This is a genomic window from Sphingomonas sp. Leaf412 (assembly GCF_001425405.1).
Classification (GTDB): domain Bacteria; phylum Pseudomonadota; class Alphaproteobacteria; order Sphingomonadales; family Sphingomonadaceae; genus Sphingomonas.
Genome location: NZ_LMQP01000001.1, coordinates 1 through 57,671, shown reverse-complemented (window position 1 = coordinate 57,671; position 57,671 = coordinate 1). Strand labels below are relative to the sequence as shown.

The 57,671-nt window shown below is 70.6% G+C and carries 40 protein-coding genes and 1 pseudogene (1 of these 41 running past the window's edge); 24 read left to right on the top strand and 17 right to left on the bottom strand.

Annotated features, from left to right (window positions below; translation table 11 throughout):
* The 6 genes from nagE to ASG29_RS00180 all read right to left on the bottom strand — a co-directional run.
* Positions 1-1,070: the 5' portion of an N-acetylglucosamine-specific PTS transporter subunit IIBC gene (gene nagE / locus ASG29_RS00205; RefSeq protein WP_055978557.1), read on the bottom strand. 652 nt of this gene lie to the left of the window's left edge; only the first 1,070 of its 1,722 coding nucleotides appear in the window; it begins with the start codon at positions 1,068-1,070; its stop codon lies beyond the left edge, outside the window.
* Positions 1,067-3,577, bottom strand: a complete 2,511-nt coding sequence (gene ptsP / locus ASG29_RS00200) for a phosphoenolpyruvate--protein phosphotransferase (RefSeq protein WP_055978555.1) — start codon at positions 3,575-3,577, stop codon at positions 1,067-1,069. The genes nagE and ptsP overlap by 4 nt, the downstream gene beginning before the upstream one ends.
* Positions 3,574-4,722 carry an N-acetylglucosamine-6-phosphate deacetylase gene (gene nagA / locus ASG29_RS00195; protein WP_055978553.1) on the bottom strand — a complete coding sequence of 383 codons (1,149 nt, stop codon included), beginning with the start codon at positions 4,720-4,722 and terminating at the stop codon, positions 3,574-3,576. The genes ptsP and nagA overlap by 4 nt, the downstream gene beginning before the upstream one ends.
* On the bottom strand, positions 4,719-5,741 hold the full coding sequence (locus ASG29_RS00190; protein ID WP_055978551.1) for an SIS domain-containing protein: 1,023 nt from the start codon (positions 5,739-5,741) through the stop codon (positions 4,719-4,721). Before ASG29_RS00190 ends, nagA begins: the two co-directional genes overlap by 4 nt.
* Positions 5,734-6,471 carry a GntR family transcriptional regulator gene (locus ASG29_RS00185; protein WP_055978549.1) on the bottom strand — a complete coding sequence of 246 codons (738 nt, stop codon included), beginning with the start codon at positions 6,469-6,471 and terminating at the stop codon, positions 5,734-5,736. Before ASG29_RS00185 ends, ASG29_RS00190 begins: the two co-directional genes overlap by 8 nt.
* A gap of 97 nt (positions 6,472-6,568) precedes the next feature.
* Positions 6,569-7,378, bottom strand: coding sequence for a copper homeostasis protein CutC (locus tag ASG29_RS00180; protein WP_235532708.1), 810 nt, complete (start codon positions 7,376-7,378; stop codon positions 6,569-6,571).
* 222 nt (positions 7,379-7,600) lie between these two features.
* Between ASG29_RS00180 and ASG29_RS00175 the strand changes: the two genes are divergently transcribed.
* From ASG29_RS00175 to ASG29_RS00145, 7 genes are all read left to right on the top strand, one after another.
* A complete protein-coding gene (locus tag ASG29_RS00175; protein WP_235532707.1) occupies positions 7,601-9,943 on the top strand; it encodes a beta-N-acetylhexosaminidase in 2,343 nt (780 codons plus the stop codon).
* The gene (locus ASG29_RS00170; RefSeq protein WP_055978545.1) at positions 9,940-12,513 is read left to right on the top strand and encodes a beta-mannosidase; all 2,574 of its coding nucleotides are present in this window, start codon (positions 9,940-9,942) and stop codon (positions 12,511-12,513) included. Before ASG29_RS00175 ends, ASG29_RS00170 begins: the two co-directional genes overlap by 4 nt.
* Positions 12,510-15,035, top strand: coding sequence for a glycoside hydrolase family 3 C-terminal domain-containing protein (locus ASG29_RS00165; protein ID WP_055978543.1), 2,526 nt, complete (start codon positions 12,510-12,512; stop codon positions 15,033-15,035). The genes ASG29_RS00170 and ASG29_RS00165 overlap by 4 nt, the downstream gene beginning before the upstream one ends.
* The gene (locus tag ASG29_RS00160) at positions 15,032-16,447 is read left to right on the top strand and encodes a glycoside hydrolase family 125 protein (RefSeq protein ID WP_055978541.1); all 1,416 of its coding nucleotides are present in this window, start codon (positions 15,032-15,034) and stop codon (positions 16,445-16,447) included. Before ASG29_RS00165 ends, ASG29_RS00160 begins: the two co-directional genes overlap by 4 nt.
* The gene (locus ASG29_RS00155) at positions 16,441-18,762 is read left to right on the top strand and encodes a GH92 family glycosyl hydrolase (protein ID WP_055980575.1); all 2,322 of its coding nucleotides are present in this window, start codon (positions 16,441-16,443) and stop codon (positions 18,760-18,762) included. Before ASG29_RS00160 ends, ASG29_RS00155 begins: the two co-directional genes overlap by 7 nt.
* Entirely contained in the window at positions 18,759-20,693 is a 1,935-nt protein-coding gene (locus ASG29_RS00150; RefSeq protein ID WP_055978539.1) for an alpha-L-fucosidase, read from the top strand. Before ASG29_RS00155 ends, ASG29_RS00150 begins: the two co-directional genes overlap by 4 nt.
* A 104-nt stretch (positions 20,694-20,797) precedes the next feature.
* The gene (locus tag ASG29_RS00145; RefSeq protein ID WP_200932332.1) at positions 20,798-21,616 is read left to right on the top strand and encodes an IclR family transcriptional regulator; all 819 of its coding nucleotides are present in this window, start codon (positions 20,798-20,800) and stop codon (positions 21,614-21,616) included.
* A gap of 13 nt (positions 21,617-21,629) precedes the next feature.
* Here the strand turns inward: ASG29_RS00145 and ASG29_RS17755 are convergent, their stop codons facing one another.
* Positions 21,630-22,190 (bottom strand): SDR family NAD(P)-dependent oxidoreductase, encoded by a 561-nt coding sequence (locus ASG29_RS17755; protein WP_055978538.1) that lies wholly within the window; start codon positions 22,188-22,190, stop codon positions 21,630-21,632.
* A 115-nt stretch (positions 22,191-22,305) separates the two neighbouring features.
* Here ASG29_RS17755 and fucP point away from each other — a divergent pair, with 115 nt between their 5' ends.
* Positions 22,306-23,595 (top strand): L-fucose:H+ symporter permease, encoded by a 1,290-nt coding sequence (gene fucP, locus ASG29_RS00135; RefSeq protein ID WP_055978536.1) that lies wholly within the window; start codon positions 22,306-22,308, stop codon positions 23,593-23,595.
* Between the two features lie 31 nt (positions 23,596-23,626).
* On the opposite strand, the gene ASG29_RS00130 is transcribed toward fucP, so the two are convergent.
* From ASG29_RS00130 to ASG29_RS00120, 3 genes are read right to left on the bottom strand one after another with little or no spacing between them, the layout of a single operon-like run.
* Complete coding sequence (locus ASG29_RS00130; protein ID WP_055978535.1) at positions 23,627-24,361, bottom strand: gamma-glutamyl-gamma-aminobutyrate hydrolase family protein; 735 nt, start codon at positions 24,359-24,361, stop codon at positions 23,627-23,629.
* Entirely contained in the window at positions 24,348-25,283 is a 936-nt protein-coding gene (gene epsC, locus ASG29_RS00125) for a serine O-acetyltransferase EpsC (protein ID WP_055978533.1), read from the bottom strand. The genes ASG29_RS00130 and epsC overlap by 14 nt, the downstream gene beginning before the upstream one ends.
* A 52-nt stretch (positions 25,284-25,335) precedes the next feature.
* Positions 25,336-26,961: an O-antigen ligase family protein gene (locus ASG29_RS00120; protein ID WP_082515523.1), complete on the bottom strand. Its 1,626-nt coding sequence runs from the start codon at positions 26,959-26,961 to the stop codon at positions 25,336-25,338.
* Between the two features lie 161 nt (positions 26,962-27,122).
* Between ASG29_RS00120 and ASG29_RS00115 the strand changes: the two genes are divergently transcribed.
* Both ASG29_RS00115 and ASG29_RS00110 read left to right on the top strand, forming a co-directional pair.
* On the top strand, positions 27,123-29,084 hold the full coding sequence (locus ASG29_RS00115) for an acyltransferase family protein (protein ID WP_055978529.1): 1,962 nt from the start codon (positions 27,123-27,125) through the stop codon (positions 29,082-29,084).
* Between the two features lie 36 nt (positions 29,085-29,120).
* A complete protein-coding gene (locus ASG29_RS00110) occupies positions 29,121-29,966 on the top strand; it encodes a 2OG-Fe(II) oxygenase (RefSeq protein WP_055978527.1) in 846 nt (281 codons plus the stop codon).
* A gap of 174 nt (positions 29,967-30,140) precedes the next feature.
* Here ASG29_RS00110 and ASG29_RS00105 read toward each other — a convergent pair whose 3' ends face one another.
* Entirely contained in the window at positions 30,141-31,211 is a 1,071-nt protein-coding gene (locus ASG29_RS00105; RefSeq protein WP_055978525.1) for an acyltransferase family protein, read from the bottom strand.
* A gap of 186 nt (positions 31,212-31,397) precedes the next feature.
* On the opposite strand from ASG29_RS00105, the gene ASG29_RS00100 reads away from it, so the two are divergent.
* From ASG29_RS00100 to ASG29_RS00090, 3 genes and pseudogenes are all read left to right on the top strand, one after another.
* Positions 31,398-31,637 (top strand): XrtV sorting system accessory protein, encoded by a 240-nt coding sequence (locus ASG29_RS00100; protein ID WP_055978523.1) that lies wholly within the window; start codon positions 31,398-31,400, stop codon positions 31,635-31,637.
* 59 nt (positions 31,638-31,696) lie between these two features.
* Entirely contained in the window at positions 31,697-33,019 is a 1,323-nt protein-coding gene (locus tag ASG29_RS00095) for an ATP-binding protein (protein ID WP_055978520.1), read from the top strand.
* 206 nt (positions 33,020-33,225) lie between these two features.
* Positions 33,226-33,711: pseudogene (locus ASG29_RS00090) on the top strand (FxDxF family PEP-CTERM protein); the annotation flags it as partial.
* Positions 33,712-33,825: 114 nt separating this feature from the next.
* Here the strand turns inward: ASG29_RS00090 and ASG29_RS00085 are convergent.
* Positions 33,826-36,876, bottom strand: coding sequence for a TonB-dependent receptor plug domain-containing protein (locus tag ASG29_RS00085; RefSeq protein WP_055978517.1), 3,051 nt, complete (start codon positions 36,874-36,876; stop codon positions 33,826-33,828).
* Between the two features lie 297 nt (positions 36,877-37,173).
* Between ASG29_RS00085 and ASG29_RS00080 the strand changes: the two genes are divergently transcribed.
* From ASG29_RS00080 to ASG29_RS00045, 8 genes are all read left to right on the top strand, one after another.
* Entirely contained in the window at positions 37,174-39,513 is a 2,340-nt protein-coding gene (locus ASG29_RS00080; protein ID WP_055978516.1) for a penicillin acylase family protein, read from the top strand.
* A 103-nt stretch (positions 39,514-39,616) separates the two neighbouring features.
* Positions 39,617-41,185: an N-acyl-D-amino-acid deacylase family protein gene (locus ASG29_RS00075; RefSeq protein WP_055978514.1), complete on the top strand. Its 1,569-nt coding sequence runs from the start codon at positions 39,617-39,619 to the stop codon at positions 41,183-41,185.
* Between the two features lie 70 nt (positions 41,186-41,255).
* Positions 41,256-42,296 (top strand): N-acetyltransferase DgcN, encoded by a 1,041-nt coding sequence (dgcN, locus tag ASG29_RS00070; RefSeq protein ID WP_055978512.1) that lies wholly within the window; start codon positions 41,256-41,258, stop codon positions 42,294-42,296.
* Complete coding sequence (gene dgcA / locus ASG29_RS00065; RefSeq protein ID WP_055978510.1) at positions 42,254-43,225, top strand: N-acetyl-D-Glu racemase DgcA; 972 nt, start codon at positions 42,254-42,256, stop codon at positions 43,223-43,225. Before dgcN ends, dgcA begins: the two co-directional genes overlap by 43 nt.
* A 142-nt stretch (positions 43,226-43,367) precedes the next feature.
* The gene (locus tag ASG29_RS00060) at positions 43,368-44,609 is read left to right on the top strand and encodes a dicarboxylate/amino acid:cation symporter (protein WP_055978507.1); all 1,242 of its coding nucleotides are present in this window, start codon (positions 43,368-43,370) and stop codon (positions 44,607-44,609) included.
* The gene (locus tag ASG29_RS00055; RefSeq protein ID WP_055978505.1) at positions 44,606-45,490 is read left to right on the top strand and encodes a LysR family transcriptional regulator; all 885 of its coding nucleotides are present in this window, start codon (positions 44,606-44,608) and stop codon (positions 45,488-45,490) included. Before ASG29_RS00060 ends, ASG29_RS00055 begins: the two co-directional genes overlap by 4 nt.
* A complete protein-coding gene (gene dacB / locus ASG29_RS00050) occupies positions 45,490-46,887 on the top strand; it encodes a D-alanyl-D-alanine carboxypeptidase/D-alanyl-D-alanine-endopeptidase (protein WP_055978503.1) in 1,398 nt (465 codons plus the stop codon). Before ASG29_RS00055 ends, dacB begins: the two co-directional genes overlap by 1 nt.
* 61 nt (positions 46,888-46,948) lie before the next feature.
* A complete protein-coding gene (locus tag ASG29_RS00045) occupies positions 46,949-47,332 on the top strand; it encodes a VOC family protein (protein WP_055978501.1) in 384 nt (127 codons plus the stop codon).
* 7 nt (positions 47,333-47,339) lie between these two features.
* Here the strand turns inward: ASG29_RS00045 and ASG29_RS00040 are convergent, their stop codons facing one another.
* On the bottom strand, positions 47,340-48,359 hold the full coding sequence (locus ASG29_RS00040; protein WP_055978499.1) for a serine hydrolase domain-containing protein: 1,020 nt from the start codon (positions 48,357-48,359) through the stop codon (positions 47,340-47,342).
* A complete protein-coding gene (locus ASG29_RS00035) occupies positions 48,359-49,831 on the bottom strand; it encodes a permease (RefSeq protein ID WP_235532706.1) in 1,473 nt (490 codons plus the stop codon). The genes ASG29_RS00040 and ASG29_RS00035 overlap by 1 nt, the downstream gene beginning before the upstream one ends.
* A gap of 242 nt (positions 49,832-50,073) precedes the next feature.
* Here ASG29_RS00035 and ASG29_RS00030 point away from each other — a divergent pair, with 242 nt between their 5' ends.
* From ASG29_RS00030 to gyrB, 3 genes are all read left to right on the top strand, one after another.
* Positions 50,074-50,943 (top strand): BadF/BadG/BcrA/BcrD ATPase family protein, encoded by an 870-nt coding sequence (locus ASG29_RS00030; protein ID WP_321163171.1) that lies wholly within the window; start codon positions 50,074-50,076, stop codon positions 50,941-50,943.
* Complete coding sequence (locus ASG29_RS00025; protein ID WP_055978497.1) at positions 50,940-51,806, top strand: N-acetylmuramic acid 6-phosphate etherase; 867 nt, start codon at positions 50,940-50,942, stop codon at positions 51,804-51,806. The genes ASG29_RS00030 and ASG29_RS00025 overlap by 4 nt, the downstream gene beginning before the upstream one ends.
* Before the next feature lie 133 nt (positions 51,807-51,939).
* Entirely contained in the window at positions 51,940-54,441 is a 2,502-nt protein-coding gene (gene gyrB, locus ASG29_RS00020; RefSeq protein WP_055978495.1) for a DNA topoisomerase (ATP-hydrolyzing) subunit B, read from the top strand.
* 516 nt (positions 54,442-54,957) lie between these two features.
* Here the strand turns inward: gyrB and ASG29_RS00015 are convergent.
* The 3 genes from ASG29_RS00015 to ASG29_RS00005 form a co-directional block, all read right to left on the bottom strand.
* On the bottom strand, positions 54,958-56,184 hold the full coding sequence (locus ASG29_RS00015) for an acyl-CoA dehydrogenase (RefSeq protein WP_055978493.1): 1,227 nt from the start codon (positions 56,182-56,184) through the stop codon (positions 54,958-54,960).
* A 95-nt stretch (positions 56,185-56,279) separates the two neighbouring features.
* Entirely contained in the window at positions 56,280-56,885 is a 606-nt protein-coding gene (locus ASG29_RS00010) for a hypothetical protein (protein ID WP_055978492.1), read from the bottom strand.
* Positions 56,886-57,011: 126 nt separating this feature from the next.
* Positions 57,012-57,671 (bottom strand): SDR family NAD(P)-dependent oxidoreductase (locus tag ASG29_RS00005; RefSeq protein WP_156457812.1); only part of this gene is annotated, 660 nt, incomplete at its 5' end.

Here is a 57,671-nt window from a genome sequence, read left to right as displayed (position 1 = left end):
GCCTTCCCGTAATTCAGCGCATAGTCGAACAGTCCGGCGGAGAAGCCGTAGCCCAGTTTCACGCCCAGCGCGTTCATAACCACGTGCGACACGCCGGTCAGGACCGCGTGCACCGCGTACAGCGCGGGTGCGAGGAACATGAAACTGAACTCGATCGGCTCGGTCACGCCCGTCAGGAAGGACGTCAGCGCCAGGCTGAGCAGCAGGCCGCCGACCGCCTTGCGCCGCGCGGGCTGCGCCTCGTGATACATCGCCAGGCAGGCGGCGGGCAGGCCGAACATCATCACCGGGAAGAATCCCGACATGAACGCCCCTGCCGTCGGATCCCCGGCGAAGAAGCGGCGCAGGTCGCCGGTCGTGCCGTGATAATCGCCGACGACGAAATAGGCGACGTTGTTCAGGATGTGGTGCAACCCGGTGACGATCAGCACGCGGTTGAGCAGCCCGAACGCGAACAGGCCCCATCCGCCCGCCGCGACCACCCCGGTGCCCAGCGCGTCCACGCCCGCGCTGACCGGGGCGTAGGCGATCCCCAGCAGCGCGGCGATCAGCAGGCCCGCGAACCCGCTGACGATCGGTGCGAAGCGCCGCCCGCCGAAGAAGGCGAGATAGTCGGGCAGGCGGAAATCGGCGAAGCGGTTGTAGAATCCGCCCCCCACCAGCCCCGCGACGATACCCAGCGGCACGTCGAAGCGATGGATCGCGGCCGTGCGCCAGGCGGCGACGACGCTTTTCGCCGCGCCCTCCGGCAATCCCGCGCCGATCGCGGGCGGGACCGCGATCAGCCCTTCCGCTCCCTTGGTGGACACCAGATAGCAGACGATCCCCGCCATCGCGGCGGCGCCGTTGCCGTCGCGCGCGAACCCGGTCGCCACGCCGACCGCGAACAACAGGCCCAGATTGTCGAAGATCGCCGCCCCCGCCGCGCCGAGGAAGGACAGGTTCAGCCCCAGCAAGGCGGAAATATCGTCCTGCCCCAGCCGCAGCAGCAGGCCCGCGATCGGCAATACCGCGATCGGCAGCATCAGCGCGCGGCCCAGCGGCTGGAAGAAGGCCATCGGCGATCTCATGCGCCATCCCCTTCGGCATAGGCGCGGGCGCGGTCGCGGACCGCCCGCGGGGAGGGGTCGGACAGCGCCGCCCGGGCGTGCGCCGCCGCGTCGCCCGCGTCGATCCGCGCCACCACGGCACGGATCGCGGCGACGCGGCCCGGCGGCACCGACAGGCTGGTCACGCCCAGGCCGATCAGGATCGGCACCGCCGCCGCGTCCGCCGCCAGCCCGCCGCACACCCCGACCGGGACGTCCCGCCGCGCCGCGCCGTCGCACGTCGCCGCGATCAGACGCAGCACCGCGGGGTGCAGCCCGTCGACGCCCGCCGCCACCGCGGGATTGCCGCGGTCCATCGCCAGCGCATATTGCGTCAGGTCGTTGCTGCCGATCGACAGGAAATCGCATTCCGCCGCGATCAGGTCCGCCGCGATCGCCGCCGCGGGCGTCTCGATCATCGCGCCCAGCGCGACCGTCCGCGCGCCGCGCACGCGGTCCAGCGCGGCGCGCACCGCCGCCATCTCGTCCGCCCCCGTCACCATCGGGACCATGATCCGGCAGGGCCCCGTGTCGGTCGCGTCGACGATCGCCGCCAGTTGCGTTTCCAGCAGCGACGGATCGTTCAGCAGAATGCGGATACCCCGCCGGCCGAGCGCGGGATTGTCCTCGTGCGGCAGCGACAGATAGGGCGCGGGCTTGTCCCCCCCGACGTCCAGCAGCCGTATCGTCAGCGGCCGTCCCGCCAGCGCGGCGGCGATCGCGCGATACGCGTCCGCCTGCTCGTCGCGGGACGGCGGCGCCGCGCGGTCCAGGAACAGCAATTCGGTGCGCAGCAGCCCGCATCCTTCCGCCCCCGCGGCCACCGCGGCGGCGGCTTCCGGCGCGGTGCCCAGGTTCGCCTGCACCGTTACCATCCGCCCGTCGCGCGTCGTCGCCGTAAGGCCCGCGTCGGCGCGGGCCGCGGCCTCCGCCGCCGCGGCGTGCGCGATCCGGGCGTGCGCCGTGGCCAGCGCCGCGTCGTCGGGCGCGGGATCGAGCACGCCGTCGTCGCCGTCCAGCATCACGATCCGGCCGTCGGGGATCGCGTCGATGCCGCGCCCCAGCGCCACCGCCATCGGCACGCCCGCTCCCGCCGCCATGATCGCGACGTGCGCGGTCGGCCCTCCGGCCGCCAGCGCGATGCCCGCCAGCCGCCCGGGCGGGATCGCGGCGAGTTGCGACGGCAGGATATCGTCCGCCAGCAGGATGCCGCCCGCCGGAACCTCGATCGCGTCCGGCGCGGTGCCCAGGATCGCATGCGCCAGCCGCTGGCCGATATCGATCAGGTCGGCCCCGCGCTCCGCGATGCGGGCGTCGTCGGCGGCGGCGAGCGCCTGCGCCTGCGCCTGCGTGATCGCCAGTGCCGCCGCCGCCGCGCCGCGTCCCGCGTCGATCGCGGCGCCGATCGCGTCGAGCAGGGCGGGGTCGTCCAGCATCGCGCGATGCGCCCCCAGCACCCCGGTCGCGCCGTCGAGCCGGTGCCGCAGCCGCGCCAGCCCGGTGTCGAACGCGGCGCGCTCCGCCGCGACGTCCCCCGCGTCCGCGGGCACGATCGGCGCCGCGGCGTGCAGCCGGCAGGCGGGGCCGATCGCGGACCCCGGCGCCGCCGCGACGCCGGCGATCGTGCCCGGCGCGTGTCGGCGCATGTCGCGGCGGGCGGCGACCGGGGCGGTCGGCGCCACGCCCGGCTCGTCGTCCGCGGTCAGGATCGCGGCGATGGCGGCGACCACCCCCGCCGCCTCGCGCCCGCCGCCCTCGATCGCGACCGTCGCGCCATGGCCCGCGCCGAGCGTCAGCAGTCCGGTCATGCTCGCCGCGGCGGCGCGGTGCGGCCCGCACGACAGCATCACCTGCGCATCGCGCCCCCGCGCCGCGGCGGCGATGCGGGCGGCGGGGCGGGCGTGGAGGCCGTGGGGCAGGGCCACGACCAGGGTCCGGCGGATCATCGTCGCCGCCGCGACCGGACCGGCGGCGTCGACCGGGGCAGTCGCGACGAGGCGCAGCAGCGGATCGCCGACCGTGACGCGTCCCCCGGTCACGTCCGGAACGACGTCGAACGCGCCCGCGATCAGCAGGACGGGCGTCGTCGCCGCCGCGGCGCGCCGGACGATGAGGTCGAGGTCGAACGCGATCAGCGGCTGTCCCGCGACCACCGCCGCCCCGCTATCGACCAGCGGCCTGAATCCTTCCCCCGCCAGCGCGACGCTGTCGATGCCGATGTGCAGCAGCAGGTCGGCGCCCTGCCCGGTCCGCAGCGTGACCGCATGCCCGGCTTCATGCATGCCGACCACGGTCGCGTCGCAGGGGGCGTGCAGCGTGTCGCCGGTCGGATCGATCGCGATCCCCGGACCCATCATCCCGCCCGCGAACACCGGATCGGGAACCGCGGACACCGGCCCGGCCCAGCCGTCCAGCGGCGCGACGAGCGTGATCGACCCCGTTCCGACTGGCGCGATGCCCCGTTCCGCGCTTTCCCGCGCCGCCGTCATGCGTCGTCGCCGGGCGCGGCGAGCGTCCCGCCGATCCACGTCGCGCGCGCGGTCAGGTCGGCCCGCAGGATCGCCCAGTCCGCACGCAATCCGGGCGCCAGCCTGCCGCGCTCGTGCGCCAGGCCCAGAAATGCCGCGGGATGCGTCGCCGCCATCGCCGCCGCCCGCGCCGGATCGATGCCGAGCGCGCGCACCGCATTCGCCACCGCCGCCGCCATGTCGAGGTCCGATCCCGCCAGCGTCCCGTCGGCGTAGCGACAGATGCCGCCGGCGACCGCGATGCGGCGCCCCTGCAACACGAAATCCTTCTCGACCGCGCCGACCGACGACATCGCGTCGGTGACCAGCATCAGCCGGTCGAACGGTCGCGCGCGGTATGCCAGCCGCAGGACGCTGTCCGCGACATGGACGTCGTCCGCGATCAGGCCGCACCATGGCCGCGAATCGTCCAGCGTCGCGCCGACGACGCCCGGCGCGCGCTGGTGCAACGGGGGCATGGCGTTGAACAGGTGCGTGACGCCCGTCATCCCGGCATCGAAGGCGGCGCGCATCATGCCCTCGTCCGCCTCGCTGTGCCCTGCGCTGACGATCACGCCCGCGCGCGCCAGCGCCGCGATCGCGGCCGGGGTGGTCATTTCCGGCGCCAGCGTCACCATCACCCGCCCGCGGCGGGGGCGGGTCAGCAGCGCGATCATGTCGTCGTCCAGCGCGCGGAACAGCGCGGCGTCGTGGATGCCCTTGCGCGCGGGGTTCAGCACCGGCCCCTCGATATGCATCCCCACCACCCCCGGCACGCCCGCCGCGACCGCCGCGTCCAGCGCGTCGAGCGCGCGGCCGATCGTCGCGGGCGTGTCGCTGATGAGCGTCGGCATCATCGCGGTCGTGCCGTAACGGCGGTGCGCCGCCGCGATCGCCGCGATTCCCTCCACCGTCGGGGTATCGTTCAGCAGCACGCCGCCGCCGCCGTTCACCTGCGTGTCGACGAAGCCGGGCAGCAGCCAGCCGCCGTCGAGGTCGATCGTCCGGTCCGCGTCGCGATCCCGCCCGATCGTGACGATGCGCCCGGCGTCGACCGCGATCGTCGCGTCGTCCAGCGTCCCGTGCGCGGCGGCCACCCGGCCGTTGACGAAGCGGATGCGCGTCATCGCGTCTGGGTCACCTTCGCCAGGTGCGGCGGCGAATCCGGATCCAGCCCGCGCGCCAGCGTCAGCCGTTCCACCATGCGGTAGAAGCTGGCCAGCATCGCCACCGGTTCGAGCGCGGGGTGCCCGGTGCGCGCGGGCAGGATGCCGCCCCGGCCCGCCAGGAGCGTCATCGCGCCGCGGCCCGCGAACTCCGCCGCGACCGTGGCGACGTCCGCGCCCGCGGGGTCGGACGTGGCGAACCCCAGGATCGGGAAGCCCGCGCCCACGATCCGCATCGGTCCGTGCCGCACCTCCGCCGCGCTGAACGGTTCGGCCTGGATCGCGGCGGTTTCCTTCAGCTTCAGCGCCGCCTCCTGCGCGATGCCCAGGGCGTAGCCGCGCCCGATCACGAACATCCGCGTCGCCGCCGCCAGCCTGTCCGCGCCGACCGACCAGTCCGCCGCCAGCCCCGCGTCGATCATCGCCGGCAGGCCGGGCAGCGCGTCCGCCAGCCCGTCCTCGATCCCCCACGCGCTCGCCAGCTGCGCGAAGGCGGCGAGCGCGGCGATGCACGACTTGGTCGCCGCCACCGCCCTTTCGGTTCCGGCATGAAGCGGCAGCAGCACGTCCGCCGCCGCCGCCAGCGGCGATCCCTCGTCGTTCACCAGCGCGACGACGCGCGCGCCCGCGGCGCGATACGCCGCCACGGTGGCCAGCAGGTCCGGGCTGCGGCCCGATTGCGACACCGCGATCAGGACGGCGTCGCGCGCGACCAGCGGCGCCTGGAACACCGATGCGACCGAGGGCGCGGCGGAGGCGACGGGGATGCCGACCAGCGTCTCGATCAGATATTTGCCGTACGTGGCGGCATGGTCGGACGATCCGCGCGCGCACGTCACGACCACGGCGGGCGGGCGGGCGCGCAGATCGGCGACCAGCGCCGCGATCGGTGCCGCATTGGCCGCCAGCAGCCGTCGGACGACGGCCGGCGCCTCGCCCGCCTCGGCCCCCATGATCGTTCCGGCGACCGCGTCAGCCATCGATCAGCTCCGCGACGAAATCATACGCGTCGCCGCGATAATAGGATTGCGTGAATTCCACCGCGCGGCCGTCGCGCAGGAAGCCGCGCCGCTCGATCGACAGGCCCGCATGGCCCTTCTCCACCGCCAGCATCGCGGCGTGATCGGCGCTGAAGGCGACCGCGCGCAGCCGCTGGAGCGCGCGGACGGGGCGATAGCCCGCGGCGTCCAGCGCGGCATACAGCGATCCCCCGACGTCGTCCGCCGACGCCAGGCAGAAGCCCGCGATCGTCGACATCTCCAGCGCCATCGGGACGCCGTCGGCGAAGCGCAGGCGGTGGAAACGATAGACCGGAGTCCCAGGCGACAGGCCCAGCGACAGCGCCTCCTGCGGCGTCACGGTGCCCGACGTCCGGCTGACCCACTGGCTGCTCGGCACGCGACCGCGCGATTCCATGTCCTCCGAAAAGGAGGTGATGGTCGAGAAGCTCTTCTCCACCCGCGCCGCGACGAACGTTCCCGCCCCGCGCCGCCGGGTCAGCAACCCTTCCTCCACCAGGCCGCCGATCGCCTTGCGCACGGTGATGCGCGAGACGTCGTATTCCAGCGCCAGTTCGCGTTCGGCGGGGATCGCATCGTCCTCCGCCAGCACCCGGCCCGTGATGGCGTCGCGCAAAAGCTGCCGCAGCTGGAGGTACAGCGGCGCGGGGTCGCCCGCGCGGAAACGGCCGACCTGTTGCGAGAAGACCATGTCGCTCACGAACGCGCGCTCCCGGTCGATCCATCGTGCCCCCACGACCGCAGCGCGGCGACACCGCCCGCACCGGGCGTGACGGGGGTCGTCCGCGTCATGCCGGGTCGTCCAGCGCGGCCCGCAACGCCGCCACCGCCGCGGGGTCGGTGCGCCGCTCCGTCGCGCCGCCGAAACCGAAGGCGGCGATGCGCGGATCGGCCCATGGCACGGACGTGCCCGCGGAGGCGTGGATGGCGTCGACCCCCGTCGCGGCGATCAGCGCGCGGACGGTGGCGGCGGTGATGCCCGACCCCGCTATGACCGCGACCGACCCCCGCACCGCTGCGACCATCGCCGCGATCGTGTCGGCGCCCTCCGCCGCGGTGCGGGCGCCGCCCGACGTCAGGATCCGGTCGATGCCGATCCGCGCGGCCTGCGTCGCGGCCTCGACCGGCGCGGAACACAGGTCGACCGCACGATGCAGCGTCATCGCGATCCCGCGCGCGACGTCGCGCCAGCGTGCCAGCGCGTCCAGGTCCAGCGTCCCGTCGGCCTTCAGCGCCCCGACCACCACCCCCGCCGCACCCAGGTCCACGCAGGCGCGGATGTCGCGCGCGACCGCATCGACCAGGTCGCGGTCCATGACGAAATGTCCGGTCGCGGGCCGGATCAGGACGTGGACCGGCAGGCCGACCGCGACCGTCGCCGCGACCACACCGGCGGACGGGGTGACCCCCCCGAGCGCGAGCGCCGCGCACAGTTCGACCCGGTCGGCCCCGCCCTCGTGCGCGGCGCGCGCACCCGCCGGGCCCTCGACGCAGATTTCCAGCGCGACTCTCACGCCCTTCGCGTCCGCCGCTGCGACGGCGCCCGATCCCGCCATGGCGGGACGGCGATCGCCTCTATCCTCACGCTGCTGCGACATCACCAACCATCCCCGACGTCGACTTAGGTCATGCTACCAATCCAAGTCAACTTCGGCCTTCATTCATGAACGATGATCCGTATTCGGCATGTATGGACGTCGATGGCCGGGCGGGGCGGCGCTCTCTCGTACCGGTGCGCAAGGATGAGGATGGCTATGGACTGTCGAAACGAACGTCCATACCATAGGTGAAATGCGGTTCGGGGGTGGTACATGGGTGGCATGATGGCGGTACGGCTGATGCGCCCGCTCCTGGCGGGATTGGTAGCATCCGTGGTCTTCGCCGGCGCCGCGGGCGCGCAGCAGATGCTGCTGCCCGCCCCCGCGCATATCGTCGCGCGGCCGGGTGGCTTCGTGCTGCGCGACGGCGCCCGGATCGCGGTGCCCGCGGGCGACCGCAGCGCGGCGGCGACGGCGCGGCTGCTGGTTGCGCAGGTTCGCGCGCAGCGCGGACTGACGCTGGTGGTCGCCGGCGCGGGCGACGAGGCGATCCGGCTGGTCCGCGACGCCGCCGTCGCGGGGGCGGAGGCGTACCGGCTGACCGTTGACGCGCGCGGGATCGAGATCGCGGCGTCGGGCGACCGCGGGCTGCTGTACGGGGCGATGACGCTGGCGCAGCTGGCCAGCCCCGACCGCGCGATCGGCCGCCCGGCGACGATTCCGGCGATGCGGATCGACGACGCCCCGCGCTTCGCGTGGCGCGGGCTGATGATCGATCCCGCGCGGCATTTCCAGCCGGTCGGCGTCCTGAAGGACATGATCGACCAGATGGCGGCGGTGAAGCTGAACACGCTCCACCTTCACCTGACCGACGATCAGGGCTGGCGGATGGAGATCCGCAAATATCCGAAGCTGACGCAGGTCGGCGCGTGGCGCATCGCGCCCTCGACGGGCGGCCCGCCCCCGTCCGCGCCGGTCGGTGGCGCCTATACGCAGGCCGACCTGCGCGGCCTGGTCGCCTATGCCGCGGAGCGGGGCGTGACGATCGTGCCCGAAATCGACCTGCCCGGCCACGCCACCGCCCTGGTCGCCGCCTATCCCGACCTCGGCATCCTCGGCGACCGGCCGCCGGTGAGCCACGACTGGGGCATCATGCCCCACCTCTTCAATCCCGATCCGCGGGGAATGCAGGTCGTCCGCGACGTGCTGGACGAGGTGATGGCCGTCTTCCCCGGCACCTACATCCACCTTGGCGGGGACGAGGCGGTGAAGGACCAGTGGGAGCGCAGCCCGAAGGTGCAGGCGCAGATGAAGGCGCTGGGCCTGAAGGACGAGAATGCGCTGCAACGCTGGATGATCGAGCAGTTCGGCGCCTATCTGCAATCGAAGGGCCGCCGCCTGATCGGCTGGGACGAGATCCTGGACGGCGGCCTGCCCGCCAGCGCGTCGATCATGTCGTGGCGCGGGGAGAAGGGCGGGATCGAGGCCGCGAACGCGGGGCACGACGTGGTGCTGTCGCCCGGTGGGCCGTTGTACCTGAACCACACGCAAAGCGATCGCATCGACGAGCCGCCGGGCCGGTTCGGGCTGAACACGCTGGAGGCGGTGTACCGCTACGACCCCATGCCCGCGGGGATCGCGCCCGATCGTGAACGCCACGTGCTGGGGGCGCAGGGCAATCTGTGGAGCGAATATATCGTCACCCCGCGCCAGTTGCAGCATCACGCCTTCCCCCGCGCGGGGGCGGTGGCGGAGATCACCTGGGCGGCGAAGGGAGCGAAGGATTTCGCCGCCTTCCTCCCCCGCCTCCATCGACAGGCGGCACGATGGGCGCGCGCGGGGGTGAACGTGGCGGACAGCGCCTTCGCGGTGGATTTCGCGGTCCCGGGCACGCGCGGCGACGCGCTGCGCACGGGGCGGGTGCCGGTGCGGCTGGCGACGCAGGTGCCCTATGGCACGATCCGCTACACCACCGACGGCCGCGTGCCGACCGCGCGGTCGACGGCGTACGCGGCGCCGCTGTCGGTGGCGCCGGGCACGATCGTGCGCGCCGCGGCGTTCGACGCGGGCGGGGTCGCGACCGCCGCGCCGCGCGCTTTCGACACGTCGCGCGCCGCCCTGCTGTCGCGCGTCAGTTCGGAAATGGCCGCCTGCCCGGCGGGCAGCCTGGGGCTGCGCGTGCCGCTGCGGTCCGAATCGACCGATGACGCGCCCGCGTTCAACATCAACCTGTTCGATACGTGCACCTTGTATCCCGACGCCCCGCTGGACGTCGCGCGCGGCTATCGGGTGGAGGTCGCGCGGCTGGCGCGGCATTACGGGCTGGCGCACGAGGCGCGGGCGCTGCGTGCGCATTACGCCGTGTCCGACCACGGCGAATTGCTGGTGCAGGTCGGCTGCATCGCGGCGGCGAAGGCGCGCGCGGCGGGGGACAAGGCGGCGCGCCCGATCGCCGCGGGCGCCTTCCCGTTGCCCGACCCGGCCACGGCGCCGCAGCAATTCGCGTTCGAGGGGGTCCTGCCGCGGATGGCGGGGGACCACGACATGTGCTTCCAGTTCACCTCGCCATTGTCCGACCCCTATTACACCGTCGCGCGCGTCCAGCTGACCGGGGACGCGCGGTGAGGATCGCGCTGCCCGCTGCCCTTCTGGTCGTCGCGACGGGCGCCGTGGCGGAACCCGTCGCGACGACCCCGTTGACGCGCGGGTGGCAGGTGCGGATCGACCCCGCGGATCGCGCGGCGGCGGCGGCGCATCCCGCCGGCGCGCGCTGGCTGCCCGCCACCGTCCCCGGCACGGTGCAGCAGGACCTGATCGCGCGCGGCATCGTGCCCGATCCGTTCCGGCGGATGGACGAGGGCGCGATCCAGTGGGTGGGGCGTACCGGGTGGCAGTATCGCACGACGCTGACCGCCACGCCCGCTTTGCTGTCGCGCGCCCATGTCGACCTGGTGTTCGACGGGCTGGACACGTTCGCGACCGTGGCGGTCAACGGCCGCGTGCTGATCCGCGCCGACAATGCGCATCGCCGCTGGCGCGCGGACGCCAGGCCCATGCTGCGCGCGGGCGCGAACAGCGTCGTCGTCACCTTCGCGCCGCCGATCGCCACGCTCCAGCCGATGGTACTGGCGCAGCGACATCCCCTGCCCGGCGAATATGACAGCGCGTTCGGCGACGAGCCGAAGGGGCGGCAGACCTCGCCCTACATCCGCAAGCCGAAATATCATTACGGCTGGGACTGGGGCCCGCGCATCGTCGCGATCGGCCCGTGGAAGGACGTGCGCGTCGAGGCATGGGACGATACCCGGCTCGACGACGTCGCGGTGGTGCAGGACGCGGTGTCGCGGGCGGAAGCGCGGTTGACGCTGCGCGCGCGCGTCGTCGCCGCGGCGCCCGGCGCGGCGGATGTCGCGGCCGACGTGACCGGGCCGGACGGCCGCACGATCCGCGTGACGCGGCGCGCGGCGCTGGTCGCGGGCGATAATGTCGTGACGCTGCCCGTGACGATCCCCGCGCCCGCGATCTGGCAACCCGTCGGCCATGGCGCGCAACCGCTATACACCGTACGCACGACGCTGGACGGCGGCGGCGCGGTCACGCGGCGGACGGGGCTGCGCACCGTGGAGCTGATCCGCGACGGCGGCGCGTTCGGGCTGAAGGTGAACGGCACGCCGATCTTCATGAAGGGCGCGAACCTCATCCCGTTCGACATGTTTCCGTCGCGCACGACCGCGGCGATGCAGCGCCGGATGCTGGCCGATGCGGCGGCGGCGAACATGAACATGGTGCGCGTGTGGGGCGGCGGCTATTATCCCGACGACGCCTTCTACGACGCGGCCGACGAACTGGGCCTGATGGTGTGGCAGGATTTCATGTTCGGCGGCGCGGTGACCCCGCCCGACGCCGCGTTCCGCCGCAACGTCGCGATCGAGGCGGCGGAGCAGGTCGCGCGGTTGCAGGCGCATCCCTCCCTCGTGCTGTGGGCGGGCAATAACGAGGTGCAGGGCGGCTGGGACAATTGGTCCGACCGCAAGGCGTTCAAGAAGGCGATCGGCGCGGACGAGCAGGAACGGATCGGCACCGCGATGACGGTGCTGTTCGATCGCGTGCTGCGCGAGGCGGTAACGCGCGGCGATCCCGATGCCCCCTACTGGCCCGGATCGCCCTCCACCGATTACGAGGCGCCGGTCGATACCGACAAGGCCGGCGACCGGCACTTCTGGGACGTCTGGTCGGGCGGGAAACCGATCGAGCGCTACACCGACAGCTGCCCGCGCTTCATGAGCGAATACGGGTTCCAGGGGATGCCGGGCCTGCCGACGATCGCGCGATTCGCGGGCACCGTCGCGCTGGAGCCGGAGAGCGCGGTGCTCAAGGCGCACCAGAAATTCCTGGCGGGCGAGGGGCAGGGGCGTATCCTGTCCTACCTGAAGGAATATCACCGCGATCCGCGCGACTTCGCCGATTTCGTGTACCTCAGCCAGGCGATGCAGGCGGAGGCGATCCGGCTGGGCGCGCTGCACCACCGCGCCTGTCGCCCGACCACCTTGGGGTCGCTGTACTGGCAATTGAACGACGTGTGGCCCGCGATCAGCTGGGCGAGCGTCGACCATCACGGGCGCTGGAAATTGCTGCACCACGCCGCGCGGCGCTTCTTCGCGCCCCAGGTCGTGGTGGCGGAGCGCGCGGGGGATGCGACGCGGATCGCGCTGGTGTCCGACGCGGTCGTGCCCGTCGCGGCGACGTGGCGCGTGCGCGGGTTCGCGATGGACGGTCGCGCGCTCGGGATGCGCGAGGGGGCGGTGACGCTGGCGCCCGGCTCCGCGGCCGACGTCGCGACGATCCCCGACGCCGCATTGTTCGCGGATGCGCCCGCCGCGGCGAGCTATGCCGTCGCGGAAATGGTCGTCGGCGACCGGCCGGTCGGCCGCGCGATCGTGGAGCGGCTGCGGCCGCGCGCGATGGCCTATCCCGCGGCCGGGCTGACCGCGCGCTGGCGGGGCCGGGAGCTGACGATCACCGCCGCCCGGCTGGCGCGCGTCGTCGGCATCGGCTTCGGCCCGATCGATGCGCGGCCGTCCGACGAGGGGTTCGACCTGCTGCCGGGGGAGAGCGTGACCGTGACGATCGACAGCCGTGCCGATCCCGCAGCGCTGGCGAAGGCGCTGACCCTGTCGACGCTGGGGCCGGCATGAGGTTGGCGCTCGCCCCCGCCCTCGCCGCAGCCCTCGCCCCCGCTTTCGCCGCGGCGCTCGCCGCGCCTGCCGCCGCGCAGGACCTGACGCTGGAGGAGAAGGCCGCGCAATTGCAGAATGCGGCCCCCGCCGAACCGAAACTGGGCCTGCCCGCCTACGATTGGTGGAACGAAGGGCTGCACGGACTGGCCCGCAACGGCGCGGCGACCGTGTTTCCGCAGGCGATCGGCCTGGCCGCGACCTGGGACGCGGCGTTGCTGACGCGCGTCGGCGACGTCGTCGCGACGGAGGCGAGGGCGAAATGGAACGCGCGTCCGCGCGGCGCGGGCAGCGGCCTGTTCGAAGGGCTGACGATCTGGTCCCCCAACATCAACATCTTCCGCGATCCGCGCTGGGGCCGCGGGCAGGAAACCTATGGCGAGGATCCGTTGCTGTCGGGGCGGCTGGGCGCCGCCTTCGTCCGCGGCTTGCAGGGACCGGACCCCGCGCATCCGAAGGTCGTGGCGACGCCGAAGCATCTGGTGGCCCATTCCGGCCCGGAGGGCGGGCGCGACGGCTTCTCGGTGCAGGTGGCGCCGCGCGATCTGGAGGAGACGTACCTCCCCGCCTTCCGCATCGCGGTGACGGAGGGTCGGGCGATGTCGCTGATGTGCGCCTATAACGGCGTGCACGGGACGCCCGTCTGCGCCTTGCCCAGCCTGATGATCGACCGGTTGCGGCGCGACTGGGGTTTCACCGGGCTGACCGTGTCGGACTGCGATGCGGTCGGCAACATCTGGCAATTCCAATATGCCGCGCGCGATGCGGCGCAGGCCGCGGCGATGGCGCTGAAGGGCGGGACCGACCTGAATTGCGGCACGACCTATGCCGCGCTGCCCGACGCGGTGCGCCGCGGTCTGGTGGCGGAGGCGACGGTGGACGCCGCACTCGCCCGCGCGGTGGCGATGCGGCGCGTGCTGGCCGCGCCGTCGGCGTGGGACCGGATCGCGCCCGCCGCGGTCGGCGCGCCCGCGCATCGCGCGCTGGCGCGGGAGGCGGCGGAAAAGTCGATCGTCCTGCTGAGGAACGACGCGGGCCTCCTGCCGCTGTCGGGGCGGCGCGTGGCGGTGATCGGCGCGAATGCGGACGACCTCGGCGTGGTCGAGGCCAATTACCACGGTACCGCGATCCGTCCCGTGACGCCGCTGGCGGGCATCCGCGCGCGTTTCCCGGGCGCGACCTACGCGCAGGGGTCGGTACTGGCGGACGGATCGCCGGTCGTGGTCCCCGAAACCGCGCTGTCGGCGGCCGGCCGGCCGGGGCTGGCGGTACGCATCGTCGACGCTGTGGGGCGGGTCACGACGCGGCGCGATCGCACGATCGACCTGAACCTGACGAAGACCGCGCCGTTCCGCGCGACGTGGACGGGCACGTTCACCCCGCCGGGGCCGGGCGACTACCGGCTGGTGCTGGGCGGCCCGGCCTGCTGGCACGCCTGCCCGCCGCACGACGCGATCCGGCTGTGGATCGGGGACGAGCGGCGGATCGACGGGACGATCGGCGAGCGCGCGCTGGAAACGGTGGTGCGCGGCGGTGCGCCGGTCCCGATCCGCATCGAGATCGACCATCGCGGCGGGGACGAGGGGGTGCGGCTGCAATGGCTGCCCCCGGCCGGGCCGCTGCTGGCGGAGGCGGAGCGCGCGGCGCGCGACGCCGACGTCGTGGTCGCCGTGGTCGGCCTGTCCCCCGATCTGGAGGGGGAGGCGCTGAAGGTCGCGGTGCCCGGCTTCGCGCTGGGCGACCGGACCGAGGTGCTGCTGCCCGAACCGCAGCGCCGGCTGCTCGATCGCCTCGCCGCGACCGGAAAGCCTTTGGTCGTCGTCGTCGCCGCGGGCAGCGCGGTGGCGCTGGGCGGGGTGAGGGCGGACGCGATCCTGTACGCCTGGTATCCGGGTGTGGAGGGCGGCACTGCGCTGGCGCGCATCCTGGCGGGCGACGTGTCGCCCAGCGGCCGGATGCCCGTGACCGTCTACGCCTCCACCGCGGACCTTCCCGCGTTCGTCGATTACGGGATGAAGGAGCGCACGTACCGCTTCTTCACCGGCACGCCCGAATGGCGGTTCGGCCACGGGCGCGGCTACACCGACTTCGCCTATACCGCCCCGCGTCCCCCCGCCGGCGTCGCCGCGGGGGCGACGGTGACGGTCGCGGTGCCGGTGCGCAATACGGGACGGCGCGCGGCGGAGGAGGTGGTGCAGGCCTATCTGGTCCCGCCCGCCCCCGCCGGGCGCCCCGGCCTGACCGACCCGGTGCTGCAACACCAGCTGGCGGCGTTCGTGCGCGTGGCGCTGCGCCCCGGCGAGACGCGCGACGCGACGCTGGCGATCGACGCGCGCCGGATGAGCACGGTCGACCGCGACGGCGTCCGCCGGGTGGTGCCGGGCGACTATCGCCTGTGGATCGGCGGCGGGCAGCCGGGGGACGCGCCCGGCGTGTGGACCGCCTTCACCGTCACCGGTCCCGCACGGGAGTTGCCGAAATGATCGACCGCCGCACCGTCGTCGCCGCCGGGGTCGCCTTCGCCGCGTCGCCGGCACCGGCCGCGCCCGCCTTCCCCCCACGTCGCCCGACCGTGGCGCAGCGCCGCTTCGTCAGCCCGGCGGTGGAGCGCGAGATCGGGCGCGTCTCGGCGCTGATCGCGGATCCGAAGCTGCGCTGGATGTTCGCGAACGCGTGGCCCAACACGCTCGACACCACGGTCACGATAAGCGGCACCGACGCCGCGCCCGACGCCTTCGTCATCACCGGCGACATCCCGTGCCTGTGGCTGCGCGATTCGGCGGCGCAGCTCAAACCGTATCTGCACCTGGTCGCGCGCGATCCGGCGCTGGGGCGGCTGTTCCGCGGGCTGATCGCGCGGCACGCGCGCTGCATCCTGATCGACCCCTACGCCAACGCCTTCATGCAGGATCCGACCGCGCCGACCGACCTGCCGTGGGCGCTGAAGGACGAGACCGAGATGCGCCCGGGCGTGGCGGAGCGGAAGTGGGAGATCGATTCGCTGTGCTACGCCATCCGGCTGTCGCACGGTTACTGGACCGCGACGCGCGACCCACGGCCGTTCGATGCGACCTGGGCGCGCGCCGCGCACGCGATCGTCGCCACCTTTCGCGAACAGCAGCGCAAGGACGGGCCGGGCCCCTATCGCTTCCGCCGCGCGTCGAGCCAGCCGACCGAGACGTTGCTGTGGGGCCAGGGCAATCCCACGCGGCCGACCGGCCTGATCCATTCCGGCTTCCGGCCGTCGGACGACGCCTGCCTCTATCCCTGCCTCATCCCCGCGAACCATTTCGCGGTCGTCGCCCTGCGCGAACTGGCGGTCGTCGCGCGCGATGCGGCGGGCGACGCGGCGCTGGCGGGGGCGGCGGTCGCGCTGGCGGACGAGGTCGCGGCGGCGCTGCGGCGGTACGGCACGATGCGGCTGCGCGACGGACGCGAGGTCTGGGCGTATGAGGTCGACGGCTTCGGCAACGCGGTGTTCATGGACGACGCCAACGTCCCGTCGCTGTCGGCGCTGGCGTATCTGGGCTGCGTCGATCCCCGCGACCCGGTGTGGCGCGCGACGCGCGACGCGGCGTGGAGCGAGGCCAACCCGTGGTTCTTCCGCGGGACCGCGGCGGAGGGGATCGGCGGCCCGCACGTCGGGTCGGGCCAGATCTGGCCGATGTCCCTGATCGTCCGCGCGCTGTCGTCGCCCGACGACGCGACGATTCGCGCCTGCCTGAAGACCCTGCGCGACACCGACGGCGGGACCGGCTTCATCCACGAGGCGTTCGACCGGGACGATCCGGCGAAGTTCACGCGCGGCTGGTTCGCCTGGGCCAACGGCCTGTTCGGCGAGCTCATCGTCCACCTGGCCGATCACCGGCCGCATCTGCTGGCGAGGCCATTGTGACGATATCCCGACGCTTCCTGCTGGGATCGAGCGCGATCGCGTTCGCGCCCGCCCTATCCGCGCGCCCGTCCTCGACGACGGCGGAGCCCGACCTGTTCATCGGCACGGGCGGGCACGGCCATACCTATCCCGGCGCGACCCTGCCGTTCGGGATGGTGCAATTGTCGCCCGATACCGACCTCGAACGCTGGGACGCCTGTTCCGGCTATCACCGCACCGACACGTCGATCATGGGGTTCAGCCACACGCACCTGTCGGGCACCGGCATCGGCGACATGCTGGACGTGCTGGTCGTGCCGACGCGCGGCCCGGTGCAGCTGCTGCCGGGGCCGCTGACGGACCCCGATGCGGGCTATCGCCAGCGCTTCACCGCCGAACATGCCCGGCCGGGCTATTACCGCGTGACGCTGGAATCCGGGGTGCGGTCCGAACTGACGGCGACCGATCGCACCGGATGGCACCGGCACAGCTTCCCCGCGGGACCCGGCCACATCCTGGTCGATCTGTCGCACATGATCCTCGACCGATGGGACAAGCCCGATCAGCAGCCGCTGATCGACGATGCGCGGCTGGCGATCGACGCCGACGGCACGATCACGGGCGGTCGCCGCGTGTTCCGCTGGGCCAAGGGGCGGCGCATCTTCTTCGCGATGCAGGTGTCGCGCCGGCCCGACCGGGTCACCTTCTACGGCGACGGCGATGCGCAGCAGCCCGCGGGGACGACGGCGGTGGCGGGCAGGCGGTTGAAGGCGGTGCTGCACTACGACGATGCGGGCAGCGCACCGATCCTGATCCGCTGCGGCATATCCGGGGTCGACGTAGCGGGTGCGCGCGCGAACCTGGCGGCGGAGGCGCGCGACTGGGACTTCGACCGCACGCGCCGTGCCGCGACGTCGCGGTGGGACGCGGCGCTCGGCGCGGTCCGGGTCGCGGGCGGCACCGCGGACCAGCGTACGGTCATGGCCACCGCCGTCTATCATGCCCAGCTGGCGCCGACGCTGTTCTCCGACGTCGACGGGCGATATCCCGCGATGGACGGCACCATGCGGCGCGTGCCCGCGGGCGGCGCGGCGTACAGCACCTATTCGCTGTGGGACACGTACCGCGCGCTGCATCCGCTGCTGACGCTGATCGCGCCGGATCGCGTCAGGAGCCTGGTGGACGACATGATCCGGCAGACCGGGGAATCGCCCTACGGGCCGCTCGTGTGGCCGTTGCAGGGGAAGGAGACGGGGACGATGATCGGCTGGCACGGCGTCGTACCCCTGGCGGAGGCGCAGGCGAAGGGGATCCCCGCCGATTACGCCGCCGCCTGGCCCGCCATCCGCCGCCGGAGCTTCGATTTCGCCGCGCCCGACCAGGACAATTCGCTCGGTCGCGACCTGTACGACCGGCTGGGCTACGTCCCCGCGGACAAGGTGTTCGAAAGTGTCAGCCGGACGCAGGAATATGCCTATGACGACTGGGCCTCGGCGCGGATCGCGCGCGCGATCGGGCAGGACGCGGACGCGGGTCGCCTGCTCAAACGCTCGGGCAACTGGCGCAACGTGCTCGACGCGTCGATCGGCTTCGCGCGCCCGCGCTTCGCCGACGGCAGCTGGTGGACGCCCTACGATCCGATCCAGCTGGGCCACATGCCCAAGCCGTGGTGGCGCGACTATACCGAGGCGAACGGCTGGCAGGCGACGTTCCTGAACCAGCACGACCTGTACGGCCAGATCGCGCATTTCGGCGGCGACGCGGCGTTCGAGGCGCGGCTGGACGCGCTGTTCGCCGCGCCCTCCACCCTGCCCGCGAACGCGCCGCCCGACATCGCCGGACTGGTCGGCCAGTACGCGCACGGCAACGAACCCGACCAGCACGTGCCGTATCTGTACGCCTATGTCGGCGCGCCGTGGAAGACGCAGGCGATGGTGCGGCGGCTGTGCGTGGACATGTATCGCAACGACCCCGACGGCATCATCGGCAACGACGATTGCGGGCAGATGAGCGCGTGGTTCGTCCTGTCCGCGCTGGGCTTCTACCCGGTCGATCCGGTGGAGGCGGCCTATGTCTTCGGCTCTCCGCTGTTCGATCGCGCGGAGGTGACCGTCGGCGCGGGGCGGCGCCTGGTGGTCGAGGCGGCGGGCAATGCGCCCGACCGGCCGTATATCGCATCGGTGACGTGGAACGGTCGCCCGTGGACGAAAAGCTGGATCGATCACGCCACGCTGGTCGGCGGCGGGCGCCTGCGCTTCGTCATGAGCGACGTGCCGAACCGCGATTTCGGCCGCGCGCGCGCGGATCGGCCGCCGTCCTTCGGAAAGCCTGCATGACCGTCGCCCCCCCCACGCCGGACCGTCGTCGCGTCGTCGTCGCGGGGCTCGCCGCGACCGCCGCCGCCGCCGTGCCCGCCGTGGCGCGGCCCCGGATCGCCGCGCCCGCGCCCTGGGGGGCGGTGCCGTCGCCGCGGCAATGGCGCTGGCATGCGCGCGAACGCTATGCCTTCGTCCATTTCTCGATCAACACCTTCACCGACAAGGAATGGGGCTATGGCGACGAGGACCCGGCGCTGTTCGACCCCGCCGATTTCTCCGCCGACCAGATCGTCGGCGCGGCGAAGGCGGGGGGGATGCGCGGTCTGGTCCTGACCGCCAAGCACCACGACGGCTTCTGCCTGTGGCCCACGACGCTGACCGACCATTGCATCCGCAACGCCCCGTACAAGGGCGGGAAGGGCGACATCGTGGGCGAGATGGCGGCGGCGTGCCGGCGCGCGGGGCTGGCGTTCGGGCTGTACCTGTCGCCGTGGGATCGCAACCACGCCGACTACGGCCGCCCCGCCTATGTCGAGTATTTCCGTCGCCAGGTGGTGGAATTGTGCACCCGCTACGGGGAGTTGTTCGAGTTCTGGTTCGACGGTGCCAATGGCGGCGACGGCTATTACGGCGGCGCGCGGGAGATGCGGCGGATCGATGCGCCGCGTTACTACGACTGGCCCGCCATCGTCGCTTTGGTGCACCGGCATCAGCCGATGGCCTGCACGTTCGATCCGTTGGGCAGCGACATCCGCTGGGTCGGTAACGAGGACGGGATCGCGGGCGACCCGTGCTGGCCGACGATGCCCGACCACCCCTATGTTCAGGCGGAGGGCAATTCGGGCGTGCGCGGCGGCGCGCTCTGGTGGCCCGCCGAGACCAACACCTCGATCCGGCCCGGCTGGTTCCATCACGCGGACGAGGATTCGAAGGTCCGCTCGCCCGATAATCTGGTCCGGTATCACGACACGTCGGTGGGGCGCGGCACCAACATGCACCTGAACCTGCCGCCCGACCGGCGCGGGCGCATCCCCGATCAGGACGCGCGCATCCTGAAAAGCTTCGGCGACGCGATCCGCGCCAGCTTCGCGACCGATCTGGCGCAGGGGGCGGTCGCCGCCGCCAGCCACGTGCGCGGTCCCGGGTTCGAGCCCGCTCGCGTGCTGGATGGGGATCGCGAAACCTATTGGTCCGCGCCCGACGGCGTGACGACGCCCAGCCTGACGCTGGACCTGCCGCCCGGCCGCGCGTTCGACCTGGTCCGGATCCGCGAATATCTGCCGCTGGGTGTCCGCGTGACGCGGTTCGCGGTCGATGCCGAGGTGGACGGCGCCTGGCGCACGCTGGCGACGAGGGAATGCATCTCGGCCCAGCGCATCATCCGCCTGCCCGCGCCGATCACCGCGCGGCGCGTGCGGCTGCGCATATTGGACGCCCCCGTCTGTCCCGCGATCGGCGAGGTGTCGCTGTTCCGGTCCGTCGCGCCCGTGCCGGTGCCCGCGATCGTGTCCAGCGATCCGTCGGTGCTGTCGATCGCGGGGTGGCGGATCGTGTCGGCAAGCGCGCCGGGCGCGGCGGCGCTGCTCGACGACGATGCGGGCACGGTCTGGGTCCTGCCCGCCCCCACCCCCGGCGCTCCCGCGACGGTGACGGTCGACCTGGGCGTGGAACAGGTCGTGGCGGGATTCACGCTGACTCCGTCGCGTCACGTGATGGACGGTGCCGCGCCGCCGAAGGGATATGTCGCGGATACCAGCCGCGACGGGCGCACGTGGCGGGCGGGGGCGGCGGGCGAACTGCCCAACATCGCCTACGCCTTGTCGACGCAGCGGTTCGCCTTCGCTGCGCCGCGCCCGATGCGGTACCTGCGCCTGGCCTTCGCCGAGACCGCGGTGCCCGCGCGGCGCCTGGCGATCGCGGGGATCGGCGGGTTCGCGCCGCGGCGCTGAGCCCGGCGGGCGGGCGACGAAGCACGATCTTGAATTCGCCCGGCGCGGGTTCTAGTATTTTTGTATGACGAATGTTGTTCGATTCCAGCCGTGCGTGTCGGCCCGTGGCTAGAAAGGCGGCACTGGTCGTCGTGGACGCGGACGCGGACGCGGATCCGGATGCGGACACCGAACAGAAGTATCGCGCGCCCGCGCTTGAGAAGGGTCTGGACATCCTGGAACTGCTGGCGCGCGAGAGCCGCCCGCTCAACGCGGTGGCGATCAGCGACCGGTTGAAGCGGTCGCCCAGCGAGCTGTTCCGGATGATCCAAGTACTGGAACATCGCGGTTTCATCCGCCAAGCCCCCGGCGGCGGATTCGTCCCGACCGAGAAGCTGTTCGCGCTGGGCATGGAACAGCCGCCGATCAAGACGTTGCTGGAAACCGCCTTGCCGCAAATGCGCGAGCTGACGCGGCGGATCGGTCAATCGTGCCACCTGACGATGCGGTCGGGGGGCGAGATCGTCGTCGTCGCGCGGATCGAATCGTCGGAACAGATCGGCTTCACCGTCCGCATCGGCCATCGCCGGCCGATGCTGGATTCCAATTCCGCGGTCGTGCATTTCGCGTTCCTCGACGAACCCGACCGCGCTCGCTGGATCGCGCAGATCCCGGATCTCGATCCGGTCCGGCTCGACGATTTTCGCGAGCGCGCGCTTCGGGCGCGTGAGCGCGGGTTCGAACGGGCGAAGAGCAGCTTCGTCGTGGGCATCACCGACCTGGCCGCGCCGATCTTGCGCGGCGTGGCCGCCGCGGCGGTGCTGACCGTACCCTATGTCCAGAGCATCGGAGAGCAGATGCGGGTCGATGACGTCCTGAAGCACCTGCGCGCCACCGCGGCGGAGATTTCCGCGGGCCTGCTGGTGTCCGACCACCGCGTCTGACGCGACGGCGTCGTCACGCCGTCGTCCAGCTGCCGTCGATCGCATACGATCGGCCGGTGGTACGCCCGCTCTCGTCCGACGCGAGGTAGAGCGCCAGCGCCGCGACGTCGTCGGTGGGGCGCCGCCGTCCCGTCGTGCGTCGGCGGGCGGGGGCGGCCTGGACTCCGTCCGGCATCGGGACGGTGGTCGCCCCCGGACTGATGACGTTGCACCGGACGCGATCCGTCGCGATTCCGCGGGTAAAGCCTGCCGTCGACGACGACAAAAGGACGATCGATCCCCCGCCGCCCGCGATCATGCCCGGCAACAGCGCGTGGAGCACGGACGCGACGGGATCGCCGCAATCGAACAGGACGTCCACCGCGCCGGTGGCGGTGCCGAAGGCCGCGACCGCCGCCCGATCGGTTGGGTCGAGCGTGACCGGCGTGCAATCCAGCAACGTGGCCAACATCGCCGGATCGCGGTCGACCGCGATGACGATCGCGCCTTCGCAGGCGAACAGCTCGGCGGCGGCGCGTCCGATGCCCCGCCCTGCGCCCGTCACCACCGCGGTCTTCCCGTCCAGCCTGCCCATCGGCGCCCTATCACTAATGAAATAACATACCATTAGCGATACCATGCTTGCCAGTGCAAGGCGTGCGGGTCATGCGCACCCACCGGGCATGGCGCCGCGGCGAGGAGGAGGCGTAATGCGGGACGGGCGGCGCGCGCGCGATACGATGCCCCCCGCGGCGACGGCCGCCGTCGTGCTGCTGTACGCCCTTTGGGGAATGGCGCACAATCTCAACGACATATTGGTCGCGCAATTCCGCAAGGCGTTCGATCTGACCGATCTGCAATCCAGTTTGGTGCAATCCTGCTTCTACGTCGCCTATCTGGTCGCCCCGATCCCGGTGGCCATGTTCATGCATCGGTTCGGATACCGGCGCGGCATCGTCGTCGGCCTGTCGCTCTACGCGATCGGGGCGTTGCTGTTCTGGCCTGCGGCGCAAAGCGTGACCTATGGGGCGTTTCTGGGCGCGCTGTTCGTGATCGCGTGCGGGATCGTGTTCCTGGAAACCGCGGGGACGGGCGCGATCGTGGCGATCGGGCGGCCCGAAACCGCGGAATGGCGCATCAACGTGGCGCAGGCGTTCAACCCGCTGGGAACGATCGCGGGCGTCCTGATCGGGCGGCAGTTCATCTTCTCCGCGCAGGAGCTGGACGCGGCGCGACGCGATGCCCTTTCCCCCGCGGCACGTGCCTCGCTGCGGCTGGCGGAGGCGCAGGCGGTTCAGCTGCCGTATCTCGGCATCGCGATCGTCCTCCTCATCGTCGCGGTCGCGTTCCTCGTGATCCGCTTCCCGCCAGCGATGGACCGACCCGACGACGCGTCGTTGACGGGCGAGTTCGGCACTCTGCTCGGCGCACGCTTCTTCGCCGCGGGCGTGGGCGTGCAATTCTGCTACGTCGGGGCGCAGGTGGGGGTGTGGAGCTTCCTCATCCGCTATGCGCAGCAGACGGTCCCGGGCACGGGGGAGCGCACCGCGGCGCTGTATCTGACCGTGTCGCTCGCGATCTTCTTCGCCGGGCGGCTGGCCTCGCTGCCGCTGCTGCGGCGCTGGTCGTCGGCGCAGGTGTGCCGCACCTTCGCCTGCCTCGCGACCGCGGGCGGCATGGCGATCGTGGCGGTGCCGGGACCGGTCGGGGTCGCGGCGATGATCGCGGTCAGCTTCTTCATGTCGGTGATGTTCCCTTCGATCTACGCGATCGCGCTCCACGGCCATGCGGCACGCGCGAAACCCGCCGCCGCGCTGATGACGATGGCGATCGTCGGCGGTGCGGTGCTGACCGCCGCGATGGGCGCGATATCGGACGCGAGCGGACGGATCGAGCTGGCCTATCTCGTGCCGGTCGCCGGGTTCGCGGTGGTGGCGGCCTATGCCCATGCGGCGGTCCGCGCCGGGCGCGTCGGATCGTCGGTCGCGGCCGGGCATTGATCGCCCCAGGGGCGGCCCGTCGCCGCGCCGGCTACGGCCGCAGCGCGCGGTGGAACAGGTCGAAGAACGCGCGGCTCGGCGCGCAGCCCGCGACATCCCATTCGGGATGCCATTGTACCGCCAGCACGTCGCCGCCGCAGGGGCGGGCGGAGATCGCCTCGATCAGGCCGTCGTCGCTGGCCACCGCCTCCACCGCCAGGCCGGTGCCGAGGCGGTCGATCCCCTGTTCGTGCACCGAATTGACCGTCGCGCGGCGCATCCCGGTCGCCGTGCCCAAGCCGCCGTCGCGCGTCAGATCGATCGCGTGGCGATGCGCGAACTGGTCGTCGAAGGGGGTGTGGACGCCACGATGATGGCGCCCGCCGCATATGTCGGCGGACAGCGTCCCGCCGAACAGCACGTTCAGTTCCTGGAAACCGCGGCAGATGCCGAACACCGGCCGCCCCGCCTCGATCATCGCGGCGGACAGGCGCAGTGCCACCTCGTCGCGCGCGTCGTCGACGCACCCGTCGTCGAGCGTGGCGGCCCCGCCGTAGCGTCCCGGCCCGACGTGGGAACGCGATCCGGTCAGCAGCAGGCCGTCGAGCAGCGCGGAAAGCCCCGCGACGTCGTCCACCCCGGCGACCGCGGGGACCAGCACCACGGTGGCGTCGACATAGGTGCTCAACGGCGCGACGAAGCGCGACGCGACGACCTGCACCGGGCGCGCCGCGACCTCGTTGCAGCACAGGACGCCGACGACGGGGCGGCGATCAGGCGCCGGCATGGGTCAGTGTCTCGCGCAGGTCGGACGCCGCGTCCGCGGGCAGGGCGCGCGCCTCGGGCTGGACGATCACCGCGCCCGCGGGCACGTCGGACAATAGCCACACGTTGCCGCCGATCGTCGCCCCGTGACCGATATTGACGCGGCCCAGGATCGTGGCGCCGGCGTAGACGACCACGTCGTCCCCGACGATCGGGTGGCGGGCGTGGCGTTCCACCACGCTGGGATGCGCGCTGCCCAACGGGCTGCGCGCGCCGAGCGTGACGTGCTGGTACAATCGTACGCGTGCGCCGACGATCGCGGTCTCGCCGATGACGACCCCAGTGCCGTGATCGATGAAGAAGGCCGGTCCGATCGTCGCGCCGGGATGGATGTCGATGCCGGTGCGCTCGTTCGCGATTTCCGACACGATCCGCGCGGTCACCACCGCGCCCAGCTGGTGCAGTTGGTGGGCGATGCGATGGTGCAGCGCCGCGATGGCGCCGGGATAGCAGACCAGGATCTCGTCCACGCTGCGTGCCGCGGGATCGCCCAGGAAGGCGGCGTCGATGTCGCTGTCGATCAGGCGGCGGATGTCGGGCAACGTCGCGGCGAAGAGGCGGACGATGGTGCGCGCCTGGTCCTCGTCGAACGGCGCGCGCGCCTCCGCCGCCCAATAATGCAGTTCGTGGTCCACCTCGTCCCCGATCGCGGCCAGCGCGCGGGCCAGCACGTCGGCGACGAAGCGGTCCTCCGCGTCCGCCTCGCCCGCGAAACCGCCGATGCGGCGCGGGTAGAGCGCGGCGGCCAGGTCCGCGATCGCGGCCTCCAGCACCGCCCGGCGCGGAAAGCGGGCCGCCTCGATCGGCGAACCGCCCGCGCGCGCGGCACGCGCCGCCTGCCGCACGGTGCGCAGGCCGTGGATGACGGCATCGGGTGGGATCATCGCTACGCCCTTCCTGTCGGGAGCGATTTAATATCCCCTTATCCGATGGGAATTACAAGCCGCGCGGTGCGGGTTCCGTCGCGGCGCGCGCGTCGTCCGCGGCGGCGGCATCGCGCGCCGCCTCGTCCACCTTCGCCCGCCACATCAACGCGACCGCGACGCCGAGCAGGATGAACACCAGCGGATGATTCTCCTGCTGGCTGAACACCGATTTCTCGATGACGAAGATCGCGAGCGCGATGGTGGTCGGGACCAGGTACAGCGTCTCGCCGCGCGGCGCGCGCCACACGAACTTCGTCCCCTGCCAGATGGCGACCAGGAACATGCCGTAATAGGCGATGAACCCCAGGATGCCGAATTCCAGCCCGATCGACAGGTAATAGGTGTCGATCGTCAGGATGCCGTTGCCGTTGACGAACCCCAGCGTTTCCGCCCCGCGGCCGAAGCCGTGGCCGACGGGGTTCTTCAGGATCATCGGCATGCCCTCGCGGTACATCGCCTTTCGCGTCTCGGTGCTCGCGCTTTGCGCGCCCGTTCCCCACACCAGCGCGCGCAGCCGCCCGACGAAGAAGGTCGCGGTGATGAACGCGGTGAAGATCGCGGGATAGGCGATGGTCAGCGCGGGACCGAAGATGCTGGTCTTGTCGCTGCGCCAGCGCATGATACCCCAGGCGAGCGCGTAGAACAGCAGCGACATGAACAGGCCGACCATGCCCAGCCGCGCGTCCGTCTTCACCAATGCCCAGATCACGAGCGGGATCGTCGCGCCCGCGGCGAGGCGGACCCACAACCGGTTGGTCTTGACCATGATATGGATGATGAAGGGCAGCGCGAAGGACAGGAATTCGGCCAGCGCCCCGCTGGTCGTGAACTTGCTCTGCACGCGATAGATGCCGGTCGACGACCGCGCCGCGCCCGCCAGGATGCGCAGCACCGCCTCGTCCTGCACCGCCAGGAAGGACGGGATGCGCCCCGCCCACGGAACCTGGCTGTGGCGCCATTCCTGAAAGCCGATCAGGCTGACGAAGATCGCGATGCCCCAAAGGATATGGCCCAGCCAGATGACGCGCCGCGGCTTGGAGAAGACGTACACGGCGACGAAGAACGGAATGAACCAGTTCACGAGCGCCACGACGAATTTGTTGAAGGAAAAGCCCGGATCGCCCGACCAGGCGACCGACGCCAGCCCGATCAGGAAGAAGACGACCAGCGCCTTCCAGATGAAGGGCACGGCGTTCAGCCGCTCCTTCATCTCCGCCCGGAACGTCGGCGACATCGATATCGACATCAGCAGCAGGAACGCCATCGGGAAGCCGGTCAGGCGCAGCAGCGTGATCCACGGCAGGCCCGGTATCGCGATGGCCAGATAGTCGGGCCAGCACAGCAGCGCGGCCAGATAGGCGAAGGCGAACACCTCCATCAGGCGGGTCGGCGGCCGGTCGTTCTCGGGCAGGATCCAGACGACGAGGAACAGCAGCACGATCAGCGGGATCATGAATTGCAGCATCAGGAACCGGCCGATCAGCGTGAAGAACGCCGAATAGACGAACGCGAACGCCACCAGCGCGACGATGCACAGCCAGCGATGCCGCTGGAACCAGTTGGGCGTGGAATAGGTCGCCAGGACGGGCGCGGCCACGCGGCTGGCGGCGGCCCTTCGCCGTCGGAAGATGTTCATCGATCCGTCTGTCCCAACCCCTGCTGACGTTGCAGTAGAGCAACTCGCCCGCCGGCGGAAGCGCGCGGGTGCCGCCACCCGCGATAGGCGCGATCGGTGGACAATCGGTCAACGACGCGCCACGGCGTCGCGGGGAAGGCTGCCCGTCCGGGGAAACGACGATGACGATCCGATACCGCGCCGATATCGACGGGCTGCGCGCCGTGGCGGTGGTGCCGGTGGTGCTGTTCCACGCGGGCATCGCGGCCCTGTCCGGCGGCTATGTCGGCGTCGACGTCTTCTTCGTCATCTCGGGCTATCTCATCACGCAGACGCTGCTGGCGGACATCGACCGCGGCCGGTTCTCGATCGTCGCCTTCTACGAACGGCGTATCCGGCGCATCTATCCGGCGCTGTTCGCGATGCTGTTCGTCGCGTTCCTCGCCTCCGCGTTCCTGCTGTCGTCGTTCGACCAGCAGCGATTCGCAAAGTCGATGGCGGCGACGGTCCTGTTCGCGTCCAATGTCGTGTTCTTCCGCGAATCGGGCTATTTCGACGCCGCCGCGGAGCTCAAGCCGCTGCTCCACACGTGGAGCCTGGCGGTCGAGGAGCAATATTACATCGTCTTCCCGCTGCTGCTGGCGCTGGTCATGCGCTGGGGCCGGGGGGCGCGCAACGCGCTGCTGGTCGCCATCGCGCTGGGCAGCCTGGCGCTCAGCATCTACGCCACGCCGCGCTGGCCGGGGTTCAACTTCTACCTGCCCTTCACGCGCGCGTGGGAGCTGCTGGCGGGGGCGCTGCTGGCGGTGGGGGCGATCCCCGCGGTCAGGCGCGCCGCGGCGCGGGAGGTGCTGGCGGTCGCGGGCCTGGCGATGATCGTCGCCGCGATCATGCTGTACCGGCCCGGAACGCCGTTTCCCGGGCTGACCGCGATCCCGCCGGTGCTCGGGGCGGCGTTGCTGATCCATGCGGGGGAGGGGACGCGCGTGGCACGGCTGCTGACGTGGCGACCGGTCGTGTACGTCGGCCTGATCTCCTACTCCCTTTACCTGTGGCACTGGCCGGTGATCGTGTTCACCCGCTTCGCCATGCCCGAAAGCATCGGGGCGCCGACGGCGCCTGCGGTGATCGTCGGCACGATCGCAGCGTCGTTCGTCCTGGGATCGCTGTCGATGCACACCGTCGAACGCTATTTCCGCAACCGCGACCGGTTCGGCCGGCGCGCGATCTTCGTCGGCGGGGCGGCGGGGTCGCTCGCGCTGCTGGCGCTGGCGGGCCTGTCCTTCGCCACGCAGGGCCTCGCCTTCCGCAATCCCGCGGCGCACGCGATCGTGTCGCGCACCGCGGGCGAGCTGGACCGGCTGAACCGCTCGCCCTGCCTGAAACTGGCGGGCGCGCCACCTGCGGCGGGCGAATGCGTGCTGGGGGCGGACGTGGTGCCGTCGATCGCGCTGTTCGGCGATTCGTCCGGCGCTCAGCTGGCGGCGTCGATGGACGTCCTGGCGAAGCAGCGCGGGTTGGCGGTGTGGCAGCTGACGAAGGCGGGCTGCCCCCCGATCGCCGCGGCCCGATTCGTCCCCGCCAACGCGCTGCGGCGTGAATGCCCGGCGTTCGTCGCCCGGGCGCAGGCGGCGATCCTGGCCGATCCGGCGATCCGCACCGTGGTGATCGCGGGGCGGTGGGATGCGCTGGCGGGCGACCTGTACCGCGCCGCCGACGCGGGCGGCGATCCCACCCTGGCCGCCGCGCAGGCGCTGGCCTCGCGCCGGCTGGCGGCGACGGCGGCGGCGTTCCGCGCGGCGGGCAAGCGCGTATTGATGCTCGGCCCGATCCCGCTGCCGCCGCGCGACCCCTTCGTCTGCTATCGCACCGCACTGTTCGCCGGGCGCGACGTCGCCGCCTGCGGCGGTTATCCCGCGGCGCAGGAGGCGGCGCGGCGGGGGAAGGCGATGGCGACGATCCTGGACGGCGTCGTGCGCGACGGCGTGCCCGTGATCGCGACGACCGACCTGTTCTGCGACCTGCGCACCTGCCGGACCGCGAGCGCTCAGGGGCCGCTGTACATGGACGACGTCCACCTGACGCGCGAGGCCGCGGCGGCGGTCGATGCGCGACTGCTGGACGCCGCGGCGCCGCGGCGGTAACCGGTTGTCAAACCAGCGCACGGCAAGGAAGCCATCATGAACGCGATCTCCCCCATCGCGCCTGCGGGCGCCGCCAATACCCTGGACCAGGTTGTCGACCTCCAACGGCTCGACGCCGGCGTCGACGGCTGGGCACGGCAGTATCAGACCGCCGCCCCCTATCCGCATATCGTCATCCCCGACTTCCTGAAGCCGGGCGTGGTCGAACGGCTGATCGACGTGTTCCCGCCGCAATCGTCGCCGGACTGGGCGGTGACGCACGATGCGACGGGGCATTTCGAACAGAAGTTCAACATGGTCGCGTACGAGAAATTCCCGGATCCGATCCGCAATTTCTTCGACATCATGAATTCGCGCCCGATCCTGGAATTCCTGGAGCAGCTGACGGGAATCGACGGGCTGATCCCCGATCCGCATTTCTACGGCGGCGGCCTTCACATGCTGAAGCGCGGGGGACGGCTGGGGCTGCACGTCGATTTCAACCGCCACAAGAAGATGCAGCTGGACCGGCGCCTGAACGCGCTGCTCTACCTCAACCCGGTGTGGAAGCCGGAGTGGAAGGGCGAGCTGGAATTGTGGAACGAGGACGTGTCGCAGAAGGTGGCGAGCTATCCGCCGATCGCGAACCAGCTGCTGGTGTTCTCCACCACCGAAAAATCGTATCACGGCCATCCCGATCCGCTGGAATGCCCGGAGGACGTGCGCCGCCGCAGCCTCGCGCTGTATTACTACACCAACGGCCGTCCCGAGGAGGAACAGGCCGCCGACCACACGACGCGGTTCAAGCTGCGCCCGGGCGAGAAGCAGAAGTGGTCGCCCAAGGTCGTGGCCAAGCAGCTGACCCCGCCGTTCCTGTGGGAAATGCTGGCGGGGCGTAAGTAGCGGCACGCCCACCACCGTCCGTGCCGGGGAGGCATCGAGCGCCGCCGAAAGGCCGTCTCGACGCACGGGCGGCGTGCATGATCCTCGAGGCGAGGCTTCGGCATCGGGCGCCCATCAAACCGCTGCTTCGATGGGCTCTCGATCAGTCTCTCCTCCGCGCGAAGGTGCCGCCTGTCAGCCCCGCGCCTTCCGCCGGTCGCGGACCAGGTCCAGCACCGGCTTCTCCACGAAATGCCACGACAGCGCCGCCAGCGGCAGCGTCAGCAGCAGGTTCAGCAGCGCCAGCTGCCAGTGATGCGTGACCGGCACCAGCGCCGCGACCGCCATCATGATCGGGAAGGCATAGATGTACATGCCGTAGCTGTAGTCCGGCCAGTCGCCCGACACCGCCCCGCCGCGCGCGCTCAGGAAGCCGAAGCACAGCACCGCATAGGCGACGAATACGCCGCCCAGGTGCGGCACGGGCATGACCCAAGCGCTCAGCACCACCAGCCCCAGCAGTACCGCCAGCACGATCCACGACAGCCGGATGCGATCGCGCCACAGATGCGCCGCGATGCCCAGCGCGAACATCGTCCACAGCCGGTCGACCATCACCAGGTTGTACAGCACGCCCTTGCCCGCCACCCGCGCGATCATGTCCTGCACCTGCGGCACGTCCATCAGGATCGCGAAGGCGAGCGTCGCGGGCAGGACCACGCGCTTCATCAGCCGCGGCGACGACAGGCCGGTCAGGAACAGCACGATCAGGAGGAGGTAGCAGCGCGCCTCCCACGTGATCGTCCATAGCGATCCGTTCACGTTGCACGGCGCGGCGCCGCACCGGACTCCCGTCAGCGTATAATGCCCCGACGTCAGCGTCAGGTTGCCCACCAGGAACTTCGCGGTGTCGCCCGACAGGTAGGATAGGCCCGGCGCCTGCGTCAGGAACCCCCCCGCCGCCACCGTCGCCAGCACCGATACCGCCAGCGCGGGCCACAATCGCGCGATCCGGGCGGTCGCGAAATCCCGCGCGCTGCCGCGTCGCACCAGGCTGGAATAGACCAGCATGCCGCTGAGGAAGAAGAAGCCGTCGACCGCGAATTGCGAGATCGGCGCGCCCAGGATGGCGGCGAATTCGTCCGCGCCCTGCCGGCCGCTCATGCGCCATACGCTGTGCGTCCAGATCACGGCGGAGGCCAGGACCAGCCGTACCAGCGTCAGGTTGTTGTGCGCCGGGGTGAGGCTGCGGTCGTCGACGACCATTCGCTGGGGACTTCCCGAAATGGGTAATGTAGGAGGGCGGCTTAGGCGCGGGTTCGCATTTCGCGCAACCATCGCTTGCGCGTTGAAAACGAAATAGTCATCCCTGAATGGCACGGATGGCATGTCGGGCGGGCACGGGCGCCCGGACCCTGACGGTTTACCGGCAGGGGGACGGAAAAAGGCACGATGGAAACACCTTTCGACTGGCTGACATTGATGGTCTTCACCGGCCTCGTGGTACTGCTTCTCCAACGCTCCTCGCAGGAGGACCCGGGCGACAAACTGTGGCAATATGCGCCGCCGGCGATCGGCTGCGCCGTGGTGAACTGGCTGGGGAACGAGGGCTATGTGCTGCCCGCGATCCTGGGCCTCGTCCTCGTCGTCGCCTACATCTTCTACGTCCTGCGCCCGCGCTTCAACTTCTGACGATCGGCACCCTGCCGACACCTGCGCCCGTTCCGCGGCGCTTCCAAGCGAGTGATACGATGGTCTGGTCCCGTTTCGTCGATACATTGCTGGGCCGCCGCCCGCGTCCGCAGCCGATCCCGGCGCTGGACCTGCCGCAGCGTCCGTCGTCGCGCGCGCGCGCCGCGACGTCGCGCCTGCCGCGGTTCAAGGGCGAGGCGAGCGACCTGGAACGCCCGCTGCGCGGCCGCGACGGCCCGATCGACCAGCAGCGCTCCCGGCTCCAGCGCGCGTTCACCCCGTCGCAGCCCGTCAGCGACGTGCGGATGTTCGCGGGACGGCGCGAGATCCTGCTGTCGCTGATCCGCGCGATCGAGGAGCAGCAGCTGCACGCCGTCGTCTTCGGCGACCGCGGCATCGGCAAGACCAGCCTGCTCCACGTCTTCTCGCAACTGGCGCGGGAGGCGCGGTACATCGTCCGCTACGCCTCCTGCACCGAAACCAGCGAGTTCGACGCGGTCTTCCGCGCCATCGCCGCCGACGTGCCGTTGCTGTATCACGCCGATTTCGACCCGACGTCGGACCGCGCCGAAAGCGGCGCCGCGCTCGATTCGCTGCTGCCCGACCGCGAACTGACCGTCGCGACGCTGACCGAGGTGTTCGCGAAGCTGTCGGGCACCCGCGTCCTCATCATCCTGGACGAATTCGACCGCGCGACGTCGGTGGAATTCAAGCGTCAGGTGGCGGAGCTTATCAAGGGCCTGTCGGACCGCTCGATCCGCGTCCAGATAGTGATCGCGGGCGTCGCGGCGAACCTGACCGAACTGGTCGAACATATCCCGTCGATCCGCCGCAACGTGCTGGGCCTGCCCATGCCGATGATGACGGACGAGGAGATGGGCGAGATGATCGCGCTGGGCGAATCGATCGGCCAGATGTCGTTCGAGCCCGATGCGCAGGCCGACGTCGTCATGGCGGCGCAGGGCTCGCCCTACATCACCGGCCTGCTGGCGCAACATGCCGCCGCGCGCGCGCTGGACCGCCAGGCCGGCAACGTGTCGCGCGACGACGTGGCGGAGGCGATCCGCCGCGCGATGAAGGACGTGTGGGTCCGCCTGTCGCCGCGCTCGCAGCAGCAGGTCGAATCGATCGCCCTGCGCCTGCCGCCCGCCGACATCGCGGTCCTGGCCCGCGAGGGGTTGCGCCACTTCGGCGTCGTGCTGAACCCCGCCGACGAAACCGGCCCGCTCGCGGGCGCGCTGCGTGCGGCGGCGGAAGCGGGCATGGTGCGGCCGGCGACGGTCGGGGATCGGCCGGCGCATCGCTTCGTCGACGACAGCGTCGCCCTGTACCTGTGGCTCGCCGGCCGGATCGGGGAACCCCGGGCACGGGTCCCCGCCTGAACCGCGCGTCGGGTCCGTCCCGGATGTGCCGTTTCTGGAATCGCGAAGATTCCGTTATGTTGCAGCGCACTGCCGGTGCTGTCATTGCCCGATCCGACAGGACGCCAACCCGGTCGGCCCTTCGGGTCTACAGGGGCTTTACCGGGCCTGGGCACACAGGGAGTGACATCATGCGTTTCATCAAGGGTATCGCCGCCGCGGCACTGATCGCCGCCATCGTTCCGAATTCGGCGTCGGCCGCGACCTATTTCGACTACACCACCAACGTCGGTGGCGATTTCGGTAACCCCGATCCCACGACGAAGTCGTCGCCCTTCACCGACACGTACGATTTCGTCACCAGCTTCGCGCGTTCGGCGACGGTGGAGATCCTGTCGAACATGTCGACGCCGACCGCGTTCAAGGAGAACGTGAACTTCATCTTCAACGGCGTGAAGCTCGACGCGACGGTCATCCCGGCGACCGAAACCGGCCAGTTCGAGCGTCGCTACCTCGCCAACTTCCGCCTGCCCGCCGGCGCTCACCAGATCCTGGTGCGCGGTTCGGCCGGCGTCGACGGCCAGTACACCGGCACGCTGTCGCTGGCGGGCGTGCCCGAGCCGACGACCTGGGCGCTGATGATCCTGGGCATGGGCGCGATCGGTGGCGCGATGCGCCGCCGCGCGGCGAAGACGACGGTCGCCTTCGCCTGATCGCAACCCGCGGGTAAGGAAAGAGGCCGCGTGCAGCGATGCACGCGGCCCTTTTTTTCGTCGGCGCGCGCGATACGGGGCCCGACGCTGCAATGCGCCGGCCCCCGTATCCGGTCAGCGCGTCTGCATGCGGACGCCGACGCGGAACTGGCGGCCCAGCAGGTCGGAATAGGTGCTGTTGGCGGCCAGCCCCGTCTCCGGCAGCAGCAGCGGCCAGCGGTTGAACAGGTTGGTGACGTTGAAGAACACCTGCGCCTCCGCGCCGCCCATGTCGATCTTCTGCGTCAGGTTCAGGTCGGCGTAGAACAGGCCCGACACCTGATTGTCGTCGTAGGTGAAGAAATTGGGATCGTTGGCCGGGCAGGAGGTCGAGCATTCGATGCCGTTGGCGGCATATTTGCCCGAACTCACGCCGCGTCCCACCGCGGTGATCGAGAAATCCTTGGTGTCGTAGGCGACGCTGCCGCGGAAGATCCATTTGGGGGTGGAGAACTGGCCGCCGTTCACCCCGACCGAATCGAGGATGACGGTGCCGGGCACGCCGCTGTCGAACAGATTGTCGATGTAGCGCGTCGCCAGGCCGCGCACGGTCAGGTTGCCGTCCGCCGGCCCGACCGTATCGCCGATCGACCACCGGTAGGACGCGTCGATGTCGACGCCGCGGACCAGCTGGCTCGCCGCGTTGAACGGCTGGCTGCGGATCAGCAGGTACGGCTGCGCCGCGGTGGAGCGCGCGGGATCGATCGAGATCGCGTCGCAGAACGCCTGCTGGCTTTGCAGATAGCACAGGTCCGCGATCTGCTGCGCGCTGAAGGTGTTGATCCCCTCCTTCAGGTCGATGCGGAAATAATCCACCGACAGGTTGAAGCCGGGCAGGAAGCGCGGCGACAGCACGACACCGGCATTCCACGAATCCGCCTTCTCCGGGGTCAGGTTGGGATTACCCGTGACGAAGCCGGAATAGCCGAAACTGGCCGGACCGTTGGCGCCGTCATTGGTGTAGATCGGGTTGCGGATCGCATCGCTGTTGGCCGAACCGCCCTGGAACAGGTCGTTCAGGTTCGGTGCGCGGATATCGCGCGACCGCGTGACGCGGACGCGGATGTCGTCGATCGGCTGCCACGTGGCGCCCGCCTTCCACGTCGTGACATAGCCTGCGGTCGAATAGCGCGTCGCGCGCGCCGCGCCGTTGAATTCCAGTCCGAAGCCGAGCGGGACGACCGTCTCGATATAGGCTTCCTTGACGTTGAACTTGCCGTTGGTGGGCAGGTAGTTGCCCACCGACCAGCGGTTCGTCGTCGCCGGCCGCCCGGCCGTGTCGACCGTCGAGACGGGCTGGAACTCCGCGGGCACGAACCCGCGGATCTTCTCCTCGCGATATTCCGCGCCCAGCGCGACGCTGACGTCCCCCGCCCAGGTGGCGAAGGGGGTCAGCGAGACGTTGAAGCCCGCATTATACTGTTCCACGATCTCGTCGCGATACGGGTTGCCCAGCACGTAGTTGATCGCCGCCGGGTTGGCGACGCCGACGCCCAGGCGGTTCAGCGGGACGCAGGCCGGATCGTTGTTCGTGGCATTGGCATCGACGTTGACGAGGCACTGGATCGAGCCCGGGGCATAGCCGCCGGCATTGCCGACGGGCGCGAAGACCGCGGCGGTGGCGTTGTTCATGCGCGTGATGTTCATGATGTTGCGCAACTGCTCGCGCAGGTCGGCGCGGCCGTATTGCCCGTACACGTTCCACGTCGCGCGCTTGCCCAGTACCTCGGTGCTGCCCTCCGCTCCGATGGCATAGCGCTGGACCTCGCGCCGGTTGTCGATCGCGCGGAACGGCAGGTCGACCGCGGTCGTCGCCAGCGTCACCCCGGTGATCCCGGCCAGTCGCGCCGGGCCGAGCGTGTTGTACAGGAACGCGTTGCACGTCAGCGGCGCGGCGGCCGCGCTCGCCGCGGCGGCGCAGCCGGTCGCGTTCAGCGCGATGCCCGTCGCGAGGTTCGGCCCCGCGTTGAAGAAGATGTCCTGCTTGTTGTACGCGCCTTCCGCGAACACCTCGATGTCGTCTGCGACCTCGTAGCTGACGCGGCCGAAGATGCCGTGCCGGTCGTCCTCGGGATCGAGGCCGATGCGGCGTCCCGAATCGTTGACCTGCCACGATCCGCCCTGCGTCAGGGTCGGTGGCGCGGTCCCGGTCGCGGACGGGAAGGTCAGCGCGCCGTATTGATATTGCAGCACCTGTCCGGCCTGGCCGAAATACAGGCCGCGCAGGCTGTTCGCGGTCGCGCCCGTGGAATTGGTGATGAGCCCGCCCGGCGTGGAATTGGCGGCGCCCACCTGACGCCGGATCAGGTATCGGGGGGTCGTGCTGGTCGTCGTCCACGCCGGGTCCTGAATCCGGACGTAGCCGGTGGCGTTCCAGTCGCGGTCGACCTGGAAGATGCCGTCGCGATGCGCCAGCTCGCCCGCCAGCAGGATGTGGCCGCGCCCGTCGGCGCCGAAGGACGTGCCCCCCGCCACGCTGAAGGAATAGTTGAAGCCGTCGCCTTCCTCGGTCACGCCGCTGTCGACGGTCACCTTCAGGCCGCTGTACTTCTTGTCCAGGACGAAATTGACGACGCCCGCGACCGCGTCGGAGCCATAGGCCGACGACGCGCCGCCGGTGACGACCTCGACGCTCTTCACCAGCGACTGCGGGATCGTGTTCACGTCGACCAGCCCGGTGACCGTCGAGGGGACCGACCGGCGGCCGTCGAGCAGGACCAGTGTGCGCTCGGACCCCAGGTTGCGCAGGTTCATCGTGTTGATGCCCGCCTGCCCGCTGGACAGGTTCAGCCGCGAGTTCGACGGTCGGAACCCGCCCGCCAGCGACGGCAGCTGGTTCACGAAGTCCGCGATGTTGTTCGACGGCGAACTGTTCTGGATCTCCTCCAGCGTCAGCACGGTCAGCGGGGTCGGCGCCTGGAACCCGTCGCGCACGATACGCGTGCCGGTGACCACGACGTCGCCCTGCGCGGGGTCGGCCCCCGTGTCCGGCGCCGGATCGCCGATCTGCGCGGTGGCCGTGCTGCTCGGCTGGGTCTGCGCGGCGGCGGGCGTGGCCAGGCCGGCGGCGAGCGCCAGCAGCGCGCTACCCGAGAACGTCAGACGACGTGCGTGACGATCGATCATGCTCCAAATCCCCCGAAATCCGCCATTCTTCGACGGTATTGGCCTGAACCGTCACGCTTTTCTCGCGGATCGGCATCGTGGCCGAAGGTGCCGGGGTTGCGCGAAGCACGTCAAGGGCGGATGACGGTCCGTATCGTCGTCGCGTCATAGCCGGGGGATATGGTTAAGGGTGCGTGATGCGCGGCGCGGGGCACGGCGCTGGTGCATAACCGCCTGCTATGGCGCGCCGCGTCGTTACGATGCGCCCGGCCGTGCGGCGGGGATTAGCCTTCGCGCCGTGAAATGAGGGAAACGCCGATGCTCGACCGCCGCTCCTTCCTGCTGGGTTCGGCCGCCGGGGTCGCGTTGCTGCCGATGGCGTGCCGCGCGCAGGTGGCGCAACCGCCACGCGCGGCGTCGGTCGACGGCCTGTCCGCGCCGGTCGAGATCGTCGACGACCGCTGGGGCGTCCCGCATATCCGCGCCGCGACGAAGGCGGACGCGTTCTTCGGCCAGGGCTATGTCGTCGCGCGCGACCGATTGTTCCAGATCGACCTGGCGCATCGCCGCGAACTGGGGCGGATGGCGGAGGCGTACGGCGCCGCGTTCGCCGAACATGACGCGGCGGCGCGACTGTTCCACTATCGCGGCGACCTGGACGCCGAACTGGCGCGGATACCGGCGGAGGTGCTGGCGTGCGTGCGCGGCTATTGCGCGGGGATCAACGCGCGCGTGGCGGAGGTGATGCGCGATCCGGCGTTGTTGCCGCCGGAATATCGCATCCTGGGCGTGATGCCGATGCGCTGGGAGGTGCGCGAGCTGGTGCTGGCGCGCGGCGGATCGGTGGGCAATGCGGACGACGAGATCCGGCGCGCGCGGCTGGCGGCGCTGGGATTGCTGGACCTCGACGCGATCGTCGCCCCGCTGCGCCCGGCGTGGAAGCTGGCGGTGCCCGCGGGGCTGGACGTGGCGAAGGTGTCGGAGGCGGACCTCGGTGTCCTGCAACTGGGCGGCCTGCCGTTCGGGCCGGGGACGCCGACGCGCGATCCTGACGCGCCGCTCGATGCGGCCAATGCGGGATCGAATGCGTGGACCGTAGCGGGCAGCCGCACCGCAACCGGGCGACCGATACTGGCCAACGATCCGCACCTCGGCATCGGCGGGTTCGGGCCGCGGCACGTCGCGCATCTGACCGCGCCGGGGCTGGACGTGATCGGCGGCGGGGCGCCCGGCCTGCCGGGGATCATGCAGGGGCATACCGATCGCTTCGCGTTCGGCCGCACCAATTTCCATATCGACCAGCAGGACCTGTTCGTCCTCGACCTCGATCCCGCGGACCCCGAGCGCTACCGCCACGGCGGCGGGTGGAAAAGATTCGACCGGTTCGAGGTGGACGTGGCGGTGAAGGACGCCGCGCCGCGCCGTTCGGTCCTGCGCCATTCGGTGCAGGGGCCGGTGGTGGCGCACGATCCGGCACGCGGGCGCGCGACGGTGCTGGCGTCGGTGGGGATGCAGCCCGGCGGGTCGGGCGTGTTCGCGATGGTCGCGATCAACCTGGCGCGCGACTGGGCGTCGTTGAAGCAGGCGTTCGCGCTGCACCCGTCGCCGACGAATTTCCATTATGCCGACGTCGACGGCAACCACGGCTGGCAGGTGATCGGGTTCGTGCCGCAGCGAACGCGCGGCGACGGCCTGATGCCGGTGCCGGGCGACGGCCGCTACGACTGGACCGGCCTGCGCGATTTCCGCGCGCTGCCCAGCGAGTATAATCCGGCGAAGGGGTGGTTCGCGTCGGCGAACCAGAACAACCTGCCCGCCAACTGGCCGCGCGACCGCATCCCGGCCTTCTCGTTCCGCGATCCCTATCGCTACGACCGGATCGCGGACGTGCTGGCGGGGCAGCGCAAGCATACGATCGCGGACAGCGTCGCGCTGATGCACGATACGCTGTCGACGCCCGCGAAGCGGTTCCTGGCGCTGCTGCCGACGCGTCCCTCCGCCGGGGCCGCGGCGGCGGCGCGGATGCTGGCGGGATGGGACGCGCGGCTGGAAAAGGACAGCGGGGCGGCGGCGCTGTTCGAGATCGTGTGGCGCGACCTGACGCAGCGGATGCTGGCGGCGATCGTGCCCGAGCGCGCGCGCGGGCTGGTGGACGAGATCGCACCGTCCGAGCTGCTGCGCCGCGCCGCGTCGCAACCGGCGATGGTCGATGCCGCGCTGGCGGCGGGCTGGACGCAGGCGCAGCGGCTGCTGGGCGACGATCCTGCGGCGTGGCACTGGGGCACGCTGCATCAGGTCCGCATCGCGCACCCGCTGTCGCGCATCCCCGCCATCGCCGCGGCGTTCCCCGCGATCGAGGGCGAGGGCAGCGGCGGCGACGGGTTCACCGTCATGGCGCGCTGGCTGGGCGGCGGGCCGGGCTGGCGCACCGGGGGCGGGGCGAGCTACCTCCAGGTGATCGACGTCGGCGACTGGGACAGGTCCGTCATGCTGAACCTGCCCGGCCAGTCCAACGACCCCGCCAGCGCGCATTACCGCGACCAATATGCGCCGTGGATCGCGGGCGCGATGCAGCCGATGCCGTTCAGCCGCGCCGCGGTGGACGCGGCGGGGACGTCGCGGACGACCTTGTCGCCGGGTGGGGCGTCGACGTCATGAGGCCGTCATTGCGAGGAGCGCAGCGACGCGGCAATCCAGAGCCGCGCGCAATACGCGCTGGATTGCTTCGCTGCGCTCGCAATGACGGCGAGGGAGTAACCGAATGAAACTGATCCTCGCCGCCCTGCTCGCCGCCGTCGCCGGCCCCACCGTCGCCGCCCCCGCGGTCGACGTCGTCATCCGTAACGGCACGATATACACCGGCGCGAATGCCCCGCCGCTGACCGGCGACGTGGAGATCGCGGGCGACCGCATCGTGTATGTCGGCCCGACGCGGCGGACCGCGGCGAAGACGGTGATCGACGCCCGCGGCCGGATCGTGGCGCCGGGCTTGATCGACGCGCACACCCATCCCGACACCTACATCCGGTCGAAGGACGCGACGCAGCGGCTGAACCTGCCGTGGCTGGCGCAGGGGGTGTCGACGATCGTCACCGGCGTCGACGGCGGGGGCACGCCCGACGTGGCGGCGGATGCGGCGGTGCTGACGCGCAGCGGCATCGGCACCAACACCGCGCCCTTCGTCGGCTTCGGCGCGATCCGCGCGCGCGTGCTGGGACAGAACGACCGCGCCCCGACGCCCGCCGAACTGGAGCAGGAAAAGGCGCTGGTGGCGAAGGCGATGTGCGAGGGCGCTTACGGCCTGTCGACCGGCCTGTTCTACGCGCCGCAGAGCTTCGCGAAGACCGACGAGGTCGTGGCGGTGGCGCGTGAGGCGGCGACGCGTGGCGGCATGTACGACACGCACCAGCGCGACGAATCGAACTATTCGATCGGCCTGATCGCCAGCACGAAGGAAGTGATCGAGATCGGCCGCCGCGCGAGGATGCCGGTCCATATCGCGCACCTGAAGGCGCTGGGCGTCGACCTCCAGGGGCAGGCGCCCGCGCTGATCGCGACGATCGCGGCGGCGCGCAAGGCGGGGGTGGACGTGACCGCGGACCAGTATCCGTGGCTCGCTTCCGGCTCCGCGGTCGGCGCCGCGCTGGTCCCCGGCTGGGCGCTGGACGGCGGCGATGCGAAGATGATCGCGCGCTTCGACGATCCCGCGACGCTGGCGCGCGTGAAGCCGGAGATGCGCGAGAACCTGCGCCGCCGCGGGGGCAAGGAATCGATCCTGCTGACGGGCGAGGGGCAGCCGTGGACCGGGAAGACCCTGGGCCAGATGGCGGCGCAATGGGGCGTGGACCCCGTCGACGCCGCGATCCGCATCCTGAAGACGCCGGGCGCCAAGACGGGCATCGCCAGCTTCAACATGGCCGATCGCGACGTCGACCTCATCATGAAGCAGCCGTGGGTCGTGACCTCGTCCGACGGATCGGACGGGCATCCGCGGCAATATGCCACTTTCCCGAAACTGTACCGGACGTACGTGGCGGAGCGGAAGGTCATCACGCTGGCGCAATTCATCCGCCGGTCGACCGGTGCGACCGCGGACATGTACCGGCTGAAGGATCGCGGCTACCTGAAGCCCGGCGGGTTCGCGGACGTGGTCGTGTTCGATCCCGGCGCCTATACGCCGCGCGCCGACTACGTCCATCCCAGGGTGCCGAGCGTCGGCGTCGACGCGCTGTTCGTCAACGGGCGCCTCGCGCTGCGGCAGGGCCGGGCGACGGGCGTGGCCGCAGGCCGCGTGCTGCTGCGCCCGCGTCCGGCGGGGTGCGGGCGATAGCCGCGCGTTATGGGATCGCGCCGCGGCGCGATTGGCGGGGCGCGGCGCGTGCGCCCTATCCCATGATCCCATGACGATCCCCGCGCCCTATCTGCTCTATCTCGGCCATTCCGACGACGAGGTGGGGCTGAAGACCTCGCGCGGGCTGGCGGCATTCCGGCGCGAGGATTGCGTCGGCGAATGGCGCCACGACGATTGCCCCTTCACGCTGGGCCTGCCGCGGATGGCGGCGGGCGACGGGCGGATGGCGGGCGCGAAGACGCTGGTGCTGGGCATCGCCAATCCCGGCGGGCGCTTCCCCGGCTGGATGATCGACGACGCGCTGGTCGCGATCGCGGCGGGAATGAACATCGCGTGCGGCCTGCACCAGCGGTTGCGCGACGAACCGCGGCTGGTCGCCGCGGCGGAGGCGTTCGGCGTGCAGTTGTTCGACGTCCGCGACGCGCCCGACGACCTGCCGGTCGGCAATGGAAAGCGGCGCGCGGGCAATCGCCTGCTGACCGTCGGCACCGATTGTTCGGTGGGGAAGATGTACGCCACGTTGTGCCTGCGCGACGCGCTGCGCGCGCGCGGCGTCGCGGCGGATTTCCGCGCGACGGGGCAGACGGGGATCCTGATCGCGGGCGAGGGCGTACCGCTCGACGCCGTGGTCGCCGATTTCATCGCGGGCGCGATCGAGGTGCTGAGCCCGGCGCGCGACGACGACGGATGGGACCTGATCGAGGGGCAGGGATCGCTGTTCCACCCCAGTTTCGCGGGCGTTTCCACCGGCCTGCTCCACGGCGCGCAGCCCGCGGCGCTGGTGCTGTGCCACGATCCCGTGCGCCCGCACATGCGCGGCCTGCCGCATTATCCCATGCCCGGCCTGGCCGAATGCCTGGACGCGAACCTGCGCGTCGCGCGGCTGACCAGCCCCGACGTGCGCGGCGTCGGCGTCGCGCTCAACACCGTCAAGCTGGACGAGGCGGAGGCGCGGCGGCTGTGCGACGCCACCGCCGATGCGATGGCGCTGCCGTGCACCGATCCCTGGCGCTTCGGCGCGGACCCGATTGCGGAGGAATTGCTGCGATGCTTCGCACCCTCGACGCCCGCCATGACCGTTTCGGCCTGAACGCGCCGTTCCGCATCTCGCGCGGGGTGAAGACCGCGGCGGATGTGGTGACGGTGACGATCCGCGACGGCGACCATGCCGGGCGCGGGGAGGGCGTGCCCTATCCCCGCTACGGCGAGACGGTGGAGGGCGCGCTGGCCGCGATCGAGGGCGTGCGCGCCTTGGTGGAGGGGGGCGTGACGCGTGCCGAACTGGCCGCGATCATGCCCGCGGGCGCGGCACGCAATGCGGTCGATTGCGCCCTGTGGGATCTGGAGGCGCGCCTGTCGGGGATGCCCGTGACGCTGCCCGATCGCATCGCGAGCGCGATCACGATCGGCATCGATACCCCCGACGCGATGGCCGCGGTCGCATCCCGCCACGCCGCCGTCCCGCTGCTGAAGGTGAAGGTGAACCGGGAGGATGCGGTGGCGCAGATCGCCGCGGTCCGCATGGTCGCGCCGGACCCGCGGCTGATCGTCGATCCCAACGAAAGCTGGCGGGTGGAGGATATCGCGCGCTGGCAGGACATGCTGGCGGCCCAGCGCGTCGACCTGCTGGAACAGCCGGTGCCCGCGGACGACGACGCGGGGCTGGAGGGGCTGGCGTCCGCGGTGCCGCTGTGCGCGGACGAGGCGCTGCACACCCGCGCGGACCTGGACCGCCTGCGCCGCCGCTACAAGTACGTGAACATCAAGCTCGACAAGACCGGCGGCTTGACCGAAGCCCTCGCGCTCGCCGACGCGGCGCGGGACATGGGGTTCGGGTTGATGATGGGATGCATGGTCAGCTCCTCGCTGTCGATCGCGCCCGCGATGCTGATCGCGGCGCGCGCCGCGTTCGTCGACCTGGACGGGCCGCTGTGGCTGTCCGCGGATCGCGACGGCGGCGTGCGCGACGACGGCGGCTACATGCTGGCGCCGGCGGCGGGCTTCTGGGGCGGGGCATGAGCGGCGGTGCGGTCACGGCGTCGGAGCGGGACGGTACCGGCCGCCTCCCCGTGCTCCCGCGAAGGCGGGAGCCCAGACTGGGTCACCGCCTTCGCGGGGACACGAATGACGGAGTGACACCGGCACGTTCGGGCGCGGCGAGATGACCGCCTGGTTCGCCATCCCGCTGTGGAAGCGCGTCCTCGCCGGCCTCGTCCTCGGCGTCGCGCTGGGCGCCTTGTGGCCCGATGCGGCGCCGCACGTGAAGATCGTCGGCGACCTGTTCGTGCGCCTGATAAAGATGCTGGTCGTCCCCGTCGTCCTCGTCACGATCGCGGCGGGGATCGCGTCGCTCGGCGATCCGCGGCGGCTGGGGCCGATCGGAGGGCGGACGGTGGGGCTGTTCGCGCTCACGACCCTGATCGCGGTGTCGGTCGGCATGGCGGCGGGCCTGCTGGTGCGGCCGGGCGAGGGGATCGCGCTGGTGGGCGTCGCGCCGCACGTGCTGGGCGCCGCGGTGTCGCCCGCCGACCAGCTGCTGGGCATCGTGCCCGCCAACATCGTCGAGGCGCTGGCGAAGGGCGACATGCTGGCGATCATCTTCGTCGCGGTGCTGCTGGGCGTGGGCAGCGTGGTGGCGGGGGAGGCGGGGAAGTCCGTCGTCGCGCTGTTGCAGGGGCTCGCCGCCGTCCTGCTCCACGTCGTGCGCATCGTGATGGAGGTAACGCCGTTCGGCGTCTTCGCGCTGATCGCCAATGCGGTCGCCAGCGGGGGCATGGCGGTGTTCGTCAACGTCGGCTGGCTGGCCTTGTGCGTCGTGGGCGCGTCGCTGTTCCAGATGCTGGTGGTCCATGCCGGGCTGATCCGGCTGGTCGCGAAATTGCCGGTCGGGCGCTTCTACCGCGGGATCGTCGACGCGCTGGCGGTCGCCTTCTCGACCGCGTCGTCCTCCGCCACGTTGCCGGTGGCGTTGCGGGTAGCGCAGGACAATCTGGGCATCGCGCGCCCGGTCGCCTCCACCGTCCTGCCGCTGGGCGCCGCGATAGGGAAGGACGGGACCGCGATGTACGTCGGGCTGCTGGGGCAGTTCGCGTTGCAGGCGCTGGGCGTCGTGCCCGATGCGTGGATGCTGGGCGTGATGCTGGCGACCGGGGCGCTGGCCGCGTTCGGGACCGCGCCGGTGCCGTCCGCGTCGCTGTTCATGCTGGCGGCGATGCTGTCCGCGGTGGGGGTGGGGGCGGAACAGACCGCCTTGGTCGTCGGCCTGGTCCTGCCGTTCGACCGGTTGCTGGACATGACGCGCACCGTGCCGTCGGCCTCCGCGAACCTGACCGTCGCGACCCTCGTGGCGAAGGGCGAGGGAGAACTGGACGAAGCGCGCTTCAGGGGCGACACGGGCGCATGAAGTTGCGCCATATCGAGATTTTCCACGCCATCTACGTCAACGGGTCCGTGTCGGCCGCCGCGCGCGCGCTCAACATCTCGCAACCGTCGGTGTCCAAGACGTTGCGCCATGCGGAGGGCCTGCTGGGCTTCGAACTGTTCCACCGCACCGGCGGGCGGCTGGTGCCGACGGAGGACGCCCATGCGCTGTTCGCCGACGTCGCCGATATCCAGGAACGCGTCCGCGCGCTGCGAGAGGCGGGGCGGAACCTGCGCGCGGGTGCGGGGACGACGTTGCGGATATCGGCGCTGCCCAGCCTCGCACTCGGCGTGCTGCCCGCTGCGGTGGCGCGTTTCCTGGCGAAGCGGCCGGAGGTGCGGTTCGATCTTCAGACCGTCCACCACGACGACGTGATGCGCAAATTGTACGAGCGCGAAACCGATATCGCGATAGCCAGCGAGCCGCCCCATGGCGCCCCGCTGGCGCGCACCTGGCTGGGGGAGGGCGAACTGGTCGTCCTGTACCGCGAACAGGACATGCCCGCCGCGCCGCCGCGCGTCGAGCTGGCGCATCTGGCGGGGCGGCCGTTCATCTCGCTCGCGGGGAGCGGGCCGATCGGGCAGCTGCTGGCCGACGAACTGGAACGGCTGGAAACCGAGCTGGAAGAGGTCGCCGCGGCGCGCACCTTCTACATCGCCGCCGCGCTGGCGCGCGCGGGCGTGGGGATGACCGTGGTCGACAGCTTCACCGCGGAGGCGTGGATGGCGCCGGGCCTCGCCGCGCGGCCGCTGAAGCCCAGCCTGGCGTTCGACGTCCACGCCATCCACCTGATCGACCGCCCGCCCTCGGCGCTGGCGGCGGAATTCCTCGCCGTACTGGGCGACGTGATAGAGGGACGCTGATGCTGCTGTTGTCGTTGCTGCTCGCCGCCGCGGCGGACCGTCAGGTGGAGGCCGCGCTGGCGCAGGCGGGGCCGGGGACGCGGATCGGGCTGGTCGTCGTGGACGACCGGGGGCGGGAAATCGTCGCGATCCGCCCCGACGAGCGCTTCGTACCCGCATCGAACACGAAATTGTTCACCACCGCGCTCGCCTTCGCCACGCTGGAAACCGCCGCGCCCGACGATGCGGGCGCCTCGGTCCGGCTCGAGGGCGGGGACGTGATCCTGCGCGGTCATGGCGACGCCCGCCTGTCGGGTGCGGCGGATTGCGTGACCGACTGCCTGCGCGACCTGGCCGCCGCCATCGCGCGGGAGACGCGCGTCGTGCGCGACGTGATCGGCGACGACACGTACTTCCCGGACGAACGCTGGCCCGCCGGGATGAGCTGGAACAACATGGCGGGACGCTACGGCACCGCCATCTCGGCGCTGACGATCGACGACAATGTCGTTGCCGTGACCGTGACGCCGACGACCCCCGGCGCGCCCGCGATCGCGACGGGGGACGGATATCTCGCGCTCGACATGGAAGCAGTGACCGGCGCGGCCGGGACCGATGGCGACCTCGGCTATGCGCGGATGCCCGGCAGCGACCGGCTGCGCGTGACGGGGACGATCCCCGCGGGCGCCCCCGCCCGGACGCTGTTGGTGGGGATCGACGATCCCGCGCATTATGCCGCGTGGCGGCTGGCGGCGCTGCTGCGCGCGGCGGGAGTCAGGGTGACCGGCACGATCGCCGTGCGCCACCGCCCGATCGGTCCGGGCGACGATCCGGCCACCCGCGGCGCGGCACCCCCCGCGCGCCCGCCCGCGCCGAAGGCGCTGGCACGGCTGACGCCGCCCCCGCTGGCGGAGGATGTGCGCGCCACCAACAAGGTCAGCCAGAATCTCCACGCCGACCTGCTGCTGCGCCGCGTCGGCGCGGTGGCGGGGACCGGTTCCGTCGCCGACGGGCAGGCGGCGATGCAGGCGATGCTGACCCGCGCGGGCGTACCGCGCTGGCGCTACGACCTGTCGGACGGGTCGGGCATGTCCAGCTACAACCGGGTCACGCCGCGCGCCACTGTCGCGCTGCTGCGCTGGGCCGCGACGCAGGGCTGGGGCGCGGCGTGGCGCGAAACGTTGCCGGTCGCGGGCGTCGACGGCACGCTGGCGCGCCGCTTCGCGGGCACGCCGCTGGAGCGGCGGCTGTCGGCGAAGACCGGCACGCTGAACGCCGCCAACGCGCTGGCGGGATATCTGACCACCGCGAAGGGAAGGACGCTGACCTTCGCCGCCTATGCCAACGACATGCCCGAGGATGCGAGCGCGACGGCCGCGATCGACGCGGCGCTGCTGGCGGTCGCGGCGGGGAATTGAGGGTTGGCGGCGGGGGGCATGGTCACCAGATCGGCGGCGGATCGATACGGAAGGTCGAACGATGCGGATCCTGAACATCCTGGCACGCCGGTGCATGGCACTCGATGGGTTCGACGATGCCGTCGCCTTCTACGAACGGCTGCTCGAACAGCCCGCGCGCCTGCGGTTCGACTATCCCGAATACAGGCTGAAACTGGCGCAGGTCGGATCGCTGTTGCTGATCGGCGGCACGCCGGAAAGCCTCGCGCCCTTCACCGCCACGGACGCCACGTTCCTGGTCGAGGATATCGAGGCGTGGCAGCGCCATCTGCCCACGATCGGTGCCGTGGTCGTGGAGGCGGCGAAGCCCGTGCCGAGCGGGCACAACATGCTGGTCCGGCACGCGGACGGCATGCTGGTCGAATATGTCGAGCATCGGGACAAGCATCCCGACGACCGCATGTGACGCGCGCCTAGGACACCCCCGGCGCGACGGCGCGTATCACCGCCTCGCCCGTCGCCGGCCGCAGATCGAAGATGCCGCTGTCGAAATGCCGCGTCGGATGCACCCGGTTGGTCAGCAGCGTCCACGCGCACGCGCGCGCGAAATCCACCCACAGGCCGGTGCCCGTGAACCCCGTATGCCCGATCGTGCCGGGCGAACATGCCTGCCCCCCCGACCAGCCGGGGAAGCGGATCTCCCACCCTGCGGTCCGGTGCCCTTCCACCGGCGTGCGGATCGCGTGCAGCATCGCGGGCGACGCGCCGCTGCCGTCGAGCAGCCCGCGCGCGAAATCGAGCACGCCGTCGACCGTCCCGAACAATCCGGCGTGCCCCGTCCGCCCGCCCAGCGCGAAGCAATTCTCGTCGTGCACCTCGCCCTTCAGCACGCGCCCGCGCCACATGCACCGCTCGGTCGCGACCGCCGGGCCGGGCGGCGGCCCCCAGCCCAGCCCCGCGCCCAGCGGCAGCGCGTCCAGCCCCGCCCCCGTGATCCGCTCCACCGCGATGCCCAGCAACAGGAAGTTGATGTCGGAATAGACCGGCGGCCCGTGCCGCCATTCGCGTTGCAGGACGAAGGCGCGCAACCGGTCGGGATCGTCGCCGTAGGTGTAGATCGGCTCCACCGCGGGCAGGAAGGTGCGGTGGACCAGGCAGTCGCGGAACGTCAGCCGCCGCTCCGCCGCATTGGCCACGTCGTACTGGCGCAGGTCGGGGATCGCGTCGGTCAGCGGGCGGTCGAGGTCGATCCGCCCCTCGTCGGCCAGCCGCAGGACGAACGTGGTGGTGGCCACGACCTTGCTGACGCTGGCGAGGTCGAACCAGTGTGCGCGGGTCAGCGGTTCCTCCGCCGGCACCTTCTGCGCCAGCCCCGCGACGCGGACGTGGCGGGTGCCGTCGGCGGTGACCACGCCCAATGTCGCGCCGGGGATGCGCCCCGATGCGACCGCGGCGGCGGCGGGGGCGAAGGCGGCGTCCATATCGATGGCCATCACGCCTCCCGCGCGCGGATGCGCGACAGCGCGGGCAGGAACAGGATCGCGGCGAAGCTCAGCACGCCCGACAGCAGGAAGAAGCCGTCATAGCCGATCGCCAGGACCATCGTTCCCCCCGCGCCCGCCAGCAGCCGCGGCAGCAGGAAGGCGAAGCCGGTCAGGAACGCATATTGCGCGCCGGGGTAACGCGGGTTCACCAGCAGCGACAGGTACACGACGAACACCGCGCCCGCGAAACCATTGCCGAACTGGTCCGCCCCGGTGGCGACGTACAGCAGCATCTCGTCCACCCGCTGGTGCGCCAGCCAGACGAAGGCGAGGTTTCCGATGCCCGCCACGACCGCCCCCAGCGCCAGCGTCCACGCCATCGGCCAGCGCGTGACCAGCCACCCGCCCAGCCCGACGCCGACCACGCTGGCGCCCAGCGCGACGAAACTGTCCGCCCGCCCGATCTGCGTCAGCGTGTAGCCCAGCTCCTTGATCATCGGCTTCGACAGGTTCAGCGCCAGCACGTCGCCCATGCGGTACAGCGACACGAACGCCATCAGCACCAATGCGGCGAAGCCGTAGCGCCAGAAGAAATCGACATACGGCCCGATCGCCGCCGACGTGCGGATCGGAGCGTCGGCGCGCGCGCGGCGGATCTTCGGCAGCGCCGCGGCCATGAGGAGGAAGGGCAGCATGCAGATGCCCAGCACCCACGGCGTCACGTTCGCCTTCGCATCGATGCCCGCCCCCGCCGCCAGCGCCAGCACGACCCAACCGACCGCCGCGGTCGCCGTCGCCGCCGCCAGCAGGATGACCGCGCTCGCGCCCACCCCCGTGACCAGCGCGGTGACTCGCCCCCCGCCGCCTTCCGTTTCGGGCCGCATCGCGGCGAGGATCGGGAAGGGGAGGAAGGCGATCGCCGCGATCGCGAGATAGGCCACGCCCCAGCCGCCCCAGTCGGCCAGGATCAGCGCGCCCGATCCCGCCGCGACCATCGCGCTGCGATACCCCCACAGGTTCGCCGCGACGATCGGCCCCTGCCGGTCCTGCGTCGGGTACAGTTCGATGCGCCACGCGTCCGCCGCGACCTCCAGCGTGGTGGTCCAGAACGCGAGCAGCAGCGCGAACAGCGCGGTGACCGGCAGGTTATCGTCCCCCGCCGTCATCGCCATCGCCACCATCGACGATGCGATCCCCAGCTGTGCCAGCATGATCCACCCGCGCCGCTTGCCGAAGAAGCGCGCGAAGCCGGGTACGGCGTAACGGTCCAGCAGCGGCGCCCACACGAATTTCAGCGTCGGCAGCAATTGCACCCAGGCGAAGAAGCCGATGACCGCCAGCGCCACGCCATGCGCCTGCAACCGCAGCGCGAGGACGGTGGAGAACATGTAGAAGGGCAGGCCCGCGGCGAAGCCCAGCAACCCGTACAGCATCATCCCGCGACGGTCCGCGGGCATGACGGGGGTGGGGGTATCGGTCACGCCGCGGTCCGGTCGGGGACCATCGGCGAGGGAGCGGTGCGCGTCGTAACCATGGCTTTCCCAACTCGCCCCCGGCCGCCGCCGGGGAGGCGATCGGCGTGAATATCCTACCGAGCGTCGGCGGCATGAACTGCCGCGTCAATCCCGTTCGTCCGCCCGTAATCACCGCGGGCTATACGGTGGCCACGGATGGATATGGCCCTTCGCGCGCGCGAAGGGCCAAACGCGCAGGCAGGAGGCGCATGATGGCGACCTGGCACATCGGGATCGACGCGGGGGGCAGCCATTGCCGCGCGCGACTGATCGACGCGGACGGGCACGTCGTGGGCACCGGGCAGACCGGGCCCGCGACCACGCGCATCGGGCTGGGGCCGATGACCGCCGCGCTGGAGGAAGCCATCGCGCAGGCGTTCGCCGCCGCCGGGCTGGACCGCGCGGCACGGGCGCATTCCGCCGCGGGGATGGGAATAGCGGGGCTGTCGCGTCCCGGCGCCGCCGCCGCGCTGGAGGACGTCGACTTCGGCTTCGCCCGCGTCGCGCTGGCGACCGATGCGCAGATCGCGAACCTGGGCGCGCATCGCGGGGCGGACGGCGCGACGCTGATCCTGGGCACGGGCAGCATCGCGCAACTGCGCGTCGGCGGACACGACTTCGCGATCGGCGGCTACGGCTTCCCGATCTCGGACGAGGGCAGCGGCGCGGCGCTGGGCCTGTCGGCGATGCGCCACGCCCTGCGCGCGCTGGACGGGCGGACGACGCGCACCCCGCTGGCGCTGGCGATCGCGGCGCGCTTCGGCCATGCGGTGCCGCAGGCGGTGGCGTGGATGGATGCCGCCACCCCCGCGGATTATGCCGCGCTTGCCCCGATCGTGATCCAGCATGCCGAGGCGAACGACACGATCGCGCGCTCGATCGTGGAGGATGCCGCGACCCACGTGGAACGCTTCATCGAGACGATCTTCGAACGCGGCGCCCCCTCCTGCGCGCTGCTCGGCGGTCTTGCCCCCCGCCTGCGCCCGTGGCTGCGCGACCGGACGGTGGCGCGGCTGAGCGAGCCGTCGGGCGACGCGCTCGACGGTGCCTTGCTGCTGGCCGGATACGCCCGCGTATGACGACCGAAAGCGTCGACCCGCGCTTCCTGGACATCGACGCATGGCCGGTCGCCGACGCGGTCGCCGCGATGGCGGCGGGGCAGGCGCGGGCGGTCGCGGCGCTGACCCCCGCTTTGCCCGCCATCGCGGCGGCGGCGGAGGCGGGGGCGGCGCGGCTGCGGCGCGGGGGAAGGCTGGCCTATGCCGGCGCGGGGACGTCGGGACGGCTGGCGGTGCAGGACGGCGTGGAGCTGACGCCGACGTTCGACTGGCCGGAGGAGCGGCTGGTGTTCCTGCTGGCGGGCGGCGCGACGGCGATGATGCGCGGGATCGAGGGGGCGGAGGACGATGGCGACGCCGCCCGCGCCGCGGTGGCGCAGGCGATGCTGGGCGCCGACGACGTGCTGGTCGCGGTCGCCGCCTCGGGCCGCACGCCCTATACCCGTGCGGCGACGACGGCGGCGCGCGCGGCGGGGGCGCTGACGATCGCGATCGCCAACAACGTCGCCGCCCCGCTGCTGATCGATGCGGCGCACGCGCTGCTGCTGGATACCGGGGCGGAGGTGGTGGCGGGATCGACGCGGATGCAGGCGGGAACGGCGCAGAAGGCGGCGCTCAACATCCTGTCGACCGCGATGATGCTGCGGCTCGGCCTCGTCCATCGCGGCCGGATGGTGGCGATGCGCGCCACGAACGCGAAGCTGCGGTCGCGCGCGGAGGCGATGGTCGCGGACCTGGCCGGGGTCGGACGCGCGGCGGCGGCGGCGGCATTGTCGGCGACGGGTTATGCGATCCGCCCCGCGATCCTGGTGGCGCGCGGCGCCACGCCGGACGAGGCCGCGGCGCGGCTGGCGGCGGCGGGCGGCGACCTGCGGCGCGCCTAGTCCCGCTCCACGCGCGGCGTTCGGACGCGGGCGTGGTGCGGAGCGGAAAAGGCGGATCGGAACGCATCCCCGGGTCGCGGGCGGGGGGCGCCATTTCACTTCCGTTTCGGTCGCCGGAACCCTACATGGGGGCATGGCAACAGACCCCAATACGAACGAATACGGCGCCTCCTCGATCAAGGTGCTCAAGGGCCTCGACGCGGTACGCAAGCGGCCGGGCATGTACATCGGCGACACCGACGACGGGTCGGGCCTGCACCACATGGTGTTCGAGGTCAGCGACAACGCCATCGACGAGGCGCTGGCGGGGCATTGCGACCGCATCGACATCGCGCTGAATCCCGACGGATCGGTCAGCGTCACCGACAACGGCCGCGGCATCCCCACCGGCATCCACCCGGAAGAAGGCGTGTCGGCCGCCGAGGTCATCATGACCCAGCTCCACGCGGGCGGGAAGTTCGAGAATACGTCGGACGCCAACGCGTACAAGGTGTCGGGCGGCCTGCACGGCGTCGGCGTCAGCGTCGTCAACGCGTTGAGCGAGTTCCTCGACCTCACGATCTGGCGCGACGGGAAGGAGCATTACATGCGCTTCGTCCACGGCGACGCCGCCGCGCCGCTGAAGGTCGTCGGCACCGCGGAGCCGGGGCAGAAGGGGACGCGCGTGACCTTCCTGCCCAGCCCGTCGACGTTCAAGATCGTCGATTTCGATTTCGAGAAGCTGGAGCATCGCTACCGCGAACTGGCGTTCCTGAATTCGGGCGTCCGCCTGTTCCTGACCGACGCGCGGCATGAGGAGCCCAAGACGATCGAATTGTTCTACGAAGGCGGCATCGCCGCGTTCGTGAAATGGCTCGACCGGACGAAGGCGCCGCTGTTCCCCGAACCGATCAGCGTCACCGGCCATCGCGACGACGTGGGCATCGACGTCGCGCTGGAATGGAACGACAGCTATTACGAGAACGTCCTGGCGTTCACGAACAACATTCCGCAGCGCGACGGCGGCACCCACATCGCGGCGTTCCGGTCGGCGCTGACGCGCACGATCAACAATTACGCCGACAAGTCGGGGCTGCTGAAGAAGGAGAAGATCTCCCTCACCGGCGACGACATGCGCGAAGGGTTGACCGCGATCGTGTCGGTGAAGCTGCCCGACCCGAAATTCTCGTCGCAGACGAAGGACAAGCTGGTGTCGAGCGAGGTGCGCCAGCCGCTGGAATCGCTGATGGCGGACAAATTGGCGGAATGGCTGGAGGAAAATCCCGGCCACGCGCGCTCGATCGTGGGCAAGGTCATCGACGCCGCCGTGGCGCGCGAGGCGGCGCGGAAAGCCCGCGACGCCAGCCGCAAGACGGTGATGGGCGTCACCGGCCTGCCCGGCAAGCTGCACGATTGCCGCGAGCGCGATCCGGCGAAGTCCGAACTGTTCATCGTGGAGGGCGATTCGGCCGGCGGCTCGGCGAAATCGGGCCGCAACAGCGAATTCCAGGCGATCCTGCCGATCCGCGGCAAGATCCTGAACGTCGAACGCGCGCGGACCGACCGGATGCTGTCGTCGAAGGAGATCATCTCGCTCATCCAGGCGATGGGCACGGGCATCGGCCGCGACGAGTTCAACCTGGACAAATTGCGCTACCACAAGATCGTCATCATGACCGACGCCGACGTCGACGGCGCGCATATCCGTACGCTGCTGCTGACGTTCTTCTATCGCCAGATGCCCGACCTCATCAGCGCGGGGCATTTGTTCATCGCGCAGCCGCCGCTGTACAAGGCCACGCGCGGCAAGGCGGTGGAATATCTGAAGGACGAAGGCGCGCTCGACGATTACCTCGTCCGCAACGGCGCGCAGAACACGACATTGGACGGCATCGGATCGGGCGATCCGCTGGTGGCGCTGGTCGAACATGCACGGCGGATGCGCTCGCTGATGCGCTACGTGCCGCGGCGCTACGATCCGCAGATCATCGAGGTGCTGGCGCTGGGCGGCGCGCTCGATCCCGACATCGCGCGCGACGAACGCGCGCACCGGCTGGCGGAAGTGACGCGGCGGCTGGATCAGGGCGATCCGGAGGCGCGCTGGACCGCGCGCATGACGGAGGAGGGCGGCTTCCACTTCCAGCGCGTGTGGCGCGGCGTGACCGACCACCACATCATCGAGGCGGCGTTCATCGTGTCGGCGGAGGCGCGCAAGCTGCACGGCCTCGCCGCCGAACAGGCCGAACTGTACGTCGGCGCCCGCAAGCTGATCGCGCTGAAGGGCGCGGTGGTCGAGGAAGCGCCGGTCGAGGACGAGACCGCGGACGAGGCGGAGGCGCGCGCGGAGGCGGAGGAGGTCCTGACGATCGGCAAGGGCGAGACCCTGGTCGCGCGGCCGTCACAGCTTCTGGACGCGATCCTGGCCGCCGGGCGCAAGGGGCTGGCGATCCAGCGCTACAAGGGGCTGGGCGAGATGAATGCGGAGCAATTGTGGGAAACCACGCTCGATCCGCACAACCGCTCGATGCTGCGCGTGACCGCGACGATGGGCAGCGAGGAAGGCGACATCTTCTCCCGCCTGATGGGCGACGTGGTCGAACCGCGGCGCGAGTTCATCCAGGAGAATGCGCTGAACGTGGCGAACCTGGACGTCTGACGGCCCAGGCGCGGTGGTCCGACCGCTAAAACAGTAGAAATGCCCGCGAAATAGCTGGAAATGGGAAGCCGCAGGTTGGTTATCGGGAGCGCAGGTTCCTGCCTATGAGCCGGTGGTACCTGTGCGATGAACAGGTCGGTGAGCACTGCCGGCACGTCGCCATGCCCGAGCGGGCGCGCTACAACGAGCGCCGGACATTCCTGGCTGATCGTATAGGCTAGAACGTTGTTTACGCTCGGCGCAATCCTGCCTGCGCCGATCTTCAACGGTGGCTGGAGGTAGGCGCAGGCAGAGGCGGCTAGCTTCACCGATCACAGTCGTTAGGCCTACGACAATGTGCTTCTACATCGCCATCGAAGGCAAACCGGTGCCGCCTTATTGGCGTAGGGTAATGGAAAGCACGAATATTCGTGGTTGGCTGGCACGATGCCACTATGGCTCAAGATGACCTGAACCCGGTCATTCTCCCCTCGCTTACGTAAAACGCACTTTCGTGTGGTGACCCCATGAAGCGAGTCAATAGGCGCCGGGGGGAGAGATTGGTTCGGCGCCGGTCGTCGCGCGACCATAGATTTCATAGCCGATGGTCGGGATGTTCTGGATATGACGGGTAGCCATCGACACGTCGCGCCAGTAGCGATTGATCGGTTTGTCGAGCGCGAAGGCCGATGATCCTGCCTGAAACATCAGCGACTCGCTGGCGCCATGGATCAGCTCGATCATTTGTGCGCTCGCGGCCCGATGCTTCGCTTTCTCTGCGATCGATAATTCTTCGCCAAAGCCTATACGGTCCAGTTTGGCGGCGAGGTCGAACAATATCAGCTTGGCCGTGTCGATCATGGCAGCTGCTTCACCCAGGTCGCGCATATAGGTGCCCGAACTGGTGCGTGGGCCGATGGTGGTGGTCAGCACCGGCTTTTTGGGCGCTTCGGCCGTGACGATTTCCAGCATCTGCTCGACCGCGCCGATCAACTGGGCGATGCCGGTGGTGCGGACTGTGGGTACGGCGGGAAGCAGATCGGATGACGCGCCGAAATGGCGCTTGGTGGTATCGATCTGACCGGCCCGTTCGCTCATCAGCACCATTTGCGCGTCAGGAATGAAAACGTCCCTGGCTACGGCCGTGTCGGACCCCGTCCCTTGCATACCCGATACGAACCATGTGTCCTCGATCGTCATCTGATCCATTTTTAGATAGCACATGTTGATGCCAGGAACGACCGGACCGTCATAATCTTCCAGCACCACGCCCTGCTGCGCCCAGACCGATTGGCGCGAACCGGACATGTAAGGCCATTTGCCGTTGATGACCCAGCCGCCTTCCACCTTGCGTGCTTTGCCGGGCGGATTGTAGGCACCGCATATCGCCACCGGGCCATCGGCGAATACGGCGTCCTGCACGCTATCGGGCGCGAGGCTGGTGATCCAGCTGGTGCCGTTGATGATCTGCATGACCCAGCTGATCGCGGGGTCGCCCTTGGCGATCTCTATCTGTACGCGACAGAAATCGGTCGGGGACAGATCAAAACCGCCCAGACGCTGCGGCAGCAGCAGGCGCAGGAAGCCTTCGTCCTTGAGCATGAGGTCGACGGCCGGGGTCGGGCTGCGCCGTTTTTCGCCCTCTGGCGCTTCGCCTTGCAGAAAGGATCGCAGGCTGCGCGCCTTTTCGACCAGCGCATCGGCGACCTTCCCGGACGCAAAGCCCGTCTGCGTGGTGGTTCCCAGTTTCTGCAAGCTGGCCATCCGGTCATCCTCTCACACGTCCGGCTATTTGCACCACGACGCGCACAATCGGTGGGGCGTACCGTTTCAAACAGGCTCGATTGCGATGCCGTCGTTCACGGCGTCACATCTTTATCAGCCTGTTTCATTTCCGTTAAATCGATGGGACCATCGATCAGCATGTTGACCCGGTCGATCGGGACCTGTTGAACAAGGATCGGCGCGCCGTTCAGAATATCCTCGCCCATCATCAGGCCATCCTTGTCGAAGCGCAAGGTCGTCACGTTCAGCCACCGGATGATATACAACCCCTCGGCGTCGATCTTGTCGTCGTAACTGGCCAGGAATACGCCCGGATAGATCGCGCTGAGGATCGCGTGGAATGACAGGCCATGCTCGTCGAAGAAAACGCGCTCCTCGTCGAACGGACCTGCCATGCGAACGTTCATCGACACGACACCATCGTACATGGCCTTGGTGTCCTGCCATGTGCGGATTTGCGCCATGGTGCCCCCATCGTTCATGAACGGGTGACCGCCGAAGCTATATTGGATCGGTCCCGGTGACATCGTGGCCATCACTGCCTCGACGTCGTTGGTGACCTCCCCCCAGAAATGGTTCCGATAGGTTGTCAGCCAGGCCTTGTGCCGTTGATCCGACAGTGCCGCGATCCGGGCATCAAGTCGGGCGAGGCTTTCCTGCGCGGTAGAGATTCTTTCCATGCCGCATTCTCTCCAACAAGGTTTCGACCAGGCCGCACTTTCCATAAGTGGAATCTGGCCTCGGTCGGGTCCGGCGGATGCAGCGGCTCGTCTTCAGCCTCGCGAGGCTACATCCGCCGGTATACCCTATCGATCGGTGCCCTGGCCGATGGCCATGAAATCCGCGGTGGCCGGGTCGTGGCATCCATAGCCGCCGTCGACAGGAATCTCCGTACCATTGACGAATGTCGCCCGGTCCGAGGCCAGGAACGTCGCCATATGGGCAATGTCATCCGGCACGCCGCCGCGTGGGGCCATGATGTGGCGCATGAACATTTCACGGGTGGTAGCCGGCATGCCGTCATAAGCGGGCGTCTCGATGAAGCCCGGCAGTATGGCGTTGCAACGAATGCCTTCCTTGCCGTGCCGGGTGGCGACGGCGCGAGTAAGCGCAAGAACACCTGCTTTCGATGACTGGTGGGTAATCAGCATGTGTCCGCCCAGTTTCGCCGCCATCGATGAAATATTGACGATGGCACCGCCCTTGTTGCGTTGCAGGTGCGGGACGGCGTGCTTGCAGCACAGCATCGTGCCCTTGAGCTGGATCGAGAATGCCTTGTCCCACAAATCGGCATCGAGGTTGACCAGTTCATGGTCGAAAGAGGCGAGCAGGGCGGTCGGACCTGCATTGTTGACGACGGTCGACAGGAACCCGAAGCGCTCTACGGCAAAGGCCATCATGGCAGTGACGTGCTCCCCTGAAACTCTGCCAGTTTGAGCTAGAGTCCGCCTTCGTGAGGAGACGGA

What these genes read in the sequence shown, in the direction of transcription:
- ptsP (WP_055978555.1), bottom strand. Translation starts at nt 3,577, where the DNA reads ATGACGGCGGCGCGGGAAAGCGCGGAACGGGGCATCGCGCCAGTCGGA.
- nagA (WP_055978553.1), bottom strand. Translation starts at nt 4,722, where the DNA reads ATGACGCGCATCCGCTTCGTCAACGGCCGGGTGGCCGCCGCGCACGGG.
- ASG29_RS00190 (WP_055978551.1), bottom strand. Translation starts at nt 5,741, where the DNA reads ATGGCTGACGCGGTCGCCGGAACGATCATGGGGGCCGAGGCGGGCGAG.
- ASG29_RS00185 (WP_055978549.1), bottom strand. Translation starts at nt 6,471, where the DNA reads ATGGTCTTCTCGCAACAGGTCGGCCGTTTCCGCGCGGGCGACCCCGCG.
- ASG29_RS00180 (WP_235532708.1), bottom strand. Translation starts at nt 7,378, where the DNA reads ATGTCGCAGCAGCGTGAGGATAGAGGCGATCGCCGTCCCGCCATGGCG.
- ASG29_RS00175 (WP_235532707.1), top strand. Translation starts at nt 7,601, where the DNA reads ATGATGGCGGTACGGCTGATGCGCCCGCTCCTGGCGGGATTGGTAGCA.
- ASG29_RS00165 (WP_055978543.1), top strand. Translation starts at nt 12,510, where the DNA reads ATGAGGTTGGCGCTCGCCCCCGCCCTCGCCGCAGCCCTCGCCCCCGCT.
- ASG29_RS00160 (WP_055978541.1), top strand. Translation starts at nt 15,032, where the DNA reads ATGATCGACCGCCGCACCGTCGTCGCCGCCGGGGTCGCCTTCGCCGCG.
- ASG29_RS00150 (WP_055978539.1), top strand. Translation starts at nt 18,759, where the DNA reads ATGACCGTCGCCCCCCCCACGCCGGACCGTCGTCGCGTCGTCGTCGCG.
- ASG29_RS17755 (WP_055978538.1), bottom strand. Translation starts at nt 22,190, where the DNA reads ATGGGCAGGCTGGACGGGAAGACCGCGGTGGTGACGGGCGCAGGGCGG.
- fucP (WP_055978536.1), top strand. Translation starts at nt 22,306, where the DNA reads ATGCGGGACGGGCGGCGCGCGCGCGATACGATGCCCCCCGCGGCGACG.
- ASG29_RS00130 (WP_055978535.1), bottom strand. Translation starts at nt 24,361, where the DNA reads ATGCCGGCGCCTGATCGCCGCCCCGTCGTCGGCGTCCTGTGCTGCAAC.
- epsC (WP_055978533.1), bottom strand. Translation starts at nt 25,283, where the DNA reads ATGATCCCACCCGATGCCGTCATCCACGGCCTGCGCACCGTGCGGCAG.
- ASG29_RS00120 (WP_082515523.1), bottom strand. Translation starts at nt 26,961, where the DNA reads ATGAACATCTTCCGACGGCGAAGGGCCGCCGCCAGCCGCGTGGCCGCG.
- ASG29_RS00115 (WP_055978529.1), top strand. Translation starts at nt 27,123, where the DNA reads ATGACGATCCGATACCGCGCCGATATCGACGGGCTGCGCGCCGTGGCG.
- ASG29_RS00110 (WP_055978527.1), top strand. Translation starts at nt 29,121, where the DNA reads ATGAACGCGATCTCCCCCATCGCGCCTGCGGGCGCCGCCAATACCCTG.
- ASG29_RS00105 (WP_055978525.1), bottom strand. Translation starts at nt 31,211, where the DNA reads ATGGTCGTCGACGACCGCAGCCTCACCCCGGCGCACAACAACCTGACG.
- ASG29_RS00100 (WP_055978523.1), top strand. Translation starts at nt 31,398, where the DNA reads ATGGAAACACCTTTCGACTGGCTGACATTGATGGTCTTCACCGGCCTC.
- ASG29_RS00095 (WP_055978520.1), top strand. Translation starts at nt 31,697, where the DNA reads ATGGTCTGGTCCCGTTTCGTCGATACATTGCTGGGCCGCCGCCCGCGT.
- ASG29_RS00085 (WP_055978517.1), bottom strand. Translation starts at nt 36,876, where the DNA reads ATGATCGATCGTCACGCACGTCGTCTGACGTTCTCGGGTAGCGCGCTG.
- ASG29_RS00080 (WP_055978516.1), top strand. Translation starts at nt 37,174, where the DNA reads ATGCTCGACCGCCGCTCCTTCCTGCTGGGTTCGGCCGCCGGGGTCGCG.
- ASG29_RS00075 (WP_055978514.1), top strand. Translation starts at nt 39,617, where the DNA reads ATGAAACTGATCCTCGCCGCCCTGCTCGCCGCCGTCGCCGGCCCCACC.
- dgcN (WP_055978512.1), top strand. Translation starts at nt 41,256, where the DNA reads ATGACGATCCCCGCGCCCTATCTGCTCTATCTCGGCCATTCCGACGAC.
- dgcA (WP_055978510.1), top strand. Translation starts at nt 42,254, where the DNA reads ATGCTTCGCACCCTCGACGCCCGCCATGACCGTTTCGGCCTGAACGCG.
- ASG29_RS00060 (WP_055978507.1), top strand. Translation starts at nt 43,368, where the DNA reads ATGACCGCCTGGTTCGCCATCCCGCTGTGGAAGCGCGTCCTCGCCGGC.
- ASG29_RS00055 (WP_055978505.1), top strand. Translation starts at nt 44,606, where the DNA reads ATGAAGTTGCGCCATATCGAGATTTTCCACGCCATCTACGTCAACGGG.
- dacB (WP_055978503.1), top strand. Translation starts at nt 45,490, where the DNA reads ATGCTGCTGTTGTCGTTGCTGCTCGCCGCCGCGGCGGACCGTCAGGTG.
- ASG29_RS00045 (WP_055978501.1), top strand. Translation starts at nt 46,949, where the DNA reads ATGCGGATCCTGAACATCCTGGCACGCCGGTGCATGGCACTCGATGGG.
- ASG29_RS00040 (WP_055978499.1), bottom strand. Translation starts at nt 48,359, where the DNA reads ATGGCCATCGATATGGACGCCGCCTTCGCCCCCGCCGCCGCCGCGGTC.
- ASG29_RS00030 (WP_321163171.1), top strand. Translation starts at nt 50,074, where the DNA reads ATGATGGCGACCTGGCACATCGGGATCGACGCGGGGGGCAGCCATTGC.
- ASG29_RS00025 (WP_055978497.1), top strand. Translation starts at nt 50,940, where the DNA reads ATGACGACCGAAAGCGTCGACCCGCGCTTCCTGGACATCGACGCATGG.
- gyrB (WP_055978495.1), top strand. Translation starts at nt 51,940, where the DNA reads ATGGCAACAGACCCCAATACGAACGAATACGGCGCCTCCTCGATCAAG.
- ASG29_RS00015 (WP_055978493.1), bottom strand. Translation starts at nt 56,184, where the DNA reads ATGGCCAGCTTGCAGAAACTGGGAACCACCACGCAGACGGGCTTTGCG.
- ASG29_RS00010 (WP_055978492.1), bottom strand. Translation starts at nt 56,885, where the DNA reads ATGGAAAGAATCTCTACCGCGCAGGAAAGCCTCGCCCGACTTGATGCC.